This is a genomic window from Pseudomonas sp. 22526, assembly GCF_052044735.1.
In the GTDB taxonomy this organism is placed as follows: domain Bacteria; phylum Pseudomonadota; class Gammaproteobacteria; order Pseudomonadales; family Pseudomonadaceae; genus Aquipseudomonas; species Aquipseudomonas piscium.
The window spans coordinates 119,259-167,204 of sequence record NZ_JBQENK010000009.1; the positions used below are offsets into that span (position 1 = coordinate 119,259).

Consider the following 47,946-nt stretch of genomic DNA (forward strand, 5'->3'; position numbering starts at 1 on the left):
CTCGCGATAGCCTCAGCCGCGTCAACGCAGAACGGGCAGACTCGTCGTGGACTTGATCTCCGACAGCGCCACGATCGAATTCACTTCCTGAATCCCCGGCACCATCGACAGTTTCTCGAAGAAGAAACGCTCATACGCCTCGATGTCCGCCGTGACGATGCGCAACAGGAAATCCACCGCCCCCATCAGCACATAACACTCCAGCACTTCCGGAAAACCGCGGATCGCCTCGGTGAATTCGGTGAAGTTGGAACGGCCGTGGGCGTTGAGTTTGACCTCGGCGAAGATCTGCGTGTTGAGGCCGATCTTCTTGCGGTCGAGCAAGGTCACCTGGCCACGGATCACCCCCTCCTCCTTGAGCCGCTGGATCCGCCGCCAGCAAGGCGACTGGGACAGCCCCACCTGCTCGGCGATCTGCGCGCTGGACAGCGAAGCGTCCTCTTGCAGCAACGCCAGGATGCGGCGGTCGTAGGCGTCCAGCTCGCTATGCATAGATATTCCTCAATAACCTATAGATACGAATCAGATGATTCGACAGTTTCGAAAATACCTTCATCTTAGATAAGAAATACCCGCAACCGAATGTAAAAATTTCTCCATTGATCTGGAGAAGCCCATGCCCCCTCTCGAAGCTGTCAGTTCCCGCGCCGATGTGTGGAATGTCGCCAACACCCATTGCCGGGTGCATTACCAACTGGTCACCGACGCCGAGGCCGATGTGCTGTGCCGGGTACTCAATCATTTCGCCCTGCAGTCCCTGCTGCCGCAGCAGGTCCAGGTGCAACAGCAGGATGGTTCGCTGCTGATGGAAGTGCTGCTCGACGGCCTGAGCTGGCATCGCGCCCAGGTCATCGCGGAAAAACTGCGCAACCTGGTCAGCGTGTGTTCGGTGCAGCTGCAACTGGCCGAGCGCGAGCCGCTGCAGGCCGCCGGCTGAAGGCGCCGGGCAAAACCCTGCAACGCTTGGGCGACTGGCGGTCGCCATCCCGGGACTATTCTTGGCAATCCGTGGTCAGAGGCGCATCTAACCCGCCTGCTGCCGGATTGTTCACAAGGAGCCCGCATGTCCGTTCCTCTCGTTACCCAGGACCGCTGGCTGGATCTCAATGATCTGCTGCGCGACCTGGTCACCCAGGGATTCATCAGCCAGGACTCGGCCGAACACGCCCTGACCACCCGCCGCAACGCCGCCAACAGTCAGCTGCACCCGCTGGAGTTTCTCGCCAGCCAGCACCTGGACGACCTCCGCCGGCCCGGTAAACGCCTGGACCTGGAAAGCCTGACCCTGTGGCTGGCGCAGCAGGCAGGCCAGCCGTACCTGCGCATCGACCCGCTGAAAATCGACGTCGCCGCCGTCACCCCGCTGATGTCCTACGCCTTCGCCCAACGCCACAAGATCCTCGCGGTGTCGATCGACGCCGAAGCCATCACGGTGGCCAGTGCCCAGCCTTACGTCAGCGCCTGGGAAGCCGACCTGACCCACGTGCTGAAACTGCCGATCAAGCGGGTGGTGGCCAACCCGGTGGAAATCCAGCGCCTGACTGTGGAGTTCTTCCGCCTGGCCAAATCGGTCACCGGCGCCAGCGCCGACCAGAAAAGCCACGCCCCGGGCAACTTCGAGCAACTGCTCAACCTCGGCGCCAGCGACCAGGAGCCCGACGCCAACGACGCGCACATCGTCAACATCGTCGACTGGCTGTTCCAGTACGCCTTCCAGCAGCGGGCCAGCGATATCCACATCGAGCCGCGCCGCGAGCAAGGCACCGTGCGTTTTCGCATCGACGGCGTGCTGCACAACGTCTATCAGTTCCCACCCCAGGTCACCATGGCCGTGGTCAGCCGCCTGAAAAGCCTGGGCCGGATGAACGTCGCGGAAAAACGCAAACCCCAGGACGGCCGGGTCAAGACCAAGACCCCGGAAGGCGGTGAAGTGGAGCTGCGCCTGTCGACCCTGCCCACCGCCTTCGGCGAGAAAATGGTCATGCGCATCTTCGACCCCGAGGTGCTGCTCAAGGATTTCGACCAGTTGGGTTTCTCCAGCGACGACCTGCGGCGCTGGCAGGAAATGACCCGCCAGCCCAACGGCATCATCCTGGTCACCGGCCCCACCGGCTCGGGCAAGACCACCACCCTGTACACCACCCTGAAGAAGCTGGCGACGCCGGAGGTCAACCTCTGCACCATCGAGGACCCGATCGAGATGGTCGAGCCGGCGTTCAACCAGATGCAGGTCCAGCACAACATCGAGCTGAGCTTCGCCAGCGGCGTGCGCGCGCTGATGCGCCAGGATCCGGACATCATCATGATCGGCGAGATCCGCGACCTGGAAACCGCGGAAATGGCGATCCAGGCCGCCCTCACCGGCCACCTGGTGCTGTCGACCCTGCACACCAACGATGCGCCCGGCGCCATCAGCCGCCTGCTGGAACTAGGCGTCGCGCCCTACCTGATCAAGGCCACGCTGCTCGGGGTCATGGCCCAGCGCCTGGTGCGCACCCTGTGCCCACACTGCAAGACCCCGCTGACCCTGGACGAAGACGACTGGCAAAGCCTGACCCGACCCTGGCAGGCGCCACTGCCCAGCCATGCCCACGGCGCCACCGGCTGCCTGGAATGTCGCGATACCGGTTACCGGGGCCGCGCCGGGGTGTATGAAATCATGCAGTTGAGCGACAGCCTCAAAGCCCTGATCAGCGCCGACGCCGACCTGCTCGCCATACGCCGCCAGGCTTTTTTGGAAGGCATGCGCAGCCTGCGCCTGTCCGGAGCGCAGAAAGTCGCCGCCGGGCTGACCACCCTCGAGGAGATATTGCGGGTAACGCCACAAAGCGAGCAGCGATGAGCCATCCCGCTACCAGTCGAGGACGCCCAACCCGGTATTGGGCTTGATCCACAGCACCGCGCCGCCCTCCCTGCGTTGCTGTATCGAGCGCCCAGCGTTGAGCGTTTCCCCCGTGCGCAGGTTCTGTGCGGAGTCCGATTTGCTCGGGCTGAACATCAGGGTACCCGGCGTGTCCTGACGCACCCTCATGCCGCGGGGGTAGTGCCAATCACCCTGGGTCAGGTCTTGCGCCAGCTGCCCGCTCCAACGTCCGGGTTGCAGCCGCTCGTCGAGATCCAAGCTCAGGTCCGACAGCGCTATTCCCTGGATAACCACCGCAGGTGAAGCCAGGCCGATAGTGTTGATGCTGAACCTGCCGTCGTACTGACTGACCTCGCTGGAGCTCGGCCACTTCACCCCTGCCACATCGGCCCCGGTCACCAGGGTGCAGGCAGAGAAGCGCCAGCGGCTGGGTTGCAAGCGGTCCTCGTCGGCAATGTCCAGCGTTACCCAGGTGCCGCCGGCGCAGGGCCAGCCCGCAACGACCTGGTCACGGCTCAGCAGCATCTTTGAGAAAGGGCCGCTGCCGTACATCTGCAACTCTGTAACCTCCACACCGTTGATGGTGTGTGGTGCAGCGAATTTGGCGTAATAGAGGCTGCGCAGTCCATGAGGTTGCGGCTGACCTTGCGAATCCAGAGGTTCAAGTGTTTCCAGATTCAGCTTGGCACCTGCGGGCAATGGCAAGCCATCAAGCTGTACGTCCTGCTCAAGTTCTGGGTGGAGTGCCTTTCTAAGCTGATCGGCGCTGTAGATTTTCCACAGGGTGCAAACCACAAAGATTGCACAGACCACTGCAAGCGCAGCGAAGTGCAGGGGCTGACGGCGCATCCGGCGTCGGCAGGCCGGAATGAGCAAGGCAATCAGCAGCAAGGGAAGTCCAATAAAGGACAGCAACACCAGGCTCAGCAGGGTTGCGTAGATCATCGCGCCAAGAATCAAGGCCAGCATCCGTGCAGTCGAGAAAGTCGCCCATGGTGGCAAATGCCGCCCCGACGTTCCAGCACATTGACTCGATACCGAGGTGCCGCGGTCGCTCCTGAAGAGCTCGTTCAGCCCCCGTCCACGCAGGCAAAAGCTTGTTGCAGCAGCAGGGAACTCAATAGGGCCAACACCAATCAAAGGGCTCAGTTTTCCCCCCTAGTTGGAGTCACCCACCATGCGTCTCAAAACAGCTGTCGCCACCCTGGCCCTGCTTTCCCTGCCTGTAGGTTCGGCAATGGCCGACAGCTTCTGGCGTAACATCCTTTCCACCGGCGCCACCACTGCGTCCACCTACCTGACTTCCAAGGATCACAAGCTGGTCGTCGCCGCCCAGGATGACGCCAGCAGCTTCGTCGCCAGTGAAGGCAACATCCGCGGTCCGTACCTGGAAGCCGCGATGCAGAAAGTCCGTGCCGACAACCCGGGCCTGCAGGCCACCGACATGGAGCTGGCCAACGCCATCCTGGCGAAAAACGCTATCGCCCAGCAGTGACCACCAGCCTGTAGCCAGGCTGACGCAACGAAAAATGCCGCTCACAAGAGCGGCATTTTTTTGCCCGCCGTTCGAGCTCAGCGGTAGGCATCCACCGGTACGCAAGCGCAGAACAGGTTGCGGTCGCCGTAGACATTGTCGACCCGGTTCACCGTCGGCCAGTACTTGTGCGCCCTGGCGTGAGGGCTGGGGATCACCGCCTGCTCGATGCTGTAGGGGCGCTCCCAGACTCCGGCGATGTCCGCCAGGGTATGGGGCGAACGCTTGAGCGGGTTGTCTTCGGCCGGCCAGTTGCCCTCCTGGACCTGGGCGATCTCGGCGCGAATGCTCAGCATGGCCTCGATAAAGCGGTCCAGCTCGGCCTTGGACTCGCTTTCGGTGGGCTCCACCATCAGCGTGCCCGGCACCGGGAACGACATGGTCGGCGCGTGAAAACCGTAGTCCATCAGGCGCTTGGCCACGTCCTCTTCGCTGATGCCGGTCTGCATCTTGAGCGGCCGCAGGTCGAGAATGCATTCGTGGGCGACCCGGCCATTGCGCCCGCTGTAGAGCACCGGAAAGGCCCCGCTCAGGTGTTCGGCCAGGTAGTTCGCGGCGAGGATCGCCACCTCGCTGGCATCCGCCAGCTGCGGCCCCATCAAGGCGATATACATCCAGCTGATCGGCAGGATGCTCGCGCTGCCCCAGGGCGCCGCGCTGACCGCGCCGTTCTGTGGCAGCGGCCCGTCGATGGCCACCACCGGGTGGTTGGCCACGAACGGCGCCAGGTGCTCCCGCACGCCGATCGGCCCCATGCCCGGGCCACCGCCACCGTGGGGAATGCAGAAGGTCTTGTGCAGGTTCATGTGGGAAACGTCGGCGCCGATGTCGGCCGGCCGTGTCAGCCCGACCTGGGCGTTGAGGTTGGCGCCGTCCATGTACACCTGGCCGCCGTGGCTGTGGATCACCTCGCAGATCTCGCTGATGCCCTCCTCGTACACCCCGTGGGTCGAAGGATAGGTGGCCATCAGGCACGCCAGGTGTTCGCCCGCGGCCTGGGCCTTGTCTTTCAGGTCTTGCAGATCGACGTTGCCGGCGTCGTCGCAATCGACGATCACCACCTGCATGCCGGCCATCTGCGCCGAGGCCGGGTTGGTGCCGTGGGCCGAGGCGGGAATCAGGCAGATATTGCGCTCTCCCTGCTGGCGGCTCTCGTGGTATTTGCGGATCGCCAGCAGCCCGGCGTACTCGCCCTGGGCCCCGGAGTTGGGCTGCATGCAGATCGCATCGAAGCCAGTAATCGCGCATAACCAGCGCTCAAGCTCCTCGATCATCAGCGAATAACCGAGTGCCTGCTCCAGCGGGACAAAGGGATGCAGGTTGGCGAAGCCGGGCCAGGTGATGGGGATCATCTCGCTGCTGGCATTGAGCTTCATGGTGCAGGAGCCCAGGGGGATCATCGACTGGTTCAGCGCCAGGTCCTTGTTCTCCAGCTGCTTGAGATAGCGCAGCATCTCGGTTTCGCTGTGATGGCTGTTGAACACCGGATGGCTCAGGTAAGGCGTGCTGCGCAGCAGATCCTGGGGAATCCCCGGGACCAGGGTTTCAGCGTCCAGTTGCGCCACGTCCAGCCCGTGGTCGGCGCCGAGGAACACATCGAACAGGCGGGCGACGGTACTCTCGTCACAGGTTTCATCCAGGCTCAGGCCCAGCTGCCCGCGCCCGAGGATCCGCAGATTGATCTGCGCGGCCTTGGCGCTCTCGATGATGGCTGTCTGGCTGCCGCCGACCTCCAGCGTCAGGGTGTCGAAGAACTGCCGGTTCAGCCGCTCGATGCCCTTGCGCTCCAGGCCGGCGGCGAGGATGCAGGTCAGGCGATGGACGCGCTGGGCGATGCGCCTCAGGCCTTCCGGGCCGTGATAGACCGCATAGAAACTGGCGATATTGGCCAGCAGCACCTGGGCGGTGCAGATGTTCGAGTTGGCCTTCTCGCGGCGGATATGTTGCTCGCGGGTCTGCAGGGCCATGCGCAGCGCCACGTTGCCCCGGGCATCCTTGGACACGCCGATGATCCGCCCCGGAATCGCCCGCTTGTACTCCTCGCGGCTGGCGAAGAACGCCGCGTGGGGCCCGCCGTAGCCCATGGGCACGCCAAAGCGCTGGGACGAACCGAATACCACGTCGGCCCCCAGCTCGCCCGGCGGCGTCAGCAGCAACAGGCTCAACAGGTCGGCGGCCACGCAGGCCAGCGCCTGCTGCGCGTGCAGGTGATCGATCAGCGGCCGCAGGTCGCGAATCTCGCCGTGAGTGTCCGGGTATTGCAACAAGGCGCCGAAGACCTGGTGCCGCTTGAGGTTGTCCAGGGTGTCGATCACCAGTTCGAAGCCGAACCCTTCGGCGCGGGTCTGCACCACCGAGAGGGTCTGCGGATGGCAGTTCTGGTCGACGAAGAACAGATTGCTTTTCGACTTGGCCACGCGCTTGGCCAGGGCCATGGCCTCGGCGGCGGCCGTCGCTTCGTCCAGCAGCGAGGCGTTGGCCAGTTCCAGGCCGGTGAGGTCGATGGTCAGTTGCTGGAAGTTGAGCAGGGCTTCGAGCCGACCCTGGGCGATTTCCGGTTGGTAGGGCGTGTAGGCGGTGTACCAGCCGGGATTTTCCAGCACGTTGCGCAGGATCACCGTGGGGGTCAGGGTGCCGTGGTAACCCATGCCGATCAGGCTGGTCCAGACCTGGTTCTGCTCGGCATAACCGCGCAGTTTGGCCAGGGCGGCCTGCTCGTCCAGCGCTGGCGGCAGGTCCAGCGGGCGGTTGAAACGGATGCCCGGCGGCACGGTCTGTTCGATCAGCTCGACCCGGCTGCCCAGGCCCAGGCTGTCGAGCATCGCTTGCTGCTCGGCGGCGTCGGGCCCGAGGTGACGCCGCAGAAAGGCATTGGGATCGCGTAACTGGCTCAAGGACGGCAACTGGGACATGGCGGGCTCTCTCTCAGGCGGCGCTCGGCGTCGATGGAACAGGCTCAAAGCAGCATAGCAGCCGATCCCGGACGCCGACGGTGTGGCACCCCGGGCGAACCGGTAGCATGATGCTCGACTCCGGCGCGGCCCGCCGCCCTGCCTCGACCACTGCTTATCGGGTATCCCATCGTCATGAGCCAGCTGCCTTTCCTGCCGTTCTCCAAACCCACCATCGATGAAGCCACCATCGCCAGCGTCGGCGACGTGCTGCGTTCGGGCTGGATCACCAGCGGGCCCAAGGTCCAGGCCTTCGAGGCGCAGCTCTCGCAGTTCTGCGGCGGGCGCCCGGTGCGCACCTTCAATTCCGGCACCTGCACCATGGCAATCGCCCTGCGTATCGCCGGCATCGGCCCTGGCGACGAAGTCATCACCACGCCGATTTCCTGGGTGGCCACGGCCAACGTGATTCTCGAAGTCGGCGCCACCCCGGTGTTCGCCGACATCGACCCGGTTACCCGCAACATCGACCTGGCCCGGGTGGAAGCGGCCATCACGCCACGGACCAAGGCCATCATCCCGGTGTTTCTCGCCGGCCTGCCGCTGGACATGCCGCGCCTGTATGCCCTGGCGCGCAAACACGGCCTGCGGGTCGTGGAAGATGCCGCCCAGGCGCTGGGCTCAAGCTGGAACAGCGAGCGCATCGGCGCCGGCGGCGACCTGGTGTCCTTCAGTTTCCAGGCCAACAAGAACGTCACCTGCAGCGAGGGCGGCGCCCTGGTGCTGAACACCGCCGAAGAGGCCCGTCTGGCGGAGAAGTACCGCCTGCAGGGCGTGACCCGCCACGGCTTCGACGGCCTGGACGTAGATGTGCTGGGCGGCAAGTTCAACATGACCGACGTCGCGGCCGCCATCGGCCTGGGCCAGTTCGCCCACCTCGAAGCCCTCACCGCGCACCGTCGCGAACTGGCCCGGCATTACTTCGAATGTTTCGGCAGCGACTTCGAAGCCCGCTACGGCGCCCAGCTGCCACCGGCGGACTTCAGCAACAGCAACTGGCACCTGTTCCAGCTGGTACTGCCGGAGCGGCATGACGGCAAACCGGCGCGGGCGACCTTTATGGAGCAGATGCAGGAACGCGGGATCGGCATCGGCTATCACTACCCGCCGATTCACTTGCTGAGCCTGTACCGCGAGCGCGGTTTCAAGGACGGGATGTTCCCGGTGGCGGAGCGGGTGGGACGCCTGATCGTCTCGCTGCCGATGTTCACGGCCATGGGCAAGGACGATGTCGAACGCTCGGTAGCGACGGTGAAGGCTGTCTTGCAAGAGACATAAATAGATGCCGGCTCCCTGAACGGCCGGTCCTTGCACTATCCAAGACGCTCAATGCCCTGCATTGGGCGTTTTTATTTCAGCAATAAAGATAGTTGCCAATCGCTATATATCAGCGCCACCGGCCCGATTCCTTGTGCCAAAAACCAGACTCCCGACAGAACTTTGTTTAACTGCGCACATAAACGCATGATAAGCCAGCACGATTCAAAATATTGAATTTTCGTAATACAGGCAGCACCAGAGACAATAGCCAATAGTTCTATAGTTCAATTTTCCGCATGCTATGTTTACTTAGGGCTGCGCAGTTGAGACAAAAGGCCACTACGCAGTCGCAAAGACCGTTACAAAATCCATGTTTCAATCTATTCGAAATGGAGTTCAAGAAATGAGCAGCCAACAAATAATCCTGTACATCGAAGAACAGCAGTTGATTGCACAAAAAAATAACAACTACAGCCTTTATCTGGCCAAGAAAGTAAACAATGACTTCACTGTCATCTGGCAATCAAAAGGACCTATTGCCACCGTCAACAACCCTAGTTACCAATACCGAAACGTCTTCGATGTCGCCACTCCGTCGTTCATGGTCAACTACACCAATGACCCGGTCAGCAGTGGCGATGTCACCTTCACCTCCGGCGGCAAGAACCTGCCGATCAGTACCGGCCAGATCACCACCCTCGATGCCAACGGTGTGTTCACCCCGGCCAAGAACGGTGGCGTCCCCTCGGACGTTCTCATCAACAACCAGCTGCAAGGCAATCCACATCAAATCCTGCTGGACTCCAACGGCAATAACATCTGGGTGAATCGCCAGAGCGGCATGAACATCGGTACTGCGACGCTGACACCAAAAAGCCAATACCAAGTCTGGTTCGGCAACATTCAGGAAACCGGTTCGTTGATCGCCACCAACCTGTCCAACCCCTATGTGGTGACCCTGCAGGATGGCGGCAGCATCACCATTACCTACACCGACAGCGGCACCTGGGTGACCGGCGAACCGGCCAAACGCCTGAGCGCCGCTGAAATCAAGGCACTTCACGCCAGGGCCGGGATCGCGGCATAGTCCGCGGGACGGGCTCGAGCATCGGTTGCGCGAAGGACGCAGAGCTCCACGCGATACCCTTGGCAGTCTTTCGCTCGCAAACGTCGCTCAAACAAGAAAACCCTGTATATCGCCGATCTACAGGGTTTTTTTGTTGATGGCGTCGAACCCGGCCAGCAGGACTCAAGACTCTGCACCGAAATCATCCACGGGATGAACGTGAGATTAGCCATGAGCAAGCAGACCATCATCGTCTATATCGAAGAAGATCAACTTGTTGCCCAAAAGGTAAACAACTACAGCCTCTATCTGGCCAAGAAAGTAAACAGTACTTTCACCGTCATCTGGTTTGCAAAGCCCCCCTTCGCCGCACCCAACCAGCCGTCCTACCAATATAAGAATGTCTTCAATATCACTAATGACTCTTACATGGTCAATTTCACAAACACGCCCGTACAAGAGGGAGATGTCAACTTTACTTCGGGAGGAAAAAACCTGCCCATCAACACGGGCCAGATAACCACCCTGACTAAGTACGGCGTATTCAGCCCTGCAAAGAATGGTGGCACGCCAGGAGATGTTTCAATAAATAACGAACTTTCGGCCAACCCCAGCGAAATATTATTGGACTCTACCGGACTCAATCTCTGGGTGAACTGTTCAGGCGGCATGAATATAGGTGTCGCCACCATGACCCCCAAGAACGAGTTTCAATTATGGTTCGGCCCAGGCCAGACAGCGGGCTCGTTAATCCCCAGCACTCTGTCCAACCCTTACAACATCAGCGTGAACGACGGAGAAACCAAAACCGTCACCTACAACAACCAGGGCGCCTGGGTCAGCGGCGAACCGACACGGAGCCTGACAACAGAAGAAATAGCCGAACTTCATACCAGGGTAAGCAAAGCCGTGCTGCTGGCCAGATCGCTTCGTCGTTAGGCCAGTGACCTGAGTTGTCGCATTGTCTTAAACGAAAAACGCCGCATACCCGATAAGGGAACACGGCGCTCTTGTAACAGCTTGGCTCGCGGCAGTGATTATTCGCCGATAGCGGCCTTATAACCGGCTGCGTCCAGCAGCTTGTCCAGGTCAGCGCCATTGCTCGGCTTGAGCTTGAAGATCCAGGCGCCGTACGGGTCGCTGTTGAGCAGCTCCGGGCTGCCGCTCAGGTCTTCATTGACCGCGATCACTTCGCCGGCCACCGGCGCGTAGATGTCGGAAGCGGCCTTCACCGACTCCACCACACCGGCCTGGTCGCCAGCGCCAAACACATTGCCGACTTCGGTCAGCTCGACGAACACCACGTCGCCCAGGGCTTCCTGAGCGTGGTCGCTGATGCCCACGGTCACGGTGCCATCGGCTTCCAGACGGGCCCATTCGTGACTTTCGGCAAAACGCAGGTCAGCAGGGATATCGCTCATGTTCTGTGTCCTCAAGAAGAAATGTCAGCGGTAGATCCCGCCGGAAATAAGTTAGATCAAGGTTTTGCCATGACGCACGAAGGTCGGTTTGACCACCCGGACCGGGTACCACTTGCCACGGATTTCCACTTCTGCACGGTCGGCGGTAGCCGTGGGCACCCGTGCCAGGGCGATCGATTTGCTAAGCGTAGGAGAGAAACTACCACTGGTGATCTCTCCTTCGCCAACATCGGCGATGCGGACCACCTGGTGGGCACGCAGCACGCCGCGTTCTTCCAGCACCAGGCCGACCAGTTTGTGCTTCACCCCACCCGCGCGCTCGGCCTCCAGCGCGGTGCGCCCGATGAACTTACGCGACGCCGGTTCCCAGGCGATGCTCCAGGCCATGTTGGCCACCAGCGGTGAAACCTCCTGGTGAATGTCCTGGCCGTACAGGTTCATGCCGGCCTCCAGGCGCAGGGTGTCCCGGGCGCCAAGGCCGATCGGCGAGATACCGGCGCCCACCAGATCGTTGAAGAAGGCTGGGGCCTGGTCGGCCGGCAGGACGATTTCCAGGCCATCCTCACCGGTGTAACCGGTGCGCGCGATGAACCAGTCGCCATCGGCCTGGCCTTCGAAAGGCTTGAGTTGCTGGATCAGCGTGCCGCGCGACTGGGTCACCAGCTCGGCGATCTTGTGGCGGGCGTGGGGCCCCTGGATCGCCAGCATCGCCAGCTCGGAGCGTTCGTGCAGTTGCACCTGGAAAGCGCCTAGCTGCGCCTGCATCCAGGCCATGTCCTGGTCACGGGTGGCGGCGTTGACCACCAGCCGGTAACCGGCGTCGGTGCGGTAGACGATCATGTCGTCGACTATGCCGCCGTGCTCGTTGAGCATGGCACTGTACAAGGCCCTGCCGGGGCTTTGCAGGCGCTCGACGTCGTTGGCCAGCAGGTGCTGGAGCCAGGCCTTGGCCTGGGGTCCGTCGACATCGATCACGGTCATGTGGGATACATCGAAAACCCCGCAATCGCGTCGCACCTGATGGTGCTCCTCGACCTGCGAGCCGTAATGCAGAGGCATATCCCAACCGCCAAAATCGACCATCTTCGCGCCCAGGGCGAGATGAAGGTCATACAGAGGCGTGCGCTGTCCCATGGGTTTCTCCTTCCGGGCGTGGCGAAGGTGCGGGTGGTCGCCGTATGAGCTGGAAGCCTTGAAATAGATGGCTCTCAGACAATTCAAACGACCCGATCAGAAAGATCGACCGCACCGAGTGCCGCGCATTGTAGCCGCAAGGTGTGACACTGGCACCTAACCGATTCGATGAGCGGAGCGGCGAATCAGGCCAATCACCGGTAGCAATCCCACCAGGACCAGGGTCAGGGCCGGCAACGCGGCACGCGACCACTCACCCTCGCTGGTCATCTCGAAGATCCGCACTGCCAGCGTGTCCCAGCCGAACGGGCGCATCAGCAGGGTGGCGGGCATTTCCTTGAGCACATCGACGAACACCAACAACGCCGCGCTCAGGGTGCCGGGCAGCAACAGCGGCAGATACACTTTGAAAAACAGTCGTGGTCCGCTGACCCCCAGGCTGCGCGCCGCTTCCGGCAACGAGGGGCGGATCCGCGCCAGGCTGCTTTCCAGCGGCCCGTAGGCCACCGCGATAAAACGCACCAGATAGGCCAGCAGCAACGCCGCCAGGCTGCCCAACAGCAAGGGTTTGCCTGCCCCACCAAGCCAGCCCGACAGCGGGATCACCAGCTCGCGGTCCAGATAACTGAAGGCCAGCATGATCGACACCGCCAGCACCGAGCCCGGCAAGGCATAACCCAGGTTGGCCAGGCTGACGCCGGAACGGATCGCCCGGGTCGGCGCCAGCCGTCGGGCGAACGCCAGCAGCAGGGCCACGCTGACCGTGATCAGGGCCGCCATGGCGCCCAGGTATAGGGTGTGCAGGATCAGCCCGGCATAACGCTCGTCGAGGTCGAAACGGCCACGCTGCCAGAACCACACCAGCAGTTGCAGCACTGGGATGACGAAGGCGCAGGCGAACACCAGAGCGCACCAGCTGGTGGCCGCCAGGGCCTTGATGCCATGCAGGTGATACAGCGCCTTGCCCCGCGGCCGCTCGTTACCCGAGCGACTGGCGCCGCGGGCGCGACGCTCGCCGTACAGCACCAGCATCACCGCCAGCAGCAGCAGGCTGGCCAGCTGCGCGGCGCTGGACAGGCTGAAGAAGCCGTACCAGGTCTTGTAGATGGCGGTGGTGAAGGTGTCGAAGTTAAACACCGCCACCGCGCCGAAATCCGCCAGGGTCTCCATCAGCGCCAGGGCCACACCGGCGCCGATGGCCGGCCGCGCCATGGGCAGGGCCACGCGCCAGAACGCCTGCCAGGGCGTCTGCCCAAGCACCCGCGCAGCTTCCATCAGGCCTTTGCCCTGGGCCAGGAACGCGGTACGCGCCAGCAGATACACATAGGGATAGAACACCAGCACCAGGACCAGGATCACCCCGCCGGTGGAGCGTACCCGCGGCAAGCGCAGGCCCGTGCCGAACCATTCGCGCAGCAGGGTCTGCACCGGCCCGGAAAAGTCCAGCAAGCCGACGAAGACAAAGGCCAGCACATAGGCCGGAATCGCGAAGGGCAGCATCAGCGCCCAATCCAGCCAGCGGCGCCCGGGAAACTCGCAGAGGCTGGTCAGCCAGGCCAGGCTCACCCCCAGCAGCGTCACGCCCACACCGACGCCCAGCACCAGGGTCAGGGTGTTGCCCAACAGACGCGGCATCTGGGTCTCCCACAGGTGCGACCAGATCTGCTGGTCGACCACCTGCCACGACAGCAGCAGCACGCTCAGCGGCAGCAGCACCAGGGCGGCGACGGCGAAGACCAGCGGGTACCAGCGGCGTTGGGCGGGATGGGCCACAAGAAACTCTCAAGCGCGGTGGATCAATAAAGGGCGATGGCAAACCGGATAAACAAAACGCCCCGCAAAGGCGGGGCGCAGTATAACCAGCGGATCAGTTCCAGCCAGCACGGTCCATCAGGCGAATGGCCTCGGCCTGACGCTTGCCGGCGACTTCCACCGGCAGGGTGTCAGCCACGAACTTGCCCCAGGCGGCCACTTCGGCGGACGGCGGCACGCTCGGGTTGGCCGGGAACTCCTGGTTCACGTCGGCGAAGATCTTCTGCGCTTCTGCGGTGGTCATCCACTCCACCAGGGCCTTGGCGGCTTCCGGGTGCGGTGCGTGCTTGGTCAGGCCGATGCCCGACAGGTTGACGTGCACGCCGCGGTCACCCTGGTTCGGCCAGAACAGTTTGACCGGCAGATCCGGCTTCTGCTTGTGCAGGCGGCCGTAGTAGTAGGTGTTGACGATGCCCACGTCGCACTGGCCGGCATTGATCGCCTCGAGCACCGCGACGTCGTCGGAGAACACGTCGGTGGACAGGTTGTTGACCCAGCCCTTGACGATTTCTTCGGTTTTCGCCGCGCCGTGGGTTTCGATCAGGGTCGCGGTCAGCGACTGGTTGTAGACCTTCTTCGCTGTGCGCAGGCACAGGCGGCCTTCCCACTGCTTGTCAGCCAGGGCTTCGTAGGTGGTCAGGTCGGACGGTTTCACCCGCGCGGTGGAATAGGCGATGGTCCGCGCCCGCAGGCTCAGGCCGGTCCAGGCATGCGAGGCAGCGCGGTATTGCAGGGGGATGTTGGCGTCGATCACCTTGGAGGTGAACGGCTGCAGGATGCCCATCTGCTCGGCTTGCCACAGGTTGCCGGCATCGACGGTGAGCAGCAGGTCGGCGGTGGCGTTCTCGCCCTCGGCCTTGATCCGCTGCATCAGCGGCGCTTCCTTGTCGGTGATGAACTTCACCTGGACCCCGGTCTTCTGGGTGTAGAGATCGAAGACCGGCTTGATCAGCTCGTCGATACGCGAGGAGTAGACCACCACCTCGTCGGCTGCCTGGACAGTACCGCCAATGAGGGTGAGGGCCAGGGCGGTCAGTAGACGCTTCGGTGCCAACATGGGAGCGGTCTCTCGAAATCAAAGGGAAGTAAATGATAAGGACTACTATTTAGCTTCTCAAACTGAACCGACGGCCGAGGCGTTACGAGATGTTGCATAACCCGTCGAGGGAGCATTGGCCGGGCGATTCGATCGCGAGCAAGCTCGCTCCTACAGGGGGANGCGAGCTTGCTCGCGATGAGGCCATTGAGATCAGGCCTTGGCCAGTTCCGGCAAATCCCCGGTGAGGCCCAGTGCCTGACGCACGAACAGCGCCTTGGCCTCGGGCATCTGGTCGACCATTTTCAGCCCGGTGTTACGCAACCAGCGCAGCGGCAGCGGGTCGGCCTGGAACAGCCGTTCGAAGCCTTCCATCGCCGCCATCAGCGCCAGGTTGTGCGGCATGCGCCGCCGCTCGTAACGGCTGAGCACCTTGGTATCGGCCAGGCGCTCGCCGCGGCTGGCCGCCTGCAGCAGCACCTCGGCCAGCACCGCGGCATCGAGGAAGCCCAGGTTGACCCCCTGCCCGGCCAGCGGATGGATGGTATGGGCCGCGTCGCCGATCAGGGCCAGGCCTTCCGCCACGTAGCGCTTGGCATGACGCTGGCGCAACGGCACGCAGAGCCGCGGATCGGCGCTCAACACCGCGCCCAGGCGGCCTTCGAAGGCGCGCTCCAGCTCTCGGCAGAAGTCGCTGTCGTCCAGCGCCATCAGGCGTTCGGCCTCGCTGGGCGTGGTCGACCAGACGATCGAGCACCAATCGTGCAGCCCGTCGCGCTCCAGCGGCAGGAACGCCAGCGGGCCGTTGTCGGTGAAACGCTGCCAGGCGGTCCTCTGGTGCGGCTCGGCGCAGCGCACGCTGGTCACGATGGCGTGGTGCAGGTAATCCCATTCGCGGGTGGCGCAGCCAGTCAGGCGCCGCACCGCCGAATTGGCGCCATCGGCGGCGATCACCAGCGGGGCGCGCAGGCTGCGGCCATCGGCCAGGGTCAGCAGCCAGTCGTCGCCGGAACGGCGCATCTGCTCCAGGCGGGCATTGGCCAACAGGCCGATGTCGCAGTTGTGCAGGCGCTCCAGCAGCGCGTCCTGGACCACCCGGTTTTCAACGATGTGGCCCAGCGCCTCGGCATGCACGCTGGCGGCCGAGAAGTGAATCTGCCCGGTGCCGCTGCCATCCCAGACCTGCATCTCGGCATAGGGGCTGCTGCGCCGCCGGGTTACCCCTTCCCAGACACCCAGGCGTTCGAGAATCCGCTGGCTGGCCGCCGACAACGCGCTCACCCGCGGCTCGAACGGTGCTTCGTCGTCGAAGGGCTTGACCTTCAGCGGGCTGCCATCGAGCAGCAGCACTTCCAGGCCGCTGTCCTGCAACGCCAGCGCCAGGGCGCTCCCGACCATTCCGGCCCCGACAATCAGCAGATCTGCACGCATTTCCATGCTTTAAGCCTGTCTCGCTTGCGGCTTGAGCCGCACGTAAAGGGTTTTGTCGAACCGCGCTACCTGGCTGCCGACACTGTGCTGGATTTCCATGCCCGATCGCGGGCTCAACCACTCACGCATCGGGACGGGTACCCAGGCCCATGGCTTGTCGCGCGAACCAGCGCTTGGCCGGCGGCAGCAGGTCCAGGCCCAGCAGCCCGATATTGCGTCCCAGGGACACCAGCGGCAGCTTGCTGCCGAACAAGCGGGTGACCTGATCGGAGAAGCCCACGGTCAAGTCCTGGTCCAGACGCTGCCGCTCGCGGTAGGCCTGCAAGATGCTGAAATCGCCGGGCGGCGTCGGGCTGACCAGCAAGGCATCGGCCAGCGCCTGGGCGTCGCGCAACGACAGGTTGAAACCCTGCCCGGCAATCGGATGCAGGCTGTGGGCCGCGTTGCCCAGCACCACCAGATGAGGACGCACCTGCTCCTCGGCCTCCACCAGCGACAGCGGGTAAAGATGCCGCGCGCCGACCTGTTTCAGGGTGCCCAGGCGATAACCGAAGATCCCCTGCAATTCGCTGAGGAAACTGCGTTCATCCAGCGCGGCCAGGCGCTGCGCGTCCATGCCCAGACGGGTCCAGACCAGCGCGCAGCGGTTCTCCGGCAGCGGCAGCAGGGCCATCGGGCCGTCGTCGGTGAAGCGCTCGAAAGCCATGCCGTTATGGGCTTCGCTCGGGGTGATATTGGCGATCAGCGCGCTCTGGTTGTAGGGGCGCTTTTTCACCCCGATACCCAGTTGCTCGCGCAGCCCGGAGCGACCGCCGTCGGCCAGCACCGCCAGCTCGCAGTCCAGGCTGGTTTCATCGTTGAGGGTCAGGCGGTAGCCGTCTTCCAGCGGCTCCATGCGGGTGACTTCGGCCGGGCAGCGCCAGCTCACCACGTCCTTGTCCAGCCCCTGCCAGAGGCATTGGCCAAGCCAGGCGTTTTCCACCACATAACCCAGGGCGGGAACGCCCTCCTCCATGGCCGACAGCCGCGCGGTGGAAAACCGCCCACGGTCGGAGACATGGATCTGTTTGATCGGCTCGGCTCGGCGGGAGATTTCCTGCCACACACCCAGCCGTTGATAGATCTGCCGCGCGCCGAACGACAGCGCCGAGGAGCGCGCGTCGTAGCTGGGCTGATAGCTATCGCCCGGAGCGAACGGCTCGATCAGCACAATCTTCCAGCCGCGCTCCTTGGCGCCGGCCTGCAAGGCCAGGGCCAGGCTGGCACCGACCAGGCCACCGCCGATGATCGCCAGATTGACCCGGTTCATGCTGCGCGGCTCCGTGCGGCGGCCATCAGGGCCTCGATCTCGGCCACGGTCTTCGGCACGCCACCGGTGAGAATTTCACAGCCTTGCTTGGTTACCACCACGTCATCCTCGATGCGCACGCCAATGCCGCGCCATTTCTTCGCCACGTTCTGATTGTCCGGCGCGATGTAGATGCCCGGCTCGACCGTCAGGGCCATGCCGACTTCCAGCACCCGCCATTCGCCGCCGACCTTGTACTCGCCGACATCATGCACATCCATGCCCAGCCAGTGGCCGGCGCGGTGCATGTAAAACGCCTTGTAGGCTTCGCTGGCGATCAACTCGTCCACCTCGCCTTCGAGCAGCCCCAGCTTGACCAGCCCGGCGGTGATCACCCTGACGGTCGCTTCATGAGCCTGGTTCCAGTGCTTGTTCGGCGCGATCTCGGCAAAGGCGGCTTCCTGGGAGGCCAGCACCAGCTCGTAGATCGCCTTCTGCTCGGCGGAAAACTTGCCGTTCACCGGCCAGGTGCGGGTGATATCGCTGGCATAACAATCGATCTCGCAACCGGCGTCGATCAGCACCAGATCGCCGTCCTTGAGCAACGCGTCGTTCTGCTGGTAATGCAGGATGCAGCTATTGCGCCCGGCGGCGACAATCGAGCCGTAGGCCGGCATCTTCGCCCCGCCCCGACGGAACTCGTAGTCCAGCTCGGCTTCCAGGCTGAACTCGTACAAACCGGCGCGGCTGGCCTGCATGGCCCGAATATGGGCCTGGGCGGAAATCCGCGCGGCCTCGCGCATCACCTTCACTTCCGCCGCCGATTTATACAGGCGCATGTCGTGCAGCAGATGATCCAGGGCAACGAATTCGTTCGGCGGCTGGGCCCCCAGGTGCGCCTTGGAGCGGATCACGTTGATCCATTCCATCAGGTGGCGATCGAACTCGGGGTTGCTGCCCATGGCCGAATACACCCGGTCGCGGCCTTCGATAAGGCCCGGCAGGATGTCGTCGATATCGGTGATGGGGAAGGCGTCGTCGGCGCCGTAATCGCGGATCGCACCCTCCTGGCCAGCCCGCAGGCCGTCCCAGAGTTCACGCTCGGCATTACGTTCGCGGCAGAACAGGATGTACTCGCCATGCTCGCGACCGGGCATCAGCACGATCACCGCCTGGGGTTCGGGGAAGCCGCTGAGGTACTGGAAATCGCTGTCCTGACGGTAGACATGCTCGACGTCGCGGTTGCGGATCGCCACGGCGGCAGCCGGCAGGATCGCGATGCTGTTGGGTTCCATCTGCGCCATGAGCGCCTTGCGGCGGCGGGTGTATTCCGATTTCGGGATATGGATCATGGGCAGACGGATTTCCCTATCGAGCGATCAGTGCAGAGAAGGCTTGGCGGCCGGTTCAACCGTCTTGTTGGTCTCGGTGAACAGCAGCAGCGGGGCGACCCGCAGGTATTCCATCACTTCCATGTAGTCGCTTTCGCCGTCGTCGGACTCTTCCAGCGCGTCCTGTACCTGGGCAATCGCCGCAAGGTCCTGCAACACTTCCGTGGCCTCGGCGCTCAGGGCGCTGCTGTCGCGGGAGTTCAGGCCGAAGCCGGTGAGGAAACCCTGGCACCATTGACCCAGGGCCGCGGCGCGCTCGGCCAGCGGGGCGTCATCGGTCGGCAGCAGCAGAACGACGGTCATGTCGTCGCTGGTCAGCTCGCCCTTGACCATTTCCTGCAGGCCGATCAAGGCGTTGCGAACATTGTCCTGCGGCTCGCCTTCGAGCAGTTCGGCGGCGTCGATCAGCCAGCCGTCGACTTCGAAGCCGGCGCCGGCGCAGCTGCGACCCAGCAACAGGCCATGCAATTCGGCGGGCGAGACAGGGTGACCGCTGCTGCTGAGCAGGGTGGCGAAGGCGTTGTACGGGGAATTCTGAATGGGCATGGGCAGCTAGGCGCCAAGCGGCGCAATGTCTAGAATGGAGGCCTTGTATCCTAGCATCGGCAGACGCGCCAAGACCATCGAGGCCGTCAACTCGTTTGCCCAGGCAGTTGCCACTCATCAGACAAATCCAGTGGGATCCAATGGAAGACACCGATCTGCAAGCGCTGATGGCTAGACTCGAACTGCTAATTGACCGGGTCGAGCAACTAAAGAGTCAAAACGCACTCTTATTAGCTCAGGAAAAGACTTGGCGCGAGGAACGCGCGCACCTCATTGAAAAAAACGAAATCGCCCGGCGTAAGGTCGAATCGATGATTTCGCGCCTCAAGGCCCTGGAGCAAGACTCATGAGTTCAAGCAATAGCGTTACCGTGCAGATCCTCGACAAAGAGTATTCGATCATCTGCCCCCAGGAAGAGCGTAGCAATCTGGTGAGCGCCGCCCGGTACCTGGATGGCAAGATGCGTGAGATCCGCAGCAGCGGCAAAGTCATTGGCGCCGATCGTATCGCGGTAATGGCCGCCCTCAATATCACCCACGACCTGCTGCACAAGCAGGACCGCCCTGACGTGCAAGCCAGCGGCTCGACCCGCGAACAGGTGCGCGATCTGCTCGAACGCGTGGATCTGGTGCTCGCCACCGACACCGACACAACCAAGGCTGATTCCTGAGGGTGGTTGCGGTATAATCCCCAGCACTCCCTGGGGTGCTTGCCAGTTGGCGATGTCCCTGAGCCGATTCGCACTACCCTGGAAGTTGCACGTTGGGCCGGTGTGCATGTCCGCTAGACGGAAAGCCTTAACGCCTACTGCATCTTCCGCCTTGAACTTTCGGGTTCAAGGGCTAAGTCGACAGCGGTTCATCCGGGGAGCCTGAATTCCATACCAATGCCAGCTATGCAAATAGCTGGCATTGTTTTTTTCAGCACCGTTTTTTTCGGCTTCCGGGTTATTTGATACGCTGTCCTGCCGTACCCGACCCGGACCCGAGCGACCATGACCGAACCGGCGCCGCTTTCCCGCCCGCAACTTCGAAGCACACTGCGCAAGGCCCGCCGCGCCCTCACCGCCAGCGAACAACGCCAGGCCTCTCGCGGGCTGTATCGGCAACTGGCGCAGCATCCGCTGTTCCGCCGCGCCCGGCATATCTCCCTTTACCTGCCCATGGACGGTGAAATCGATCCGCGCCCGCTGCTGCGCGCCGCGCAACGTCGGGGCAAGGCGACTTATCTGCCGGTGCTCAATGCCTGGCCACAGACCAAGATGGTGTTTCAGCGCGTTCGCCCGGGCGAAAAGCTGCGCCCCAACCGCTTCCGCATTCCCGAGCCGCGGGTGAGCCAGGCCCGGCAACGCAAGGTCTGGGCACTGGACCTGGTGCTGTTGCCGCTGGTCGGCTTCGATGAGGCTGGCGGACGCCTGGGAATGGGCGGCGGTTTCTATGATCGCAGCCTGGCCTATCTGGCACGGCGCAAAAGCTGGCGCAAGCCGACGCTGCTGGGGCTGGCCCACGAATGTCAGAAAGTCGCGAAACTGGATCAGGCGAGCTGGGATGTACCGCTGCAAGCAACGGTGACCGACAAGAAATGGTATTTCGCGAAATAGGCGCCACCAGGAGAGAGCGGCGCCTTGGAAGGAATCAACGCTTGTAAGGCTGCTGCTGTTGCGCGAGTTCGACCGGAGCGTCGGTCTTGTTGGCCCACAGGCTCTGCGCATAACCGGTTGTCACTACGCCCAAACCGAACAAAATAACCAAAATCCATAGTAAATCCGGTTTGCGTTGCATCGATTGCCCCCCTCAGGCAAATCACACACGATGACAGCGACGGTTTCCATAACAGGCCGTGCAGCAGCGTCAAGCTTAAAATCCCGGCATTCTGCGATAACGTGAACCGACACGCAAATGCTGGCGTCAACCGACTGTCGGTTTGTCATAAAATCGCCCGACAACTTGCCCACGCCCCTCTGGAGAGCACAGAAAATGGCCTATTGGCTGATGAAATCCGAACCGGAAGAACTCTCGATCGAGGGCCTGGCGCTCAAGAACCAGGCGCGTTGGGACGGTGTACGCAACTACCAGGCGCGAAACTTCCTGCGCAGCATGGCGGTGGGTGACCAATTCTTCTTTTATCACTCCAGCTGCCCCGAACCGGGCATTGCCGGGATCGGCCGGATCATCGAGGCCGCTTACCCCGATCCGACCGCCCTGAAACCGGAAAACCCGCATTTCGATCCCAAGGCCAGCGCTGAGAAAAACGCCTGGAGCGCCGTCGACGTCACCCATGTCGAAACCTTCCCCAAGGTGCTGCGCCTGGATTATCTGAAGCAGCAAACCGCCCTCGCCGAACTGCCCCTGGTGCAGAAAGGCAGCCGGCTGTCGGTGATGCCGGTGACCGCCGAACAGTGGGCGGCGGTGCTGGCATTGCGCTGAACAAGGCGTAATCGCTCTTCAGACAGGCATTCCGCGCACAAGGCTACTAGGCTTGCCCCCTTCATTTGACGGACATCAAGCAGCCCCATGGCTTGAGCCGCCAGACTAGGACGCTACAGCTGCTGGGATGCCTCAATGTCGACAAATCACCGCTCCTCCCGTATTTTTGCCGGCGCCTTGCTGGCCCTGCTGCTGATCGCGGGCGGCTTTGGTTACTGGAAGTCCACCCTGGACCGCCTGCCCGAAGGCCTGAACATGGGCAACGGCCGGCTTGAAGCCACCGAAGTACAGATCGCCAGCAAGACGCCCGGACGCCTGGCCGAAGTGCTCGTCGACGAAGGCGACAAGGTGTCCAAGGACCAGCTGCTGGCCCGCATGGACACCCGCACCCTGGAAGCCCAGCGCGCCCAGGCCGAGGCCGACGTGGTGCGCACCCGGGAAAACCTCGCGGCGGCCGAAGCCAATGTGCAGCTGCGCCAGAGCGAACTGCTGCTGGCCACCCAGGAACTCAAGCGCTCCCGGGAACTGTTCAATCGTGGTTACGCCAGCCAGCAGATCATCGACCAACAGCAGGCGCGCCTGAACACCGGCAACGCCGCCGTCCAGGCAGCCCAGGCCCAGGTCGCCGCGGTGCGCGCGGCCATCGGCTCGGCCAAGGCGCTGGTCGCCCAGCTGACCAGCGAGATCGACGACAGCAGCCTGCGCGCGCCCATCGACGGCATCATCCAGTTGCGCCTGGCCGAACCGGGCGAGGTGCTGGGCGCCGGCGGCCGGGTGTTGCTGCTGATCGACCCGAGCGACCAGTACATGAACCTCTACCTGTCCGCCTCGGTGACCGGCCACCTGGCCGTCGGCAGCGAGGCGCGGATCCTGCTCGACGCCCTGCCCGACCAGCCGCTGCCAGCGAAAATCAGCTTTGTCGCGGCCAAGTCCCAGTTCACCCCCAAGGAAGTGGAAACCCGCGATGAACGCCAAAAACTGGTGTTCCGCGTCAAGCTGCGGCTGACCCAACCCAGCGCCGTACCGCAGGCCAAGCCGGGCATGCCCGGCGCCGGCTATGTGCGCACCGCGACCCTGGACTGGCCGGCCAACCTGCAATGAACGAGCCGGCGCTGCAGGCCACGGGCATCAACCACCGCTATGGCTCGCAACAGGCCCTGGTCGACCTCGCCTTCAGCCTGCCCGGCGGCACCCGCTGCGGGCTGATCGGCCCGGACGGCGCCGGCAAGTCGAGCCTGCTGGGCTTGATCGCCGGGGTAAAGAAGCTGCAGCAGGGCCAACTGCAGGTGCTCGGCGGTTCCATCGAACAACGCCGCCATCGCAACAGCCTGTACGCGCGGATCGCCTTCATGCCCCAGGGCCTGGGCGGCAACCTGTATCCCGAGCTGTCGATCCAGGAAAACATCCGTTTCTTCGCCACCCTGTTCGGCCTGTCGAAAGCCGAATGCGAGCAGCGCATGCACAACCTGTTGCTGGCCACCGACCTGCTGCGCTTCGCCGAAAGGCCCGCGGGCAAGCTGTCTGGCGGGATGAAGCAGAAGCTCGGGCTGTGCTGCGCGCTGATCCATGAGCCGGACCTGCTGATCCTCGACGAGCCCACCACTGGCGTCGACCCACTGTCCCGCCGGCGCTTCTGGGAACTGGTGGACGAGGTTCGCCGCCAGCGCCCGCAACTGACGCTGCTGGTGGCCACCGCCTATATGGAGGAAGCCGAACAGTTCGAGCACTGCCTGATGCTCGACCGCGGCCGGCTGATTGCCCAGGGCTTGAGCCGGGAACTGGCCATCGTCACGCCCAGCGGCAAGCTCGACGATGCCTTCACCCACTTCCAGGGCGACAGCGGGCATGACAGCAAACCGCTGGTGATCCCGCCAAGAACCACAGACAACCAGCAAATCGCTATCGAAGCCCATGAGCTGACCCTGCGTTTCGGCGACTTCACCGCCGTGAACAAGGTCAGCTTCGCCATTGGCCGGGGCGAGATTTTCGGCTTCCTCGGCTCCAACGGCTGCGGCAAGACCACCACCATGAAGGTCCTGACCGGGCTGATGCCGGCCACCGAGGGCAGCGCCAGGCTGCTGGGCAACCCGGTGGACGCCAAGGACCTGGCCACCCGCAAGCGCGTGGGCTTCATGTCCCAGAGCTTCTCGCTGTACGGCGAACTCAGCGTGCGCCAGAACCTGGTGCTGCATGCCCGGCTGTTCGACCTGCCCAAGGCCGAGAGCGGCCCGCGGATCGAAGAACTGATCCGCCGCTTCGCCCTCCAGGAGATTGCCGAACAACCCTCCGGCGCCCTGCCCCTGGGCTTGCGCCAGCGCCTGTCCCTGGCGGTGGCGGTGCTGCACCGCCCGGAAGTGTTGATCCTCGACGAGCCGACCTCGGGCGTCGATCCGGCGGCCCGCGACGACTTCTGGCGCCTGTTGATCGAGCTGTCGCGGGAACAGGGGGTGACGATCTTTCTGTCCACCCACTTCATGAACGAAGCCCAGCGCTGCGACCGCATCTCGCTGATGCACGCCGGCCAGGTGCTGGCCTGCGATACGCCGGCCGCCCTGCAGCAACAGTTCGCTGGCGAAACCCTGGAAGCCGCCTTTGTCCGCTGCCTGGAAGAGGCCCAGGGCGCGCCGGAACCTGCTCCCCCGGCGACCGCCCAGCCCGAAGTCAGCAGCGCCATCCACAGTGACGGTCGGCGCTTCAGCCTGTCGCGCCTGATCGCCGTGGCCACCCGCGAAGGCAAGGAACTGATGCGCGACCGGGTGCGCCTGAGCTTCGCCTTGCTCGGGGCGCTGTTCATGATGGTGATCTTTGGCTACGGCATTTCCCTGGACGTGGAAAACCTCGCCTTCGCCGTCTACGACCAGGACCAGACACCGCAAAGCCGCGCCTACCTGGAAGCCTTCCGCGGCTCCCGCTACTTCAAGGAGCAGAAGCCGATCCGTGACGCCGCCGAACTGCACCGGCGCCTGCAACGCTCGGAGATCAAGCTGGCCCTGGAGATTCCCCCCGGCTTCGGCCGCGACTTGTACGCCGGGCGCCAGCCCGCGGTGGCCGCCTGGCTCGACGGCGGCATGCCATTCCGCGCCGAGACCAGTCGCAACTATGTCGAGGCGGTGCACCAGGCCAATATCGAATTGCTGGCCGAACACAGCAGCCCGGCCCTGGGGCGGCCACCCGCGGCCCGGTTGGAAACGCGCTTTCGCTACAACCAGGACGTGGTCAGCGTGAATGCCATCGGCCCCGGGGTGATGGCGCTGATCCTGGCGTTCATCCCGGCGATGCTCACGGCGCTGGGCATCGTGCGCGAAAAGGAACTGGGCTCGATCACCAACTTCTACGCCACACCGCTCAAGCGCCTGGAGTTTCTCCTGGGCAAACAGGCGCCTTACCTGGGCCTGAGCCTGATCAACCTGGCGCTGCTGGTGGCCATGAACCGCTGGCTGTTCGGCGTGCCCTTCAAGGGCAGCGGCCTGACCCTGGCCTTCGGCGGCCTGCTGTACGTGCTGGCCACCACCAGCCTGGGCCTGCTGATCTCCGCCTTCACCCGCACCCAGATCGCGGCGATCCTCGGCACCATGATCATCACCAGCCTGCCGACCATCCAGTTCTCCGGGCTGATCGTGCCGCGCTCGTCGCTGGACGGTTCCGCGGCGCTGATGGGGCAGCTGTTCCCCGCCGGTTACTTCCTCGACATTGCCGTCGGCACCTTCACCAAGGCCCTGGACCTGCGCCAGCTGTGGCCGCAGTGCCTGGCGCTGTTCGGGTTCTTCCTCGGGTTCACCGGGCTGAGCCTGGCGATGCTGAAAAAGCAGGAGGCCTGATGCACCGGTTCAGCCACATCCTGCGCCTGGGCTTAAAAGAGCTCACCAGCCTGCGACACGACAGCGTGTTGCTGCTGTTTCTGCTGTACGCCTTCAGCGTGGCCATCTACATGCCCGCAGCCGGTTCGGTGATCGGCGTGCACAACGCCAGCGTGGCGCTGGTGGACGAAGACCACAGCCAGCTCTCGCGCCAGCTGGCCGAGGCCCTGCAACCACCGGAGTTCCAGAACCCGGAGCCCTTGCCCTACGACCAGCTGGACCAGGTCATGGACAGCGGCCAGTTCACCTTCGTCATCAATGTGCCGGCCAACTTCCAGAACGACCTGCTGGCCGGGCGCCAACCCAGCGTGCAAGTGAATGTCGATGCCACCGCCATGAGCCAGGCCTTCATGGGCGCCGGTTATATCGGGCGGATTTTCCAGCGTGAACTGTCGAACTACAGCCAGGCCGACCCGGCGAGCAGGATGCCCGCCAAACTGACCAGTCGCGCACTGTTCAACACCAACCTGCAGGGTGGCTGGTTTCTGGCGGTGATCCAGATCGTCAACAACATCACCATCCTGGCCATTATCCTGACCGGCACGGCGCTGCTGCGCGAGCGCGAGCATGGCACCCTCGACCATCTGCTGGTGCTGCCGCTGACCGCCCTGGAAATCATGCTGGCGAAGATCTGGAGCAACATGCTGGTGGTGGTGCTCTGCACCTGGGTGTCGCTGGAGGTGATCGTCAAAGGTGTGCTGGGCGTGCCGCTGGCCGGTTCGCTGGGGCTGTTCCTCGCGGTGACCGCGCTTTACCTGTTCGCCAGCACCGCGCTGGGGATCTTTCTCGCCACGCTGGCGCGCTCGACCCCGCAATTCGGCTTGCTGGCGATTCCGGTGATCATCCCGATGTTGCTGCTGTCGGGCGGCAGCACCCCGCTGGACAGCATGCCCCAGTGGCTGCAATGGGTGATGCAGGGCTCGCCGTCGACCCACTTCGTCAGCCTCAGCGCCGCGATCCTGTTTCGCGACGCCGGCATCAGGGTGGTCTGGCCAGACCTGCTGGCCCTGGCGGTGATAGGCCTGCTGTTCTTCGGCATTGCCCTGGCGAGGTTTCGCAGGAGCCTGGCGTCCTGAACGCGGAACACTGCTACGACTTGTAGGAGCGAAGCTTGCTCGCGATCAGCCGCCAGGCTGAAATTCGGCGGAGCTCGCACTATCGCTATCGCGGGCAAGCCTCGCTCCTACGGATCCAGCATTACTGGATGATCAGGTTGTTGAACAGCAGGTCTTCCACCACCGGCTTGCCGGTTTCGTCGTTCATCACCTGCTGGGTCTGCTTCAGGGCTTCCTGGCGCAGCTTTTCCTTGGCTTCGACGTTGTTCATGGTTTCCGTGGTCTGCTGGGCGAACAGCGCCACCAGCTGGTTGCGGATCAACGGCTCGTTGGCTTTCACCGCCTGGGCGGCGGCATCGCCGGTCACCCGCAGGGCGACGTCAGCCTTGTAGACCTTGAGCTTGGGGCCGCCATCCAGGCCGTAGTTGCCCACGAACGGCGGGTTCAGGCTGATGTAACTGACTTTCGGTGCTGCGCCTTCTTTGGCTTCCTCGGCCATGGCTGCCATGGGCAGAGACAGGGCCAGCATCAACATGATCCACGCTTTCACAATTCGCTCCTTATCCGGTAGGCGGTCTAGCATAAAGGCCCCCGCGCCCGTGCCCAAGCACAAAGCTTATGGCTGGTTATCAGGCCGGGGCATGCTCGTTGACCGCGTTATTCACCCACCTACACTTATCGGCCATCACTCCCAAAGGAATAGCCCTGATGAAAGCCGTGCTGTGCAAAGCCTTCGGCCCCGCCGAAACGCTGGTGCTGGAAGACGTCGCGAGTCCTGTACCGAAGAAGAACGAAATCCTGCTGCAGGTGCATGCGGCTGGGGTGAACTTCCCGGACACGCTGATCATCGAGGGCAAATACCAGTTCAAGCCGCCCTTTCCGTTCTCGCCCGGTGGCGAGGCCGCGGGGGTGGTCGGCGCTGTCGGCGAGAAGGTCGGCCACCTCAAGGTCGGCGACCGGGTCATGGCGCTGACCGGCTGGGGCAGCTTTGCCGAGGAAGTGGCGGTGCCGGGCTACAACGTCCTGCCGATTCCAGCGTCGATGGACTTCAATACCGCTGCCGCCTTCAGCATGACCTACGGCACCTCGATGCACGCCCTCAAGCAACGCGGCAACCTGCAGCCGGGTGAAACCCTGCTGGTGCTCGGCGCTTCCGGCGGCGTCGGCCTGGCAGCGGTGGAAATCGGCAAGGCCATGGGCGCACGGGTCATCGCCGCCGCCAGCAGCGCCGAAAAACTCGCGGTGGCCAAGGCTGCCGGTGCCGATGAGTTGATCAACTACAGCGAAACCAGCCTGAAGGACGAGGTCAAGCGCCTGACCGAGGGCCAGGGCGCCGATGTGATCTACGACCCGGTCGGCGGCGACCTGTTCGACCAGGCCATCCGCGCCATCGCCTGGAACGGCCGGCTGCTGGTGGTGGGTTTTGCCAGTGGGCGCATTCCCGAGCTGCCGGTCAACCTGGCGCTGCTCAAGGGCGCCGCCGTGGTCGGCGTGTTCTGGGGCTCGTTCGCCCAGCGCCAGCCCCAGGACAACGCAGCGAACTTCCAGCAGCTGTTCGGCTGGTTTGCCGAAGGCAAGTTGAAGCCGCTGGTTTCGCAGGTCTACCCGCTGGGCAACGCCGCCAGCGCCATCAACGATCTTGGCCAGCGCAAGGCGGTGGGCAAGGTGGTGGTTCAGGTTCGCTGACCTGTCTCTGTAAGGGCTTGCTCGCGCAGCGGCGGATGGCCGCTGCGCGGATCGCGAGCAAGCTCGCTCCTACAAGGGCGTGAAATCTCGTTACGACCTTTACTTATATCTGACCGACATGTTCGCAAAAGAACATGCGATTGCTCCTTTCTTCTATGCCTGTAGACAAGATGCAGTGCTATTTTCGGTAACGAAACTGTAACATTCGCATCCGCAGTCAAAACAAGAAATTTGGAGCTCTTGAATGTTTGCTTTCTTTCGACCTGCCGCACATCAGGCGCCCCTGCCTGAGGAAAAAATAGACAGTACCTACCGCCGCCTGCGCTGGCAGATCTTCGCCGGGATCTTCATCGGTTACGCCGGCTACTACCTGCTGCGCAAGAACTTCTCCCTGGCCATGCCGTACCTGATCGAAGAGGGCTACACCCGCGGTCAGCTGGGCCTGGCCATGTCGGCGATCGCCATCGCCTACGGCCTGTCCAAGTTCCTCATGGGTCTGGTGTCCGACCGCTCCAACCCGCGCTACTTCCTGCCTTTCGGCCTGCTGGTGTCGGCCGGGGTGATGTTCATTTTCGGTTTCGCGCCCTGGGCCACGTCCAGCGTGACCATGATGTTCATCCTGCTGTTCATCAACGGTTGGGCCCAGGGCATGGGCTGGCCGCCAAGTGGGCGGACCATGGTGCACTGGTGGTCGCAGAAGGAACGCGGCGGCGTGGTTTCGGTATGGAACGTTGCGCACAACGTCGGCGGCGGCCTGATCGGCCCGCTGTTCCTGCTCGGCATGGGCTGGTTCAACGACTGGCACGCGGCGTTCTACGTCCCGGCCGCCGTGGCCTTGATGGTGGCGCTGTTCGCCTTCGTCACCATGCGCGACACCCCGCAATCGGTCGGCCTGCCGCCGATCGAGAAGTACAAGAACGACTACCCGGAAGGCTACGACGCCAGCCACGAAGAAGAATTCAGCGCCAAGGAAATCTTCGTCAAATACGTGCTGCGCAACAAAATGCTCTGGTACATCGCCATGGCCAACGTCTTCGTCTACCTGCTGCGCTACGGCGTACTGGACTGGGCGCCGACCTACCTCAAGGAAGCCAAGCACTTCACCGTGGATAAAACCTCCTGGGCGTACTTCTTCTACGAGTGGGCGGGGATTCCGGGCACGCTGCTGTGCGGCTGGATGTCGGACAAGATTTTCCGTGGCAACCGTGGCCTGACCGGCATGGTGTTCATGGCCCTGGTGACCGTGGCGACCCTGGTGTACTGGCTGAACCCGGCCGGCAACCCGACCGTCGACATGATCGCGCTGTTCTCCATCGGCTTCCTGATCTACGGCCCGGTGATGCTGATCGGCCTGCAGGCCCTGGAACTGGCACCGAAGAAAGCCGCCGGCACCGCCGCGGGCTTTACCGGGCTGTTCGGCTACCTGGGTGGCTCGGTCGCGGCCAGCGCGGCGATGGGCTACACCGTGGACCACTTCGGCTGGGACGGCGGTTTTGTCCTGCTGGTAGGCGCCTGCCTGCTGTCGATGGCCTTCCTGGCCCCGACCCTGTGGCACAAACAAGTCGCCAGCCAGAGCCGCGAAGCCGTAGCTTAGTGGGTTGCTGACTTACAGCGCTTGAGCCGCGCCTCCAGATTACGGTCTGGCATGGCGTGGCTACGCAGGGCGTGCACGGTCTGCTCGACATAATCGCGAGTGGTGCCGTAGCGCCCGCAGGCGTTTTCAAATACCTGGCTCAGCACATGGTCCGGCAGGTTGCCGGCATAGCTGGGCAGGTGTCGCTCCAGAACGAACCCCAAGGCCTGAACCCGGCTACCGTCTTCGAGGCGGCAGTTGAGCCAGTGTGGGCGATAGGACGGGTACGGCATCTCGCGCTGCCACAGCGCATACAGCGAGGTTTCCAGCTGCTCTTCCGGCAAGCGGTAGGCGAAACCGCTGCAGGAGCCGCCACGATCCAGGCCAAAGACCAGCCCCGGCTTCTCCGGCGTGCCGCGGTGTTCATGGGACCACAGGTACAAACCGCGATGGTAGCCATGCACCCGCCCGCGCATGCGCTCGACCGCCGAACATTCAGGGCGCCAGATCAGCGAACCGTAGGCGAACAACCAGACCGGCCCGCCCTTGTGGCGCGCCATGGTGGACTGCATCGAGCTGAGGAGCTGTTCGTGGGTGAGCTGCGGCCCCAGGTCGAGGCGCGGCGGGTAAGCCAGATTCAAAAAACTGGATTCAATGGCTGTCATGGCGAATAGCGTTCGGCTCCCCGCGTATAAAGAATTACTTAATAGAACGCACGGCTGTAACTCCAAGACACATATGTTTCAGGTGTTTCAAGGCAAGTTAGGTGCCATCGAAGAGTTTTAACTTTCAATAATGCGCGACATATAACCTACCGGTATTTATCTAATTAAATAAATACCGATGGGCTATATAGGAAGTTATAACGAGGGACAGTCCCGAGAACTCAGGACCGAGGGGCGTAGGCAAATACATCCGCGCGCATCTGGTGCGCATCCATGCCCGCTTCGACCAGCGCATCGAGGGTTGCGTAGATCATCGCCGGCGAGCCGCTGGCGTAGACATGCACCGCCGACAGGTCGGCGATGTCCTCGCTCACCGCCTCGTGCAGCATGCCGCAGCGCCCTTCCCAGCCACAGAGGTCGCTGACCACCTTGTGCAGGAACAGGTTGGGCAGCTTCTTCCATTCGTCCCAGTGTTCGATCTGGTAGAAGTCGTCCGGCCGGCGCACGCCCCAGTACAGGTGCACCGGGTATTTGAAGCCCTTGGCCCGGCAATGCTCGATCAGGCTGTGCATCTGCGCCATGCCGGTGCCGGCGGCGATCAGTACCAGCGGCCCGTCCGGCAGCTCGGCCAGGTGGGTATCGCCAAACGGCAGCTCGACGCGCACGTTGCCATTGCGCTGCAGCTGTTCGATCAAGCTTTGTGCACTGCTTTCGCGCACCAGTACGTGCAGTTCCAGCTCGCGCCCGGAGTGCGGCGCCGAGGCCAGGGAGAACGCCGACTTCTCGCCATTCTCCCGTTCGAGCATCAGGTACTGGCCGGCGTGATAACGCGGTGGCTTGCCGGCCGGCGCCCGCAGGCGGACCCGCCAGACGTCGCCGCCGACTTCCAGACACTCGGTGACCTGACACGACAGACTGCGCACCGGCAGCTCTCCCAGCGCAAGGACGCCATCCCACAGCACGATGCAGTCTTCCAGCGGCTCTGCAATGCAAGTGTAGAACTCGCCGTGATCGCGCACCTCACCGGTTTGCAGGACCCTGCCTTCCACCAGCAAGGCACAGCACACATGACAGTTGCCATTGCGGCAGCTTTGCGGGCATTCATAGCCCAGGCGCCGCGCCGCATCGAGAATCCGCTCGCCGGGCAGCGTCTCAAGCACCGCTCCGGAGGGCTGCAAGGTTACACGCATCAATCTATTCCTAACTGATTCCAGATGGCATCGATCCGGCGGGTCACCGCCTCATCCTTGACGATCACCCGGCCCCACTCGCGGGTGGTTTCACCCGGCCATTTATGCGTGGCATCGAGCCCCATCTTCGAGCCCAGGCCGGAGACCGGCGAGGCGAAGTCGAGGTAGTCGATCGGCGTGTTATCGATCATCACCGTGTCGCGCTTGGGGTCCATGCGCGTGGTGATGGCCCAGATCACGTCGTTCCAGTCGCGCGCGTTGATATCGTCGTCAGTGACGATAACGAACTTGGTGTACATGAACTGTCGCAAAAACGACCAGACACCGAGCATTACCCGCTTGGCATGGCCGGGGTACTGCTTCTTCATGGTCACCACCGCCATGCGGTACGAGCAGCCTTCGGGCGGCAGGTAGAAGTCGGTGATTTCCGGGAACTGCTTCTGCAGGATAGGCACGAATACTTCGTTCAGCGCCACGCCGAGAATCGCCGGCTCATCCGGCGGACGACCGGTGTAGGTACTGTGGTAGATCGGCTTGATCCGGTGGGTGATACGCTCGACGGTGAACACCGGGAAGCTGTCGACTTCGTTGTAGTAGCCAGTGTGGTCGCCATACGGACCTTCGTCGGCCATCTCGCCCGGATGGATCACCCCTTCCAGGATGATTTCCGCGGTAGCCGGCACTTGCAGGTCGTTGCCACGGCATTTCACCAGCTCGGTGCGGTTGCCCCGCAACAGGCCGGCGAAGGCGTATTCGGAAAGGCTGTCCGGCACCGGCGTCACGGCGCCGAGGATGGTCGCCGGGTCGGCCCCCAGGGCCACGGATACCGGGAACGGCTGGCCCGGGTGCTTCTCGCACCACTCGCGATAATCCAGCGCGCCGCCACGGTGGCTCAGCCAGCGCATGATCACCTTGTTGCGACCTATCACCTGCTGGCGATAGATCCCGAGGTTCTGCCGGTCCTTGTTCGGGCCCTTGGTGACGGTCAGGCCCCAGGTGATCAGCGGGCCGACATCGCCCGGCCAGCAGGTCTGCACCGGCAGCATCGCCAGGTCGACGTCATCGCCTTCGATGACCACTTCCTGGCAGATCGCGTCCTTGACGACTTTCGGCGCCATGGAAATGATCTTGCGGAAGATCGGCAGCTTGGACCAGGCATCCTTCAGCCCCTTGGGCGGTTCTGGCTCCTTGAGGAAAGCCAGCAGCTTGCCGATTTCCCGCAGTTCGCTGACCGCTTCGGCGCCCATGCCCAGCGCCACGCGCTCCGGGGTGCCGAACAGGTTGCCCAGCACCGGAATATCGTAGCCGGTGGGGTTTTCAAACAGCAGGGCCGGACCTTTGGCACGCAAGGTGCGATCGCAGACCTCGGTCATTTCCAGCACTGGGGACACCGGAACCTGGATGCGCTTGAGTTCGCCGCGCTGTTCCAGACCGCTGATAAAGTCGCGCAAGTCGCGATACTGCATGCGTGAGCCTCGTTTTGGCCGTGGCGTTCGGGGCTGGCAGTTTAGCGCCGAACCCGACTGTTCAGAACAGTGAACTGCCGTTCATCAATAATCAGATAGCAAAAAGCCGGGTTTCCCCGGCTTTTGCGGTCCTGCTCGACTTACTTGCGTTTCATCGACAGGAAGAACTCATCGTTGGTCTTGGTCTGTTTCAGCTTGTCGACCAGGAACTCGATGGCGGCGACTTCATCCATAGGATGCAGCAACTTGCGCAGGATCCACATGCGCTGCAGCTCGTCGTCGGCGGTCAGCAACTCTTCGCGGCGGGTGCCGGAACGGTTGATGTTGATGGCCGGGAATACCCGCTTCTCGGCGATCTTGCGGTCCAGGGGCAGCTCCATGTTGCCGGTACCCTTGAACTCTTCGTAGATCACTTCGTCCATCTTCGAGCCGGTTTCAACCAGCGCGGTGGCGATGATGGTCAGCGAGCCGCCTTCTTCGATGTTCCGCGCGGCGCCGAAGAAACGCTTCGGTTTTTCCAGGGCGTGGGCATCGACACCACCGGTCAGCACCTTGCCGGAGCTCGGGATCACGGTGTTGTAGGCACGGGCCAGACGGGTGATGGAGTCGAGCAGGATCACCACGTCCTTCTTGTGTTCGACCAGGCGCTTGGCCTTCTCGATCACCATCTCGGCAACCTGCACGTGGCGGGTTGGCGGTTCGTCGAAGGTGGAGGCGACCACTTCGCCGCGCACGGTGCGCTGCATCTCGGTCACTTCTTCCGGACGTTCGTCGATCAGCAGCACGATCAGATGAACTTCTGGGTTGTTACGGGTGATGTTCGACGCGATGTTCTGCAGCATGATGGTCTTGCCCGCCTTCGGCGGAGCAACGATCAGACCGCGCTGGCCTTTACCGATCGGGGCGCACAGGTCGATGACACGACCGGTCAGGTCTTCGGTGGAACCGTTGCCGGCTTCCATCTTCATGCGCACGGTCGGGAACAGCGGCGTCAGGTTTTCGAACAGGATCTTGTTCTTCGCGTTCTCGGGACGATCGTAGTTGATCGTGTCGACCTTCAGCAGTGCGAAGTAACGCTCGCCTTCCTTTGGAGGGCGGATCTTGCCAACGATGGTGTCACCGGTGCGCAAGTTGAAACGACGGATCTGGCTCGGGGAGACGTAGATATCGTCTGGGCCGGCCAGATAGGAGGCGTCGGAGGAGCGAAGAAAGCCGAAGCCGTCCTGGAGGATCTCCAGCACGCCATCACCGGAGATTTCCTCGCCGCTTTTAGCGTGCTTTTTCAGCAGGGAGAAAATCACGTCCTGCTTGCGCGAACGGGCCATATTTTCTATGCCCATCTGTTCGGCCAATTCGAGCAGTTCGGTAATCGGCTTTTGCTTGAGTTCAGTCAGATTCATATAGGAATGACGTAATCATTTATGGAGGGGGGAAATTAAGCTTTTGGCTTAATGATGCCGCGCCGCGGAGAAGGCGACAGGATCGCGTACTTATTCGAAAAGGAGAGCGTCGGCGACGGCTTGCAGGGGGCAGAGGAGAAACCAGTGCGGGGCCGAATGTAACACCTGAGTTTCTGAGCGTCTAGCCCTGAATAATGAAAAAGCCCCGCTATTTACGGGGCTTTTTTGATGCCATTTACAACGACGCTTAGATGTTGGCGTCGAGGAAAGCAGCCAGTTGCGACTTGGACAGCGCGCCGACCTTGGTGGCTTCGACGTTGCCGTTCTTGAACAGCATCAGCGTCGGGATACCACGCACGCCGTGCTTGGCCGGGGTTTCCTGGTTTTCGTCGATGTTCAGCTTGGCAACGGTCAGCTTGCCTTTGTAGGTTTCAGCGATTTCGTCCAGGACCGGAGCGATCATTTTGCATGGGCCGCACCACTCAGCCCAGTAGTCGACCAGTACAGCGCCTTCGGCCTTGAGTACGTCAGCCTCGAAGCTAGCGTCGCTAACGTGTTTGATAAGATCGCTGCTCATGGAAGTCTCCAGGTTGTAAGCAAAAAAACGTGGCCCATCATAGCCGCCCTTCCCGCGTTCAGGAAGCCGGAGTTGATTGACTCTCGCTATGGTGCCCGATGAATTTGGGTATAGCTCAACTGGCAACTATGCGGGGGTGACAAAGGCGATTCCGGTGCGCAGGGCCGCGCCGCGCACATGCTCCTGCATGGCCTTCTGCGCCGCCCCGGAGGCATGCCGGGCTAGCCCGCGCAGGATCTTGCGGTGTTCCTGCCAGGTTTCCATGGCCCGCTCGGGCCGGATGAACGGTAGTTTCTGGCTCTCCAGGAAGATCTCGGCGCTGGTGCTGAGAATGCTCACCATTGCCTGATTGCCGCTGGCCTGCAGGATCTTCTGGTGAAACTCGAAATCCAGCCGCGCCGCCGCCTCGAAATCCGCCGCCCGCAGCTCATTGCGCATCGCCTCGACATTGTCCTGCAATGCATCCAGCTCGTCGGCGGTCAACGTCACGGCCGCCAGCCCCGCGGCGAAGCCTTCCAGGGCGTAACGCAGCTGGAAGATGTCCGTCGGCGAGGCCTGAGCCGCGAACGGCCAGCTCAGCCCCACGCCATTGACCGGCGACTCCGCGGCCTGCACGAACACGCCCTTGCCAGGCTGCACGCTGATCACCCCCAAGGCGCTCAAGGATGACAGCGCCTCACGCAACGAGGCCCGGCTGACCCCCAGCTGCACGGCCAGATCGCGCTGCGACGGCAGCGCATCGCCCGGGCCGAAACCGCGCTCAGTGATCAATTGACGGATGGCTTGCAGCGCCACCTCGGGTACGGCGCGGGAGATCGAGTTCATAAAATTCAGGCTGGCCGGTCCAGGAAAAAGCTAGTTGTAAAGCTATTCGCCGAGCCCGGCAAGTCGTGCCCCAAGGGGGTTCGGGCGCATTGCCCGACGCTCGATAAGGGGGCAGACAAGCCACCAACTGTTCAGACCAGTAAGACCGAACAAGACCAGCAAAACCCAGCGCTCCAGGGCTTTTTCCGGCGTTTGGCACGGCCTGTGCTGTGTCGCTGCGCAGAAATCACTTCCCGTGAATCCGGAGATTTGCCATGACCAAGCGTTTCAGCGCCCTGCTCTCTGCCCTGTTTGCCAGTCTGATGCTGAGTCAGACGCCCGCCCACGCCAGTGGCCTGGACGATGTCGTCGCCCGTGGCACCCTCAAGGTGGCCGTGCCCCAGGATTTCCCGCCGTTCGGCTCGGTCGGCCCGGACATGAAACCCCGCGGCCTGGATATCGACACCGCGAAACTGCTGGCCGACCAACTCAAGGTCAAGCTCGAACTGACCCCGGTCAACAGCACCAACCGCATTCCCTTCCTGACCACCGGCAAGGTCGACCTGGTGATCTCCAGCCTCGGCAAGAACCCCGAGCGCGAGAAGGTCATCGACTTCTCCCAGGCCTACGCGCCCTTCTATCTGGCGGTATTCGGCCCACCCGAGGCGCCGGTCGCCAGCCTCGACGACCTCAAGGGCAAGACCATCAGCGTCACCCGTGGCGCCATCGAAGACATCGAGCTGACCGCCGTGGCCCCGCAAGGCGTGACCATCAAGCGCTTCGAGGACAACAACTCGACCATCGCCGCCTACCTGGCCGGCCAGGTCGACCTGATCGCCAGCGGCAACGTGGTGATGGTCGCCATCAGCGAGCGCAACCCGAAACGCATCCCGGCGATGAAGGTCAAGCTCAAGGACTCCCCGGTCTATGTCGGCGTGAACAAGAACCAGCCGGAGCTGCTGGACAAGGTCAATCAGATCCTCACCACCGCCAAGGCCGACGGCAGCCTGGAAAAGAACGCCCAGCTGTGGCTCAAGCAGCCGTTGCCGGCTGGCCTCTGATCGCGGTCGCGGAGGTTATCCATGGCTTATCAGTTCGACTTTCTACCGGTGCTGGAAAACACCAGCCTGCTGCTGCGCGGCGCCCTGTTCACCCTTGAGCTGACTGCCATCGGCGCGCTGCTCGGGGTCGGCCTGGGCATAGTCGGCGCGCTGGTGCGGGCCTGGAAGATCCAGCCCTTCTCGACCATCTTCGGCGTCTACGTCGAGCTGATCCGCAACACCCCGTTCCTGGTGCAGCTGTTCTTCATCTTCTTCGGCCTGCCGTCCCTGGGGTTGCAGATTTCCGAGTGGCAGGCGGCAGTGCTGGCGATGGTGATCAACCTGGGCGCCTACTCCACGGAAATCATCCGCGCCGGCATCCAGGCCATCCCCCGCGGCCAGCTGGACGCCGCGGCGGCCCTGGCCATGACCCGCATGGAAGCCTTCCGCCACGTGGTATTGCTGCCGGCGCTGGGCAAGGTGTGGCCGGCCCTGAGCAGCCAGATCATCATCGTCATGCTCGGTTCGGCGGTGTGTTCGCAGATCGCCACCGAGGAGCTGAGCTTCGCCGCCAACTTCATTCAGTCGCGCAACTTCCGCGCCTTTGAAACCTACGCCCTGACCACGCTGATCTATCTGTGCATGGCCCTGCTGATCCGGCAGCTGCTGAACTGGGTCGGGCGTCGCTATATCGCGAGGAGCAGCCAATGAGTGATTTCAGCTTCTGGGACATCGTGCGCAACCTGCTGACCGGCCTGCAATGGACCCTGCTGCTGTCGCTGGTGGCCTTTGTCGGCGGCGGGCTGATCGGCTTGTTGATCATGACCCTGCGCATTTCCAAGAAGGCTTTCCCCAGCCATTTCGCCCGCCTGTATATCGAGCTGTTCCAGGGTACTCCGCTGTTGATGCAGCTGTTCCTGGTGTTCTTCGGCATCGCCCTGCTGGGGGTGGATATCTCGCCCTGGCTGGCGGCGGCCATCGCCCTGACGCTGTTCACCAGCGCCTATCTGGCGGAGATCTGGCGCGGCTGCGTCGACTCGATCCCCAACGGCCAGTGGGAAGCCTCGTCCAGCCTGGCGCTCAACCCTTATGAACAGCTGCGCCATGTGATCCTGCCGCAGGCGCTGCGGATCGCTGTGGCGCCCACCGTGGGCTTTTCGGTGCAGGTGGTCAAAGGCACCGCGGTGACCTCGATCATCGGCTTCACCGAGCTGACCAAGACCGGCGGCATGCTCGCCAACGCCACCTTCGAGCCCTTCATGGTCTACGGCCTGGTGGCGCTCGGTTACTTCCTGCTGTGCTACCCCCTGTCCCTCAGTGCGCGCTACCTGGAAAGGAGACTGCATGCCTCTGCTTAGAATTTCCGCCCTGCATAAATATTACGGCGACCACCATGTGCTCAAGGGCATCGACCTCAGTATCGAGGAAGGCCAGGTGGTGGCGATCATCGGCCGCAGCGGCTCGGGCAAGAGCACCTTGCTGCGCACCCTCAACGGCCTGGAGTCGATCAACGACGGGGTCATCGAAGTCGACGGCGAATACCTCGACGCCGCCCGCGCCGATCTGCGCAGCCTGCGGCAGAAGGTCGGCATGGTGTTCCAGCAGTTCAACCTGTTCCCGCACCTGACCGTCGGCGAGAACGTCATGCTCGCCCCGCAAGTGGTACAGAAGGTGCCCAAGGCCAGGGCCGCCGAATTGGCGCGAGAGATGTTGAAACGGGTCGGCCTGGAGGAGAAGTTCGACGCCTTCCCCGACCGCCTGTCCGGCGGCCAGCAGCAGCGGGTGGCGATTGCCCGGGCCCTGGCCATGTCGCCCAAGGTGCTGCTGTGCGACGAAATCACCTCGGCCCTGGACCCGGAGCTGGTCAACGAGGTCCTGAGCGTGGTGCGCCAGCTGGCCAAGGACGGCATGACCCTGATCATGGTGACCCACGAGATGCGTTTTGCCCGGGAAGTGGGCGACAAACTGGTGTTCATGCACCAGGGCAAGGTGCATGAAGTGGGCGACCCGAAAGTGCTGTTCGCCAACCCGCAGACGCCGGAGCTGGCGAATTTTATCGGGACCAACGAAAGCGCTTGATGCTACCTGTAGCCGCTGNNNNCAGCGGCTACAGGAGCTGTGGAGCAAGGATTCATGCGTTGAATCAACGCATTGGACACTGCGCGTTGGCGCGAGCGATTGATCGTGGCAGGATGGCAAGGTTATCGACCGAGACCCCCAAACCATGCCGCAATCCCAAGCCAAGAATCTGTCCCTGATCGCCGCCATCGACCTGGGCTCCAACAGCTTTCACATGGTCGTGGCCAAGGCTCACCATAATGAAATCCGCATTCTCGAGCGGCTCGGTGAAAAGGTGCAGTTGGCCGCCGGGATCGACGAAGACCGTCAACTCAACGAAGAATCCATGCAGCGCGGGCTCGATTGCCTGAAGCGCTTCGCCCAACTGATCAACGGCATGCCCCTGGGCGCGGTACGTATCGTCGGCACCAACGCCCTGCGCGAAGCCCGCAACCGCGGCGAATTCATCCGCCGCGCCGAAGAGATCCTCGGCCACCCGGTGGAAGTCATCTCCGGTCGTGAAGAAGCCCGCCTCATCTACCTGGGCGTGTCCCATACCCTCGCCGACACCCCGGGCAAGCGCCTGGTCGCCGACATCGGCGGCGGCAGTACCGAATTCATCATCGGCCAGCGCTTCGAGCCGCTGCTGCGCGAAAGCCTGCAGATGGGCTGCGTCAGCTTCACCCAGCGTTATTTCCGCGACGGCAAGATCACCCCGGCGCGCTACGCCCAGGCCTACACCGCGGCGCGCCTGGAAATCATGAGCATCGAACACGCCCTGCATCGCCTGACCTGGGATGAAGCCATCGGCTCCTCGGGCACCATCCGCGCCATCGGCCTGGCGCTCAAGGCCGGCGGCCAGGGCAATGGCGAAGTCAACGCCGAAGGCCTGGCCTGGCTCAAGCGCCGGCTGTTCAAGCTGGGCGACGTGGAGAAAATCGACTTCGAAGGCATCAAGCCCGATCGCCGGGCGATCTTCCCGGCCGGCCTGGCGATTCTCGAAGCCATCTTCGACGCCCTCGAACTGCAGCGCATGGACCACTGCGAAGGCGCCCTGCGCGAAGGCGTGCTCTACGACCTGCTGGGCCGCCATCACCACGAAGACGTACGCGAGCGCACCCTGGGCTCGCTGATGGAGCGTTATCACGTCGACCTGGAACAGGCTGCCCGGGTCGAGCGCAAGGCGCTCCACGCCTTCGACCAGGTGGCCGAGGACTGGGACCTGGAGGACGGTGTCTGGCGCGAACTGCTGGGCTGGGCCGCCAAGGTCCATGAAGTGGGGCTGGATATCGCCCACTACCAGTACCACAAGCACGGCGCCTACCTGATCGAACACTCGGACCTCGCCGGTTTCTCCCGCGAAGACCAGCAAATGCTCGCGCTACTGGTACGCGGTCACCGCCGCAACATTCCCAAGGACAAGTTCGCCGAGTTCGGCGATGAAGGCAGCAAGCTGATCCGCCTGTGCGTGCTGCTGCGTTTCGCCATCCTGTTCCACCACATCCGCGGCACCCAGGAAATGCCCCAGGTGAAGCTGCACGCCGCCGGCGACAGCCTGGATGTGATGTTCCCGGAAAACTGGCTGGACGAAAACCAGCTGACCCAGGCCGACTTCGCCCTGGAAGCGGAGTGGCTGACCCGGGTCGAGATCACCCTCAACGTGCACTGACCCCTGCGTAGGAGCCGGCCGGCAAGCCGGCCCCTACAACCCTCGCCAGCCGTGACCCAAAATAAAAAGGCCAGCCCGATGCTCGGGCTGGCCTTTTTGTTAGCGGCACCTGAGGTGCTTAGCGCACCGCCAGCACCGGATTGCTCAGGCGCTCCAGCAACGTGGCCTGGGCGCTGCGCGGGTTCTGGTTGCCGGTCGGCGTGTTGCGGATGTAGCGACCGTCCGACTGCAGGCTCCAGCTGTGGGTGTTATCGGTGAGATAACTTTCCAGCTCCTTCTTGACCCGCAGGATCAGCTTCTTGCCCTCGACCGGGAAGCAGGTCTCGACGCGCTTGTCGAGGTTGCGCTCCATCCAGTCGGCGCTGGACAGGAACATCTGCTCCTCGCCGCCGTTGAGGAAGTAGAAGACCCGAGTGTGCTCCAGGAAGCGGCCGATGATCGAGCGCACATGGATGTTGTGCGACACGCCGGCGATCCCCGGACGCAGGCAGCACATGCCCCGCACCACCAGGTCGATGCGCACGCCCGACTGGCTGGCCTTGTACAGCGCGCGGATGATCTTCGGATCGGTCAGCGAGTTGAACTTGGCGATGATGTGCGCCGGTTTGCCGTCCAGGGCGAACTGGGTCTCCCGGGCGATCATGTCGAGCATGCCCTTCTTCAGGGTGAAGGGCGCGTGCAGCAGCTTCTTCATGCGCAGGGTCTTGCCCATGCCGATCAACTGGCTGAAGAGCTTGCCGACGTCTTCGCACAAGGCGTCGTCGGAAGTCAGCAGGCTGTAGTCGGTGTACAGGCGGGCGTTGCCGGCATGGTAGTTACCGGTGCCCAGGTGGGCGTAGCGCACGATCTCGCCGGCTTCGCGACGCAGGATCAGCATCATCTTGGCGTGGGTCTTGAAGCCGACCACGCCGTAGATCACCACCGCGCCGGCCGCTTGCAGGCGGCTGGCCAGTTGCAGGTTGGACTCTTCGTCGAAGCGCGCACGCAACTCGATCACCGCGGTGACTTCCTTGCCGTTACGCGCCGCATCCACCAGCGCATCGACGATTTCCGAGTTGGCGCCGCTGCGGTACAGGGTCTGGCGCACCGCCAGCACGTGCGGGTCCTTGGCTGCCTGACGCAGCAGGTCGACCACCGGGGTGAAGGACTCGAACGGGTGCAGCAGCAGGATGTCCTGCTTGCTGATCACGCTGAAGATGTTCTCGCTGTTCTGCAAAAGCTTGGGAATCTGCGGGGTGAACGGCGTGTATTGCAGCTCCGGATGGCTGTCCAGGCCGGTGATGCTGAACAGGCGCGTCAGGTTCACCGGACCGTTGACCTGGTACAGCTCGGTCTCGCTCAGGTTGAACTGCTTGAGCAGGTAATCGGACAGGTGTTTCGGGCAGGTGTCGGCCACTTCCAGACGCACCGCGTCGCCGTAACGCCGGGAGAACAGCTCGCCGCGCAGGGCGCGGGCCAGGTCTTCGACGTCCTCGGTGTCCACCGCCAGGTCGGCGTTGCGGGTCAGGCGGAACTGGTAGCAGCCCTTTACCTTCATGCCCTGGAACAGGTCATCGGCGTGGGCGTGGATCATCGATGAGAGGAATACATAGTTGTCGCCAGGGCCGCCGACTTCTTCCGGCACCTTGATGATCCGCGGCAGCAGGCGCGGCGCCGGGATGATCGCCAGACCGGAGTCGCGGCCAAAGGCGTCGATCCCTTCGAGTTCGACGATGAAGTTCAGGCTCTTGTTCACCAGCAGCGGGAACGGGTGCGTAGGGTCGAGGCCGATCGGGGTGATGATCGGCGCGATCTCGTCACGGAAATAACGACGAACCCAGGTCTTGAGCTTGGTGGTCCAGTAACGGCGACGGATGAAGCGGACCTGATGTTTCTCCAGCTCCGGCAACAGGATGTCGTTGAGGATCGCGTACTGGCGGTCGACGTGACCGTGCACCAGGTCGCTGATGCGCGCCAGGGCCTGGTGCGGTTGCAGGCCATCGGCACCGGCCTGCTCACGGGCGAAGGTGATCTGCTTCTTCAGGCCGGCGACGCGGATCTCGAAGAACTCGTCCAGGTTGCTGGAGAAGATCAGCAGGAACTTCAAGCGCTCCAGCAACGGGTAGGACTCATCCAGCGCCTGTTCCAGCACGCGGATGTTGAACTGCAGTTGCGACAGCTCGCGATGGATATACAGGCTGCTGTCATCCAGGCTCGGGATGACCAGGGTCGGCATCGCCACATGCGGCGCGTCCGCTTGCACCTGCGGGGCTTCCAGCTCCGGTGGTGTTTCAACGACCTGCTCGACCACGGGTTGAGCTTCTTTTACGGCAACTTCAGTGAGTCCTTCGGTATTCATCGCGTGTTCCTGGGAGGGCTATTTTTGCTCTCGTAACAATTGAGCAGCACGAACGGCAAAGTAAGTCAGGATGCCATCGGCACCCGCGCGTTTAAAGGCGGTCAAGGATTCGAGGATAACCCCTTCGCTCAACCAGCCATTCTGGATCGCCGCCATGTGCATGGCGTATTCGCCGCTGACCTGATAGACAAAGGTCGGCACCTTGAATTCATCCTTGACCCGAAAAAGGATGTCCAGGTACGGCATGCCCGGCTTGACCATGACCATGTCCGCGCCTTCGGCGAGGTCGGCGGCCACTTCATGCAGGGCTTCGTGGCTGTTGGCCGGGTCCATCTGGTAGGAGGCCTTGTTGGCCTTGCCCAGGTTCAGCGCCGAGCCGACCGCATCGCGGAACGGGCCGTAATAGGCGCTGGCGTACTTGGCCGAATAGGCCATGATCCGCACGTTGACGTACCCGGCCAGCTCCAGGGCTTCGCGGATCGCCTGGATGCGGCCGTCCATCATGTCCGAAGGCGCGACCACCTGGGCGCCGGCTTCGGCATGGGACAGGGCTTGCTTGACCAGCGCATCGACGGTGATGTCGTTCTGCACATAGCCGTCTTCGTCGAGGATGCCGTCCTGACCGTGGGTGGTGAACGGGTCGAGCGCCACGTCGGTGATCACCCCCAGATCGGGGAAACGTTCACGCAGTGCGCGGGTGGCGCGCTGGGCAATGCCGTTCGGGTTCCAGGCTTCGGCGGCATCCAGCGACTTGAGCTGCGCCGGGGTCACCGGGAACAACGCCAGCGCGGGAATCCCCAGCTCCACCCACTTCGCCGCGTCCTCCAGCAGCAGGTCGATGGTCAAGCGTTCAACGCCCGGCATCGATGCCACCGCTTCCCGGCGATTCTCACCGTCGAGCACGAATACCGGCAGGATCAGGTCATCGGTGGTCAGGACGTTTTCACGAACCAGACGACGAGAAAAATCATCACGACGATTGCGGCGCAGGCGAGTGGCAGGAAACAAACGATTGGCTGGGGTAAAGCTCACGACAGACTCCTGAGCCCGCACAGGCGGGCGAGCGTGACAGTTATAAGCGGCCATTATGACGAACGGATGACAGTTGTGCTTAACCCTGTGACCGGTAGTCGCAGCTATTGTCCAGCCAGCATTTGTTCACGTCGAGACACATTTGGATACTTTCCTCCATGGGCTCGAAGGGTTAGGCTGCGCGTTCATTTCGCCAGCATCCAGACAATGCTCCAACAATTTCTTCAGGAATTCGGCTACTTCGCCCTCTTTCTCGGCACATTCTTCGAAGGCGAGACCATCCTGGTCCTGGCCGGTTTCCTCGCGTTTCGCGGATACATGGACATCAACCTGGTGGTGGTCGTGGCCTTCTTCGGCAGCTATGCCGGCGACCAGCTGTGGTACTTCCTGGGACGCAAGCACGGGCGCAAGCTCCTGGCGCGCAAACCGCGCTGGCAATTGATGGGCGATCGGGCGCTGGAGCATATCCGCAAGCATCCGGACATCTGGGTGCTGAGCTTCCGTTTCGTCTACGGCCTGCGCACCGTGATGCCGGTGGCCATCGGCCTGTCGGGGTATCCGCCGGGACGTTATCTGTTGCTCAACGGCATTGGCGCCGCGATCTGGGCCGCCGCCCTGGCCGCCGCGGCCTATCACTTCGGCGCCGTGCTCGAAGGCATGCTGGGCAGCATCAAGAAATACGAACTGTGGGTGCTCGGCGCCTTGCTGGTCCTGGGCTTTGCCCTGTGGCTGCGCCGCCGCTTCAAGAATGCGCGGCTGGCCAAGGCGATCTACGAAGCCGAACAGGTCAAGCAGAACGAACAGGGCGATTGCTGCAAGTCTAAGACGCCAGTCGAGTAAGGCGGCCCCGGCAGCAGTAAAGCGCAATGCCACTGAGCAGGCTGTAACTGATCAGGCCGACCCAGCCCAAGGCGCTGGCCGGCCACAGCCCGACCAGGGGCGCCAGCCATACCAGCGGCAGGTTCGACGCCAGCCGCAGCAGCTCCATCCTCAGCGCCCATGGGCGATTCTCCAGCGCCACCCCCAGCACGAACAGACCAAAAGCCATGGCGCTCCAGCCCAGCACCAGGGCTGCGACCGGCAGGCTGTCGCCCAGGTTCATCAGGTAGCTGCCGAAAGCCGCGTACACCGCGAACTGCAACACCACATAAGCCTGCTGCCAGGCATCCAGCGGCACCTCGAACTTGCGGAACTGGCTCAGGTCCGGCTTGCGCAGCGGGTACTTGGCCGCCACATCAGCCGGACGCCAGCCGGTGCGCATGAACCAGATCCGCAGCTTGTCCCACAAGCGCTCGGTACGCCGCGCATCGTCCAGCAGCTGGGCGTAGAACTGCAGGTTGGCCCACACCGGGTTCCAGCTGGCCAGGGGCGTGGTCACGCCGAAGACCACCGGCTCGTTGTCGTCCTCCTCCTGAAAGGTGCCGAACAGCCGGTCCCAAATAATGAACACGCCGCCGTAGTTGCGATCCATGTAGAGAGCGTTCTGTGCATGGTGGGCCCGATGATTGGACGGCGAGACGAAAAACCATTCGAACCAGCCGAGCTTGGGAATGTGCCGGGTGTGCACCCAGAACTGATACAGCAGGTTCAGCGCCCCCACGCTGACAAACACCAGCAGCGGCACCCCCAGCACGGCCATCGGCAGGTAGAAGATCCAGCTCAGCAGGAAGCCGGTGCTGGTCTGGCGCAATGCCGTGGAGAGGTTGTAGTCCTCGCTCTGGTGATGCACCGAATGCGCCGCCCAGAGAATGTTGCGCTCATGGCCCATGCGGTGCAGCCAGTAGTAGCAGAAGTCGTAGAGGACAAAGGCGAACACCCAGACCCAGGCGCTCTCGGCCGACAGGCTAAAGAGCCCCAGGTGTTCCAGGGCAAAGGCGTAGGTCACCAGGCCGACGCCCTTGGTCAGCAGTCCGGTGGTGGTCGACAAGGCCCCGGTGCTGAGGCTGTTGATGGCGTCCGCGACCCGATAGTTGTTCACCCCCCGCCAGCGGTCGACCAGCAGCTCGAGGGCTATCAGCACAAAGAAGAACGGCACCGCATAAAGAATGAAATTCATGACACGACCTGATCGGAATCCTGATCGAAGATTAGGTCGAGCGGCGGGATAACCCTATGGCAACGGGCGACAAATTAGTGGACATTTAACGCCATGAATCTGGAGAAAAAACCATGAGCAAAAAAGTTGCAGTGATCCTTTCCGGCTGTGGCGTCTACGACGGTGCCGAGATCCATGAAAGCGTCATCACCCTGCTGCGCCTGGACCAGCGCGGCGCCCAGGTGCAGTGCTTCGCCCCGGACATCGCCCAGCTGCATGTGATCAACCACCTGACCGGCGCAGAGATGCCCGAGTCGCGCAATGTCCTGGTGGAATCGGCGCGCATCGCCCGCGGCCAGGTGAAAGATATCCGTGACGCCGACGCCGAAGACTTCGACGCGCTGATCGTGCCTGGCGGCTTCGGCGCGGCGAAAAACCTCTCCAACTTTGCCGTGGAAGGGGCCGGCTGCACGATCCAGCCGGATGTCCTGGCGCTGACCGAAGCCTTCGCCGAAGCCGGCAAGCCGGTGGGCCTGATCTGCATCTCGCCGGCATTGGCGGCGAAGATCTACGGCCCGGGCGTCACCTGCACCATCGGCAACGATGCCGATACCGCGGCCGCCGTGAGCAAAATGGGCGCGACCCACGCAGAATGCGCCGTCGGCGACATCATCGAGGACAAGGCACGCAAGCTGGTCAGCACCCCGGCCTACATGCTCGCGCATTCCATCAGCGAAGCGGCGGCGGGGATCAATAAGCTGGTGGATCGGGTGCTGGAACTGACACACGAAAACGACGAATAACCCCGCAGCCGTGGCGAGCCGGCAAGCGCGCTCGCCTTACGGCCCCCGTCAGGCCTGACGCGCCAGCCGCGTCAGGATCCGGTCCAGGGCATTGGCGAAGGCCTGCTTCTCGCGGTCCCCATAAGCGCCTGGCCCACCACCGACCTGCCCCTGCTCGCGCAGATCGGTAAACAGGTTACGCACCGCCAGCCGCTCGCCCATGTTCTGCGCATCGAACTCCTTGCCCCGCGGGTCGAGGGCGGCGACGCCTTTCTTCACCAGCCGGTCGGCCAGGGGCACGTCGCTGCAAATCACCAGTTCGCCCGGCACCGCGTGTTCCACCAGATAATCATCGGCCGCATCCGGGCCACTGGGCACCACGATCAGCTTGACGCAGGCAAAGGCCGGCTTGATCTGCGGCTGCCCCGCCACCAGCACCAGCTCGAACTGGCGCTTGAGGGCAAACCTCACCACCTGATCCTTCGCCGCCTTGGGGCAGGCGTCGGCATCGATCCATACACGCATTGCGTTATTCCTCTAAAAAGCATCGCGGGCAAGCC

45 protein-coding genes and 1 other RNA gene are annotated in these 47,946 nt (G+C 63.0%); 23 read left to right on the top strand and 23 right to left on the bottom strand.

The window, feature by feature from the left end; all coding sequences use genetic code 11:
* Positions 1 to 21: 21 nt before the first annotated feature.
* Complete coding sequence (locus tag ACTJKT_RS15565; RefSeq protein ID WP_007928270.1) at positions 22 to 492, bottom strand: Lrp/AsnC family transcriptional regulator; 471 nt, start codon at positions 490 to 492, stop codon at positions 22 to 24.
* A 124-nt stretch (positions 493 to 616) separates the two neighbouring features.
* Here ACTJKT_RS15565 and ACTJKT_RS15570 point away from each other — a divergent pair, with 124 nt between their 5' ends.
* Complete coding sequence (locus ACTJKT_RS15570; RefSeq protein ID WP_009051391.1) at positions 617 to 937, top strand: hypothetical protein; 321 nt, start codon at positions 617 to 619, stop codon at positions 935 to 937.
* A gap of 126 nt (positions 938 to 1,063) precedes the next feature.
* Complete coding sequence (locus tag ACTJKT_RS15575) at positions 1,064 to 2,842, top strand: GspE/PulE family protein (protein ID WP_440787700.1); 1,779 nt, start codon at positions 1,064 to 1,066, stop codon at positions 2,840 to 2,842.
* A 9-nt stretch (positions 2,843 to 2,851) separates the two neighbouring features.
* Here the strand turns inward: ACTJKT_RS15575 and ACTJKT_RS15580 are convergent, their stop codons facing one another.
* Entirely contained in the window at positions 2,852 to 3,832 is a 981-nt protein-coding gene (locus ACTJKT_RS15580; RefSeq protein ID WP_440787701.1) for a hypothetical protein, read from the bottom strand.
* A 208-nt stretch (positions 3,833 to 4,040) separates the two neighbouring features.
* Here ACTJKT_RS15580 and ACTJKT_RS15585 point away from each other — a divergent pair, with 208 nt between their 5' ends.
* Complete coding sequence (locus ACTJKT_RS15585) at positions 4,041 to 4,358, top strand: DUF2388 domain-containing protein (RefSeq protein ID WP_025807104.1); 318 nt, start codon at positions 4,041 to 4,043, stop codon at positions 4,356 to 4,358.
* A 77-nt stretch (positions 4,359 to 4,435) separates the two neighbouring features.
* On the opposite strand, the gene gcvP is transcribed toward ACTJKT_RS15585, so the two are convergent.
* A complete protein-coding gene (gcvP, locus tag ACTJKT_RS15590; RefSeq protein WP_440787702.1) occupies positions 4,436 to 7,309 on the bottom strand; it encodes an aminomethyl-transferring glycine dehydrogenase in 2,874 nt (957 codons plus the stop codon).
* 174 nt (positions 7,310 to 7,483) lie between these two features.
* Here gcvP and ACTJKT_RS15595 point away from each other — a divergent pair, with 174 nt between their 5' ends.
* The 3 genes from ACTJKT_RS15595 (at position 7,484) to ACTJKT_RS15605 (ending at position 10,613) form a co-directional block, all read left to right on the top strand.
* Positions 7,484 to 8,626 (top strand): DegT/DnrJ/EryC1/StrS family aminotransferase, encoded by a 1,143-nt coding sequence (locus ACTJKT_RS15595; protein WP_440787703.1) that lies wholly within the window; start codon positions 7,484 to 7,486, stop codon positions 8,624 to 8,626.
* 385 nt (positions 8,627 to 9,011) lie between these two features.
* On the top strand, positions 9,012 to 9,695 hold the full coding sequence (locus tag ACTJKT_RS15600) for a hypothetical protein (RefSeq protein ID WP_025807098.1): 684 nt from the start codon (positions 9,012 to 9,014) through the stop codon (positions 9,693 to 9,695).
* A 210-nt stretch (positions 9,696 to 9,905) separates the two neighbouring features.
* Positions 9,906 to 10,613 (top strand): hypothetical protein, encoded by a 708-nt coding sequence (locus ACTJKT_RS15605; protein WP_097306767.1) that lies wholly within the window; start codon positions 9,906 to 9,908, stop codon positions 10,611 to 10,613.
* Between the two features lie 98 nt (positions 10,614 to 10,711).
* Here the strand turns inward: ACTJKT_RS15605 and gcvH are convergent, their stop codons facing one another.
* The 8 genes from gcvH to ACTJKT_RS15645 all read right to left on the bottom strand — a co-directional run bounded on the left by gcvH (position 10,712) and on the right by ACTJKT_RS15645 (position 19,733).
* A complete protein-coding gene (gene gcvH / locus ACTJKT_RS15610; protein WP_440787704.1) occupies positions 10,712 to 11,095 on the bottom strand; it encodes a glycine cleavage system protein GcvH in 384 nt (127 codons plus the stop codon).
* Positions 11,096 to 11,146: 51 nt separating this feature from the next.
* Positions 11,147 to 12,229: a glycine cleavage system aminomethyltransferase GcvT gene (gene gcvT, locus ACTJKT_RS15615; RefSeq protein ID WP_440787705.1), complete on the bottom strand. Its 1,083-nt coding sequence runs from the start codon at positions 12,227 to 12,229 to the stop codon at positions 11,147 to 11,149.
* A gap of 156 nt (positions 12,230 to 12,385) precedes the next feature.
* On the bottom strand, positions 12,386 to 14,002 hold the full coding sequence (locus ACTJKT_RS15620) for an ABC transporter permease (protein ID WP_025807094.1): 1,617 nt from the start codon (positions 14,000 to 14,002) through the stop codon (positions 12,386 to 12,388).
* A 94-nt stretch (positions 14,003 to 14,096) separates the two neighbouring features.
* A complete protein-coding gene (locus ACTJKT_RS15625) occupies positions 14,097 to 15,098 on the bottom strand; it encodes an extracellular solute-binding protein (RefSeq protein WP_097306544.1) in 1,002 nt (333 codons plus the stop codon).
* A 192-nt stretch (positions 15,099 to 15,290) separates the two neighbouring features.
* Positions 15,291 to 16,508, bottom strand: a complete 1,218-nt coding sequence (locus ACTJKT_RS15630; RefSeq protein WP_164485825.1) for a 2-octaprenyl-3-methyl-6-methoxy-1,4-benzoquinol hydroxylase — start codon at positions 16,506 to 16,508, stop codon at positions 15,291 to 15,293.
* 121 nt (positions 16,509 to 16,629) lie between these two features.
* Positions 16,630 to 17,817 carry a 2-octaprenyl-6-methoxyphenyl hydroxylase gene (gene ubiH, locus ACTJKT_RS15635; RefSeq protein WP_274321429.1) on the bottom strand — a complete coding sequence of 396 codons (1,188 nt, stop codon included), beginning with the start codon at positions 17,815 to 17,817 and terminating at the stop codon, positions 16,630 to 16,632.
* Positions 17,814 to 19,148 (bottom strand): Xaa-Pro aminopeptidase, encoded by a 1,335-nt coding sequence (gene pepP / locus ACTJKT_RS15640; RefSeq protein WP_025807091.1) that lies wholly within the window; start codon positions 19,146 to 19,148, stop codon positions 17,814 to 17,816. Before pepP ends, ubiH begins: the two co-directional genes overlap by 4 nt.
* Positions 19,149 to 19,175: 27 nt before the next feature.
* The gene (locus ACTJKT_RS15645; RefSeq protein WP_009051406.1) at positions 19,176 to 19,733 is read right to left on the bottom strand and encodes a YecA/YgfB family protein; all 558 of its coding nucleotides are present in this window, start codon (positions 19,731 to 19,733) and stop codon (positions 19,176 to 19,178) included.
* A gap of 140 nt (positions 19,734 to 19,873) precedes the next feature.
* On the opposite strand from ACTJKT_RS15645, the gene ACTJKT_RS15650 reads away from it, so the two are divergent.
* The 4 genes from ACTJKT_RS15650 (at position 19,874) to ACTJKT_RS15665 (ending at position 21,333) form a co-directional block, all read left to right on the top strand.
* Complete coding sequence (locus ACTJKT_RS15650; RefSeq protein WP_044466189.1) at positions 19,874 to 20,083, top strand: TIGR02449 family protein; 210 nt, start codon at positions 19,874 to 19,876, stop codon at positions 20,081 to 20,083.
* The gene (locus tag ACTJKT_RS15655) at positions 20,080 to 20,403 is read left to right on the top strand and encodes a cell division protein ZapA (RefSeq protein WP_007926742.1); all 324 of its coding nucleotides are present in this window, start codon (positions 20,080 to 20,082) and stop codon (positions 20,401 to 20,403) included. The genes ACTJKT_RS15650 and ACTJKT_RS15655 overlap by 4 nt, the downstream gene beginning before the upstream one ends.
* Positions 20,404 to 20,427: 24 nt before the next feature.
* Positions 20,428 to 20,606, top strand: a non-coding RNA gene (gene ssrS, locus ACTJKT_RS15660) — 6S RNA.
* A gap of 121 nt (positions 20,607 to 20,727) precedes the next feature.
* Positions 20,728 to 21,333 (top strand): 5-formyltetrahydrofolate cyclo-ligase, encoded by a 606-nt coding sequence (locus tag ACTJKT_RS15665; RefSeq protein ID WP_440787706.1) that lies wholly within the window; start codon positions 20,728 to 20,730, stop codon positions 21,331 to 21,333.
* Between the two features lie 34 nt (positions 21,334 to 21,367).
* On the opposite strand, the gene ACTJKT_RS15670 is transcribed toward ACTJKT_RS15665, so the two are convergent.
* Positions 21,368 to 21,514, bottom strand: coding sequence for a hypothetical protein (locus ACTJKT_RS15670; protein WP_007926740.1), 147 nt, complete (start codon positions 21,512 to 21,514; stop codon positions 21,368 to 21,370).
* Between the two features lie 195 nt (positions 21,515 to 21,709).
* Here ACTJKT_RS15670 and ACTJKT_RS15675 point away from each other — a divergent pair, with 195 nt between their 5' ends.
* From ACTJKT_RS15675 to ACTJKT_RS15690, 4 genes are all read left to right on the top strand, one after another.
* A complete protein-coding gene (locus ACTJKT_RS15675) occupies positions 21,710 to 22,159 on the top strand; it encodes an EVE domain-containing protein (RefSeq protein ID WP_440787707.1) in 450 nt (149 codons plus the stop codon).
* A gap of 135 nt (positions 22,160 to 22,294) precedes the next feature.
* Positions 22,295 to 23,260 carry an HlyD family secretion protein gene (locus ACTJKT_RS15680; protein WP_440787708.1) on the top strand — a complete coding sequence of 322 codons (966 nt, stop codon included), beginning with the start codon at positions 22,295 to 22,297 and terminating at the stop codon, positions 23,258 to 23,260.
* Positions 23,257 to 25,977 carry a ribosome-associated ATPase/putative transporter RbbA gene (gene rbbA / locus ACTJKT_RS15685; RefSeq protein ID WP_440787709.1) on the top strand — a complete coding sequence of 907 codons (2,721 nt, stop codon included), beginning with the start codon at positions 23,257 to 23,259 and terminating at the stop codon, positions 25,975 to 25,977. Before ACTJKT_RS15680 ends, rbbA begins: the two co-directional genes overlap by 4 nt.
* Positions 25,977 to 27,092 (top strand): ABC transporter permease, encoded by a 1,116-nt coding sequence (locus ACTJKT_RS15690; protein WP_440787710.1) that lies wholly within the window; start codon positions 25,977 to 25,979, stop codon positions 27,090 to 27,092. The genes rbbA and ACTJKT_RS15690 overlap by 1 nt, the downstream gene beginning before the upstream one ends.
* Positions 27,093 to 27,213: 121 nt before the next feature.
* On the opposite strand, the gene ACTJKT_RS15695 is transcribed toward ACTJKT_RS15690, so the two are convergent.
* Complete coding sequence (locus ACTJKT_RS15695) at positions 27,214 to 27,621, bottom strand: flagellar basal body-associated protein FliL (protein WP_440787711.1); 408 nt, start codon at positions 27,619 to 27,621, stop codon at positions 27,214 to 27,216.
* Between the two features lie 158 nt (positions 27,622 to 27,779).
* Between ACTJKT_RS15695 and ACTJKT_RS15700 the strand changes: the two genes are divergently transcribed.
* Both ACTJKT_RS15700 and glpT read left to right on the top strand, forming a co-directional pair.
* Complete coding sequence (locus tag ACTJKT_RS15700) at positions 27,780 to 28,757, top strand: NADPH:quinone oxidoreductase family protein (RefSeq protein WP_097306536.1); 978 nt, start codon at positions 27,780 to 27,782, stop codon at positions 28,755 to 28,757.
* 244 nt (positions 28,758 to 29,001) lie between these two features.
* Positions 29,002 to 30,351, top strand: a complete 1,350-nt coding sequence (glpT, locus tag ACTJKT_RS15705; RefSeq protein ID WP_097306535.1) for a glycerol-3-phosphate transporter — start codon at positions 29,002 to 29,004, stop codon at positions 30,349 to 30,351.
* On the opposite strand, the gene ACTJKT_RS15710 is transcribed toward glpT, so the two are convergent.
* The 6 genes from ACTJKT_RS15710 to ACTJKT_RS15735 form a co-directional block, all read right to left on the bottom strand.
* Positions 30,348 to 30,995 carry a gamma-glutamylcyclotransferase gene (locus tag ACTJKT_RS15710; protein WP_023967891.1) on the bottom strand — a complete coding sequence of 216 codons (648 nt, stop codon included), beginning with the start codon at positions 30,993 to 30,995 and terminating at the stop codon, positions 30,348 to 30,350. The genes glpT and ACTJKT_RS15710 overlap by 4 nt on opposite strands.
* A 221-nt stretch (positions 30,996 to 31,216) precedes the next feature.
* Positions 31,217 to 32,185, bottom strand: a complete 969-nt coding sequence (locus ACTJKT_RS15715) for a CDP-6-deoxy-delta-3,4-glucoseen reductase (protein ID WP_053281363.1) — start codon at positions 32,183 to 32,185, stop codon at positions 31,217 to 31,219.
* A complete protein-coding gene (gene ubiD / locus ACTJKT_RS15720) occupies positions 32,185 to 33,651 on the bottom strand; it encodes a 4-hydroxy-3-polyprenylbenzoate decarboxylase (protein WP_053263060.1) in 1,467 nt (488 codons plus the stop codon). Before ubiD ends, ACTJKT_RS15715 begins: the two co-directional genes overlap by 1 nt.
* Before the next feature lie 140 nt (positions 33,652 to 33,791).
* Positions 33,792 to 35,051, bottom strand: coding sequence for a transcription termination factor Rho (rho, locus tag ACTJKT_RS15725; protein ID WP_007926725.1), 1,260 nt, complete (start codon positions 35,049 to 35,051; stop codon positions 33,792 to 33,794).
* 247 nt (positions 35,052 to 35,298) lie between these two features.
* Positions 35,299 to 35,628, bottom strand: a complete 330-nt coding sequence (gene trxA, locus ACTJKT_RS15730) for a thioredoxin TrxA (RefSeq protein WP_003206727.1) — start codon at positions 35,626 to 35,628, stop codon at positions 35,299 to 35,301.
* Positions 35,629 to 35,754: 126 nt separating this feature from the next.
* Positions 35,755 to 36,453, bottom strand: a complete 699-nt coding sequence (locus ACTJKT_RS15735; RefSeq protein ID WP_025807078.1) for a FadR/GntR family transcriptional regulator — start codon at positions 36,451 to 36,453, stop codon at positions 35,755 to 35,757.
* A gap of 254 nt (positions 36,454 to 36,707) precedes the next feature.
* On the opposite strand from ACTJKT_RS15735, the gene ACTJKT_RS15740 reads away from it, so the two are divergent.
* The 5 genes from ACTJKT_RS15740 (at position 36,708) to ppx (ending at position 41,199) form a co-directional block, all read left to right on the top strand.
* Complete coding sequence (locus ACTJKT_RS15740) at positions 36,708 to 37,493, top strand: transporter substrate-binding domain-containing protein (RefSeq protein WP_124325747.1); 786 nt, start codon at positions 36,708 to 36,710, stop codon at positions 37,491 to 37,493.
* A 21-nt stretch (positions 37,494 to 37,514) separates the two neighbouring features.
* Positions 37,515 to 38,183, top strand: a complete 669-nt coding sequence (locus ACTJKT_RS15745; protein ID WP_440787713.1) for an amino acid ABC transporter permease — start codon at positions 37,515 to 37,517, stop codon at positions 38,181 to 38,183.
* Positions 38,180 to 38,830 carry an amino acid ABC transporter permease gene (locus ACTJKT_RS15750; protein ID WP_023967887.1) on the top strand — a complete coding sequence of 217 codons (651 nt, stop codon included), beginning with the start codon at positions 38,180 to 38,182 and terminating at the stop codon, positions 38,828 to 38,830. Before ACTJKT_RS15745 ends, ACTJKT_RS15750 begins: the two co-directional genes overlap by 4 nt.
* Entirely contained in the window at positions 38,817 to 39,551 is a 735-nt protein-coding gene (locus ACTJKT_RS15755; protein WP_007926719.1) for an amino acid ABC transporter ATP-binding protein, read from the top strand. The genes ACTJKT_RS15750 and ACTJKT_RS15755 overlap by 14 nt, the downstream gene beginning before the upstream one ends.
* A gap of 145 nt (positions 39,552 to 39,696) precedes the next feature.
* Positions 39,697 to 41,199: an exopolyphosphatase gene (ppx, locus tag ACTJKT_RS15760; protein WP_440787714.1), complete on the top strand. Its 1,503-nt coding sequence runs from the start codon at positions 39,697 to 39,699 to the stop codon at positions 41,197 to 41,199.
* A 118-nt stretch (positions 41,200 to 41,317) separates the two neighbouring features.
* Here ppx and ppk1 read toward each other — a convergent pair whose 3' ends face one another.
* Positions 41,318 to 43,537, bottom strand: a complete 2,220-nt coding sequence (gene ppk1 / locus ACTJKT_RS15765) for a polyphosphate kinase 1 (protein ID WP_097306528.1) — start codon at positions 43,535 to 43,537, stop codon at positions 41,318 to 41,320.
* An 18-nt stretch (positions 43,538 to 43,555) separates the two neighbouring features.
* On the bottom strand, positions 43,556 to 44,569 hold the full coding sequence (hemB, locus tag ACTJKT_RS15770; protein WP_440787715.1) for a porphobilinogen synthase: 1,014 nt from the start codon (positions 44,567 to 44,569) through the stop codon (positions 43,556 to 43,558).
* A 207-nt stretch (positions 44,570 to 44,776) separates the two neighbouring features.
* On the opposite strand from hemB, the gene ACTJKT_RS15775 reads away from it, so the two are divergent.
* Positions 44,777 to 45,409, top strand: coding sequence for a DedA family protein (locus tag ACTJKT_RS15775; RefSeq protein ID WP_440787716.1), 633 nt, complete (start codon positions 44,777 to 44,779; stop codon positions 45,407 to 45,409).
* On the opposite strand, the gene ACTJKT_RS15780 is transcribed toward ACTJKT_RS15775, so the two are convergent.
* A complete protein-coding gene (locus ACTJKT_RS15780) occupies positions 45,390 to 46,625 on the bottom strand; it encodes a sterol desaturase family protein (protein WP_440787717.1) in 1,236 nt (411 codons plus the stop codon). The two genes, ACTJKT_RS15775 and ACTJKT_RS15780, sit on opposite strands and share 20 nt — an antisense overlap.
* A 113-nt stretch (positions 46,626 to 46,738) precedes the next feature.
* Between ACTJKT_RS15780 and elbB the strand changes: the two genes are divergently transcribed.
* Positions 46,739 to 47,407: an isoprenoid biosynthesis glyoxalase ElbB gene (elbB, locus tag ACTJKT_RS15785; protein ID WP_440787718.1), complete on the top strand. Its 669-nt coding sequence runs from the start codon at positions 46,739 to 46,741 to the stop codon at positions 47,405 to 47,407.
* A 48-nt stretch (positions 47,408 to 47,455) separates the two neighbouring features.
* Here the strand turns inward: elbB and ACTJKT_RS15790 are convergent, their stop codons facing one another.
* Positions 47,456 to 47,911, bottom strand: coding sequence for a YaiI/YqxD family protein (locus tag ACTJKT_RS15790; RefSeq protein ID WP_016703198.1), 456 nt, complete (start codon positions 47,909 to 47,911; stop codon positions 47,456 to 47,458).
* Positions 47,912 to 47,946 lie beyond the last annotated feature (35 nt).

Bases quoted from the DNA above. Each gene is read 5' to 3' on its own strand.
- ACTJKT_RS15565 (WP_007928270.1), bottom strand. From the start codon at position 492: ATGCATAGCGAGCTGGACGCCTACGACCGCCGCATCCTGGCGTTGCTG.
- ACTJKT_RS15570 (WP_009051391.1), top strand. From the start codon at position 617: ATGCCCCCTCTCGAAGCTGTCAGTTCCCGCGCCGATGTGTGGAATGTC.
- ACTJKT_RS15575 (WP_440787700.1), top strand. From the start codon at position 1,064: ATGTCCGTTCCTCTCGTTACCCAGGACCGCTGGCTGGATCTCAATGAT.
- ACTJKT_RS15580 (WP_440787701.1), bottom strand. From the start codon at position 3,832: ATGCTGGCCTTGATTCTTGGCGCGATGATCTACGCAACCCTGCTGAGC.
- ACTJKT_RS15585 (WP_025807104.1), top strand. From the start codon at position 4,041: ATGCGTCTCAAAACAGCTGTCGCCACCCTGGCCCTGCTTTCCCTGCCT.
- gcvP (WP_440787702.1), bottom strand. From the start codon at position 7,309: ATGTCCCAGTTGCCGTCCTTGAGCCAGTTACGCGATCCCAATGCCTTT.
- ACTJKT_RS15595 (WP_440787703.1), top strand. From the start codon at position 7,484: ATGAGCCAGCTGCCTTTCCTGCCGTTCTCCAAACCCACCATCGATGAA.
- ACTJKT_RS15600 (WP_025807098.1), top strand. From the start codon at position 9,012: ATGAGCAGCCAACAAATAATCCTGTACATCGAAGAACAGCAGTTGATT.
- ACTJKT_RS15605 (WP_097306767.1), top strand. From the start codon at position 9,906: ATGAGCAAGCAGACCATCATCGTCTATATCGAAGAAGATCAACTTGTT.
- gcvH (WP_440787704.1), bottom strand. From the start codon at position 11,095: ATGAGCGATATCCCTGCTGACCTGCGTTTTGCCGAAAGTCACGAATGG.
- gcvT (WP_440787705.1), bottom strand. From the start codon at position 12,229: ATGGGACAGCGCACGCCTCTGTATGACCTTCATCTCGCCCTGGGCGCG.
- ACTJKT_RS15625 (WP_097306544.1), bottom strand. From the start codon at position 15,098: ATGTTGGCACCGAAGCGTCTACTGACCGCCCTGGCCCTCACCCTCATT.
- ACTJKT_RS15630 (WP_164485825.1), bottom strand. From the start codon at position 16,508: ATGCGTGCAGATCTGCTGATTGTCGGGGCCGGAATGGTCGGGAGCGCC.
- ubiH (WP_274321429.1), bottom strand. From the start codon at position 17,817: ATGAACCGGGTCAATCTGGCGATCATCGGCGGTGGCCTGGTCGGTGCC.
- pepP (WP_025807091.1), bottom strand. From the start codon at position 19,148: ATGATCCATATCCCGAAATCGGAATACACCCGCCGCCGCAAGGCGCTC.
- ACTJKT_RS15645 (WP_009051406.1), bottom strand. From the start codon at position 19,733: ATGCCCATTCAGAATTCCCCGTACAACGCCTTCGCCACCCTGCTCAGC.
- ACTJKT_RS15650 (WP_044466189.1), top strand. From the start codon at position 19,874: ATGGAAGACACCGATCTGCAAGCGCTGATGGCTAGACTCGAACTGCTA.
- ACTJKT_RS15655 (WP_007926742.1), top strand. From the start codon at position 20,080: ATGAGTTCAAGCAATAGCGTTACCGTGCAGATCCTCGACAAAGAGTAT.
- ACTJKT_RS15665 (WP_440787706.1), top strand. From the start codon at position 20,728: ATGACCGAACCGGCGCCGCTTTCCCGCCCGCAACTTCGAAGCACACTG.
- ACTJKT_RS15670 (WP_007926740.1), bottom strand. From the start codon at position 21,514: ATGCAACGCAAACCGGATTTACTATGGATTTTGGTTATTTTGTTCGGT.
- ACTJKT_RS15675 (WP_440787707.1), top strand. From the start codon at position 21,710: ATGGCCTATTGGCTGATGAAATCCGAACCGGAAGAACTCTCGATCGAG.
- ACTJKT_RS15680 (WP_440787708.1), top strand. From the start codon at position 22,295: ATGTCGACAAATCACCGCTCCTCCCGTATTTTTGCCGGCGCCTTGCTG.
- rbbA (WP_440787709.1), top strand. From the start codon at position 23,257: ATGAACGAGCCGGCGCTGCAGGCCACGGGCATCAACCACCGCTATGGC.
- ACTJKT_RS15690 (WP_440787710.1), top strand. From the start codon at position 25,977: ATGCACCGGTTCAGCCACATCCTGCGCCTGGGCTTAAAAGAGCTCACC.
- ACTJKT_RS15700 (WP_097306536.1), top strand. From the start codon at position 27,780: ATGAAAGCCGTGCTGTGCAAAGCCTTCGGCCCCGCCGAAACGCTGGTG.
- glpT (WP_097306535.1), top strand. From the start codon at position 29,002: ATGTTTGCTTTCTTTCGACCTGCCGCACATCAGGCGCCCCTGCCTGAG.
- ACTJKT_RS15710 (WP_023967891.1), bottom strand. From the start codon at position 30,995: ATGACAGCCATTGAATCCAGTTTTTTGAATCTGGCTTACCCGCCGCGC.
- ACTJKT_RS15715 (WP_053281363.1), bottom strand. From the start codon at position 32,185: ATGCGTGTAACCTTGCAGCCCTCCGGAGCGGTGCTTGAGACGCTGCCC.
- ubiD (WP_053263060.1), bottom strand. From the start codon at position 33,651: ATGCAGTATCGCGACTTGCGCGACTTTATCAGCGGTCTGGAACAGCGC.
- rho (WP_007926725.1), bottom strand. From the start codon at position 35,051: ATGAATCTGACTGAACTCAAGCAAAAGCCGATTACCGAACTGCTCGAA.
- trxA (WP_003206727.1), bottom strand. From the start codon at position 35,628: ATGAGCAGCGATCTTATCAAACACGTTAGCGACGCTAGCTTCGAGGCT.
- ACTJKT_RS15735 (WP_025807078.1), bottom strand. From the start codon at position 36,453: ATGAACTCGATCTCCCGCGCCGTACCCGAGGTGGCGCTGCAAGCCATC.
- ACTJKT_RS15740 (WP_124325747.1), top strand. From the start codon at position 36,708: ATGACCAAGCGTTTCAGCGCCCTGCTCTCTGCCCTGTTTGCCAGTCTG.
- ACTJKT_RS15745 (WP_440787713.1), top strand. From the start codon at position 37,515: ATGGCTTATCAGTTCGACTTTCTACCGGTGCTGGAAAACACCAGCCTG.
- ACTJKT_RS15750 (WP_023967887.1), top strand. From the start codon at position 38,180: ATGAGTGATTTCAGCTTCTGGGACATCGTGCGCAACCTGCTGACCGGC.
- ACTJKT_RS15755 (WP_007926719.1), top strand. From the start codon at position 38,817: ATGCCTCTGCTTAGAATTTCCGCCCTGCATAAATATTACGGCGACCAC.
- ppx (WP_440787714.1), top strand. From the start codon at position 39,697: ATGCCGCAATCCCAAGCCAAGAATCTGTCCCTGATCGCCGCCATCGAC.
- ppk1 (WP_097306528.1), bottom strand. From the start codon at position 43,537: ATGAATACCGAAGGACTCACTGAAGTTGCCGTAAAAGAAGCTCAACCC.
- ACTJKT_RS15775 (WP_440787716.1), top strand. From the start codon at position 44,777: ATGCTCCAACAATTTCTTCAGGAATTCGGCTACTTCGCCCTCTTTCTC.
- ACTJKT_RS15780 (WP_440787717.1), bottom strand. From the start codon at position 46,625: ATGAATTTCATTCTTTATGCGGTGCCGTTCTTCTTTGTGCTGATAGCC.
- elbB (WP_440787718.1), top strand. From the start codon at position 46,739: ATGAGCAAAAAAGTTGCAGTGATCCTTTCCGGCTGTGGCGTCTACGAC.
- ACTJKT_RS15790 (WP_016703198.1), bottom strand. From the start codon at position 47,911: ATGCGTGTATGGATCGATGCCGACGCCTGCCCCAAGGCGGCGAAGGAT.